This window comes from Oerskovia sp. Root918, assembly GCF_001428945.1.
Lineage (GTDB): Bacteria > Actinomycetota > Actinomycetes > Actinomycetales > Cellulomonadaceae > Oerskovia > Oerskovia enterophila.
The window spans coordinates 1-57,671 of the sequence record NZ_LMJG01000004.1 but is presented as its reverse complement, the minus strand read 5'-3'; the positions used below and the strand labels follow the sequence as shown (position 1 = coordinate 57,671).

Below are 57,671 nucleotides of genomic sequence, written 5' to 3'. Positions count from 1 at the left end.
CTCGAGGATGTTGCTCTCGCTGGCCATGGGTCAGCTCCTCACTCGTCCGTTCCTGTCGACGGTGCGCGCGGCCGTCGGCCGACCGCGCCACCTCGTCGCTCGTCCTGCTCACCTCGGGCACGGCGCGGACCGGTCAGAGGCCGAGCTTCTCGGCCGTGTAGAAGCCGGAGTCGACGAGCGACGACTGGACGTTGTCCGGCGTGACGACCTGCGGGTCGAGCAGGTACGACGGCACGACCTTCACGCCGTTGTCGTAGGTCGTGGTGTCGTTGACCTCGACCTCCTCGCCGTCGATGATCTGCTGGACCATGGTGGCGACCTGGTCACCGAGCGTGCGGGTGTCCTTCCAGACCGTCATGGCCTGCTTGCCCGCGAGCATGTTCTTGACGTTGGCCTCGTCGGCGTCCTGACCCGTGACGAGCGGCCAGGCGTCGCCCGGGGTGTAGCCGCCACCCTCGAGCGCCTGCTCGATGCCGAGCGCGAGCGAGTCGTTGGGCGACAGGACGACGTCGACCTTCTTGTCGGTGTAGAACGAGTTGAGACGGTTCTCCATCTCGGACTGGGCCTTGGCGGACTCCCAGCCCTGGATGCCGATCGTGGTCCAGTCGTCGACCGTGGCGGGCGCCTTCCCCGAGGGGACGACGAGCTGGCCCTTCTCGACGTAGGGGCTCAGGACGTCCCAGGCTCCCTTGAAGAAGAAGCGGGCGTTGTTGTCGTCGGGCGACCCGGCGAAGGGCTCGAGGTTGAACGGGCCTGCGCCGCCGGCCAGACCGAGCTGCTCGGCGATGAACTCGCCCTGGAGCGTGCCGACCTTCTCGTTGTCGAACGTCGCGTAGTAGTCGACGTGCTCGGAGTCGTTGATCAGACGGTCGTAGGCGATGACCGGGATCTCCTCCTTGGCCGCGGCGTCGAGGACGGGTCCCAGGGCCGTGCCGTCGATCGAGGCGATGACGAGGACGTCCGCACCCTGGTTGATCATGTTCTGCAGCTGCGTGATCTGCTGGTCGACCTTGTTGTCCGCGTACTGGAGCGTGGTCTCGTAGCCTGCGCCGCCGAGGAGCTCCTCGAGGTGGGCGCCGTCGTTGTTCCACCGCTCGAGGCTGCGGGTGGGCATCGCGATACCGATCAGGGGCGTGTCGGTCCCCGTCTCGCCACCACCGGACTCTTCTCCCGCACGCTCCGAGCTGCAGGCCGTGAGAGCACCGAACAGCAGCGTCATCCCGGCAGCTGCGGCGACCGCCTTGCGCATAGACGTCATCGTCATTCCCTTTCGTCTTCGAACCAGGGGGCGGGCCTCAGCTGTGAGACCCGGGATGCCTCCGAGCCGCGGAGGGAATCCGCGTGGCCTCGGTCGGCACTGCAGTGAAACTAGCCACCCTTGAGTTCGAGCGTCAAGCGCAGTAATCAGTTCGTGACCTAATTGTGTTCGAGACTCGAACTCACGATGGAAGCGGTACCACCCCCGGGCGCCCGCAGAATCCCCGTCCTGCCTCACTTCTGCGGCCCTCGGGAGCGTGTACGCTCCTTCCTGTGAACAACGACCGGTCCACGCCCGGCTCGCAGACCTCACTCCGAGAAGCGAACCGAACACGCATCGTGGATGCGGTGAAGCGCTACGGCGGGCTCACCCAGGTCGAGCTCGCCGAAGCGACGGGACTCTCGACGGCGACGGTCTCGACCATCGTCAAGGAGCTGACCCAGGCAGGGGTCGTCGACACCCGACCCACCTCGCGCTCCGGGCGTCGCGCCCTCAAGGTGACCCTCGCGCGCCAGCTCGGTCTCGTGGCCGGCATCCAGTTCGGCCACCGCCACCTCAAGGTCGCGCTCGGAGACTTCGGCCGCACGATCGTGGCCGAGCAGCAGATGCCCCTGCCCGTCGACCACCGCGTCGACACGGGCCTGGACCGCGCCGCGCTCCTCGTCATGGACCTCCTCGAACGCGTCGGTGCCTCGACCGACGAGCTCCTCACGGTCGGCATGGCCCTGCCCGCCCCGGTCGACATCTCGACCGGGATGATCTCGGTGCGCGGCATCATGCGCGGCTGGGACGACCTGCACGTCGGCCAGGTCATGTCCAAGCGGCTCGCCCGCCCCGTCGTGGTGGACAACGACGCGAACCTCGCCGCGCTCGCCGAGGCCGAGCTCGGCGCGGCCCGGGCCGTCCGCGACTCGGTGTTCGTCCGGGTCTCGTACGGGACCGGGGCGGGGGTCGTGATCAACGGGAACGTCCACCGCGGCTACGCGGGCACGGCCGGCGAGATCGGGCACGTCCAGGTCGACCCCGCGGGTCCCATCTGCCGCTGCGGCAACCGCGGGTGCCTCGAGACGATCGTCGGCTCCGACGCGCTCCTCGCCCTGCTGCGCTCGAGCCACGGCGACCTCACGCTGCGTGACGTCATCTCCCGGGCGCTGGCCGGCGACCCGGGCTGCAGCCGCGTCGTGGCCGACGCTGGCGACCGCATCGGCATCGCGGTCGCCACGCTCGCGAGCGCCATGAACCCGCAGGTCATCGTCGTGGGGGGCGAGCTCGCCGAGACCGGCGAGATCCTCGCGGGCCCCCTGCGCGACGCCGTCCGCCGGCACCTCGTCCCCAACACGATCGCGCCCGTCGAGGTCGTGCTGAGCGAGCTCGGCCCTCAGGCCGAGGTCATGGGTGCGCTCGCGCTTGCGCTCCAGTCGACCGACGTCGCGAGCGACGTCCGCCTGGCTCCCGGCGCCCCGGGCCCGGTCGGGCTGTCGACGCCTCCGGACCCCGGTGGCACGAGCCGGTCGGGGGCGACCGGATGAGTCCCACCACCCGACCGACGACGACCCGCGCGCCGCGCGGGACCGCACGACCGCCGCACCACGACGACGTGGTCGGCCCCCCGACGCCCTCGGGCGCCCGAGCACGAACAGGTGACACGACGTGAGCAGCACCTCCGCCCTCCCCGCACTGTCGTTGCACGGCATCGACAAGTCCTTCGGCGCGGTCCGCGCGCTCGAAGGCATCGACCTCGAGGTGCGACGAGGCGAGGTCGTCGCGCTCGTGGGCGACAACGCCGCGGGCAAGTCGACGCTCGCCAAGGTCATCGCGGGCGTGCTGACGCCGGACGCGGGCATCATCGAGTCTGACGGCGTCCCGGTCACCATCCCGTCCCCGGCCGCGGCGCACGCGCTGGGCATCGCGACCGTCTTCCAGGACCTCGCGCTGTGCGACAACCTCGACGTGGTCTCGAACCTGTACCTCGGGCGAGAGCTCCACAAGGGTCCGCGGCTCGACGAGGCCGCGATGGAGGAGAACGCGCGGCGCATCCTGCGCGACCTCACGTCCCGCATCCCCTCGGTGCGCACGCTCGTCTCCGACCTGTCGGGCGGGCAGCGCCAGAGCGTCGCGATCGCCCGCACGCTCCTCGGGGACCCGCGCATCGTGGTGCTCGACGAACCCACGGCCTCGCTGTCGGTGTCGCAGACGGCCGAGGTCCTGACCCACATCGAGCGCCTGCGCGACCTGGGCCACGCCGTGATCCTCATCAGCCACAACATGACCGACGTGCGCGCGGTCGCGGACCGGATCGAGGTGCTGCGCCACGGGCGCAACAACGGCAGCTTCTCGGGACCGGGCACGAGCTACGAGGAGATCATCGCCGCGATCACGGGCGCCATGACGACCCCGCGCCGCAGCGCCCGCCTGGCCTGAGAGCACGGCGCCGCGCAGCGCCCGGCGACCAGTGCGGCCGGGCCTCTGAGCGCTGCCCCGCCAGGCCCTTCCTCCCTGCCGGCCCCCTCGTTGCCGCCCGCCCCCCCGACCCACCGGACCGCTCGCCGCGACGCGCGTGGCGCCGTCGGGCCGTGCTGGCGGCGCAGGGCGCGCAGGACGCGCAGGGCGCGCGAGGCGCGCGGACGCCCCGCGACCGCGTGCGCTGCACGTGACGCCCCCGTGAACGGGACGTCAGCCACCGTGACGGGGCGTTACCACCGGGTTGCCGACCTGTGGAGATGTGGGCGCATAACGAACATCCGCCACGAAAGGCGCACCGAGGTGCTTCCGTCTCGGCCACCGTTGCCCCTACGTTCGGAGCACGACACCGCAGGAGGCCCGGACGCACCGGACCACCCGTCGTCGTGACAGGCACGCAGGGGTGTCTCTGCCCGTCCCGACGTCATCGCCGCCGCCGCTCTCGAGCCGCCGTGCGCGTCCTGCGTCGCACGACGACCCGACCTGGTCTCGTCGTCCGGCGGAGGTACGCATGGGAAGCAGCAGGCTCGCAGCGGTACGGCTCCTGGCCGTGGTCGCGGTGGCGTTCGGGCTCGTCTACATCGGGTGGCGGTGGTCGGGGACCGTGGCCTGGGACGCCTGGTGGATCGCGGTCCCCCTGGTCCTGGCCGAGACGTACAGCCTCGGCGAGACCGTCCTCTACGCCCTGACCATGTGGAACGCGAGGCGTCGCGCGCCGGCTCCCCCGGCTCCCGAGGGCCTGAGCGTCGACGTGTTCGTCACGACCTACAACGAGCCCGTGGACCTGGTGCTGCGCACCGCGATCGCTGCCCGGGACATGACGTACCCGCACACGACGTGGATCCTCGACGACGGCAACCGGTCCGAGCTCGAGGTCGCGGCCTCGCGCGTGGGGATCGGGTACATCACCCGCGGCCCCGAGTGGGAGGGGCGTCCCCGCTTCGCCAAGGCGGGCAACGTCAACAACGCGCTGTTCCGCACGAGCGGCGATCTCGTCGCGATCCTCGACGCCGACCAGGTCCCCGAGCCGCGGTTCCTCGACCGCGTCCTGGGGTACTTCGACGACGAGGAGGTCGCGTTCGTCCAGACGCCCCAGCACTTCTGGAACGTCCCCCCGAGCGACCCCCTGGGCACCCAGGCCGAGCTCTTCTACGGCCCCATCCAGCAGGGCAAGGACGGGTGGGGGGCCGCGTTCTTCTGCGGGTCGAACGCGGTCCTGCGGCGCGAGGCGCTCATGGCGCTCGGGCTGACCCGGTTCAGCCGGGACGCGCGCGGCAGCATGCGGGCAGCGCTGCGGGCCGGCCGGTCTCGCCTCCAGGACCTCCTGAGCCAGCTCGCGGTCCGCGAGCCCACGGCCATGCCCGTGGCCGAGCAGGCGCTGGCCGCGGTCCGCCGGGCCGAGGGGCAGTTCCGCCGGGGCGACGTCCTGACCGAGATCACCTCGGAGCTGCGCTCGGCCTTCACCGCCGCGCTCGCGCCAACCCCCGGGGTCGCCGCCCTCCCCGAGGACGTCGCGGGAGAGCTGCTGGGCGAGCTCGACGGCGTCCTCGAGCTGGTCGACGTCGCCCGCACCGACCAGGCCCTGACCATCAACCCGCTCGACACGACGACCATCACCGAGGACATGGCCACGGCCATGCACCTGCACGCGATGGGCTGGACGAGCGTCTACCACCACGAGGTGCTGGTCCGCGGCCTCGCACCCGAGGACGTGGGCACCGCGCTCTCGCAGCGCCTGCGCTGGGCGACCGGGTCGATGCAGGTCTTCTTCCGCGACAACCCGCTCATGGTCCGCGGGCTCACGCTCGCCCAGCGGCTCATGTACCTGGGCACCATGACGAGCTACCTGAGCGGCTTCGCCGCCCTGGTCTACCTCTCGGCACCGGTGCTGTTCCTGACGGCCGGGATCTTCCCGCTGCATGCCGACCCCACGTTGTTCTTCCTCCACTTCATCCCGTTCTTCGTGGCCTGCCAGCTCCTCTTCCAGCTCTCCGGCAGGGGAAGCCGCGGGCTGTGGCGCGGGCAGCAGATGTCGTTCGCGCTGTTCCCCACCTGGATCGCGGCGACGCTCTCCGGCGCGTCGGCGGTGTTCCTCGGGCGGCACGTCGCGTTCTCGGTCACGTCCAAGACCAAGCAGGCGACGGGCACGGGCTACCGGCACGTGCTCCCCCAGGTCGTGGCCGCGGTCGTCCTGATCGTGGCCTCTGCGGTCGGGGTCGCCCGCATGCTCGTCGGCGAGGCCTCGGCCCCGGCGACGTACCTGACCCTGGGCTGGGTCGCGGTCGACCTCGCCCTCCTGTCCGCCGCGCTGCGCGCAGCGCGGTACACCGGGCCCGGCGACTCCGTCGTGGACCCCACTCCCCCGTCCGTCGCGCTCCTCGCGGCCCAGGCCGTGAGCGACGGGCTCGACAGCAACGACAGCAACGGCGCTGAGCTCTCCTCCCTCCTCGACCCGACGGATCTCCCGCTCGACCTCACCGTCCGCCACGTACCCAGGAGCTCGCCATGGCCACCATCGTCAGCGCACCCGACCTCACCCTGACCCACCCCGTCACGAGCATCGGCCTCCCGTCCGGTGGTCGGCTCGACGCCGCCGCCGTCCTCTCCCTGCGCGGCCCTGTCGCCACTGCTGTCGCCGACGGCCCGGTGCTCGTCCTCCTCGACGTCTCGGGGGTCGACGGCGTCTCGCCGTCCGGGATCGCCGGCCTGCTGGACCTGTTGCGCGTGGTCCGCTCGCGCGGCGGGGACCTGCGGATCTTCGGCGCCTCGACCGCCGTCCAGCACGCCTTCACGGCCCTGGGCCTCGATGCCGTGGCGCGCGTCTACGGCGGTCACGACGAGGCTCGAGGTCTCCTCGCCTCCCGGGCCTCCTGATGACGTTCTACCTCCCGGGCGCCGGCGGTCGCAGGCGTCGGCCCGGCCTCGTGACGCCCGTCATGATCATGTTCCTGGGCGTGGGCGCGGTCGGCGCGGGGTTCGCGGTCGCGGGTCCGGCCGAGGACACGGCGCCTCCCGTCCCCGAGACGTGCACAGCCGACGCCGCACAGGTCGTCCCGGCCGACGGCACCCTGCTCGGGGTCAATCTCGACTGGGCGTCCGAGACGCTCGAGGAGCACCGGACGTACCTGGGTCACGCCCCGGCCGTCGCGGTCCAGTTCTCCGACGTCCCCTACGACCGCGCGACCTGGGAGCACACGGTCAGCGCGGTCACCCAGATGAAGGCCAACGGCGGCGTGCTGCTGCTGACCCTCGAGCCGCACGCTGGGCTCGCCGCCATGAGCGACGAGGTGATCGCGACGCTCGCCCACGACCTGCGCGAGGTCAACCAGCAGGGGGTCGCGGTCGTGCTGCGGTTCGCGCACGAGATGAACGGCTCGTGGTACGCGTGGGGTCAGCAGCCCACGGCGTACGTCGAGACGTTCCGGCGGGTCGCCGCGGCGGTCCACGACCAGGCACCGGGTACGGCCATGATGTGGGCCCCCAACTACGGGGGCGGCTATCCCTTCACGGGCGGGCAGTTCGCCGCGCTCCCCGGGTCGGCCGACTACGCGGTGCTCGACACCGACGGCGACGGCACGGTCACCATGGCCGACGACAGCTACCTCCCGTACTTCCCGGGGGACGACGCCGTGGACTGGGTCGGGGTCTCGCTCTACCACTGGGGCAACCAGCGCCCGTGGGGCAACAACGAGGTCCCCGAGGACGGCAAGTTCCTCGCGATGCTGACGGGCACGTACGTCGGCACGGCCGGGGACGACGCCGCCGTCCCGGACTTCTACACCGTGTACGGCGTCGAGCACGGCCACCCGGTCGCGGTGCCCGAGACCGCGGCGATCTACACGCCCTCGCGCGGCGGTGCGGCCGAGCTCGACATCAAGCGCGCCTGGTGGCGCCAGGTCTTCTCGCCCGAGACCCACGAGCGGTTCCCGCAGCTCAAGATGGTCAACTGGTTCGAGTGGGACAAGTACGAGATCGAGATCGACGACGACGTCGACTGGCGCGCGGCGGGTGCCACCGACGTGCGCGACGCGTTCGTCGCCGACCTCCCGTCGTGGCTGCGCTACGCCGAGGACGTCTCGACCTGCGAGGAGTGACCATGCACCGGTCCACGCACCCCAGCCGCCTGCTCACGGTCGTGATCGCGCTCGCGGTCCTCGGCACGCTCGCGGCCGCGGCCGTCGGTCCCCCCGCCGCCCGGACCGCGAGCGCCGCCCCGACCATGGGCGCACCGCCCGGCCCCCTGACGTGGTCGGACGAGTTCGACGGCGCTCCCGGCGCCCCGCCGGACCCTGCGCGCTGGCGCCTCGAGACCGGAGGCAGCGGCTGGGGCAACAACGAGCGCCAGTACTACACCGACAGCCCGAGCAACGCCTCGACCGACGGCGCCGGGCACCTCGTCATCACGGCCCGCCGGGAGAACCCGGCCGACCACCAGTGCCACTACGGTCGCTGCGAGTACACGTCGGCGCGCCTCATCACGGCCGACCGCTTCGCCCAGCAGCACGGGCGCTTCGAGGCGCGGATCAAGATCCCGGGCGGGCAGGGCACGTGGCCCGCGTTCTGGATGCTCGGGCAGGACATCTTCACGACCGAGCCCTGGCCCGCGAGCGGCGAGATCGACGTCATGGAGAACGTCGGCAAGGAGCCGGGCACGGTGTGGGGAAGCCTGCACGGTCCCGGGTACTCGGGAGCGGACGCGGTGCACGAGTCGTTCACGCTCCCCGGCGGTGAGCAGGTCGCCGACGACTTCCACACCTTCACGGTCGACTGGGGGCCCGACGCGATCACCTGGTACGTCGACGGCACGGCGTACTCGCACAAGACCCCCGACGACACCGGGGGCGGCGCCTGGGTGTTCGACGACCCGTTCTTCCTGCTGCTCAACCTCGCGATCGGCGGCGACTGGCCCGGGTCGCCCGACGAGAGCACGACGCTGCCCGCGCAGATGGTCGTCGACTACGTCCGGGCCTACGCGTGGGACGAGACCGACGGACCCGGGACGGCCCCGGTCGCCTCGACGGGCCGGCTCGTGGGGCTGGGCGGGAAGTGCCTCGAGCTGCCCTGGGGAGACACCGCCCCGGGCGTGCCGGTCCAGGTCCGCACGTGCTCGGACGCCGCCCACCAGCAGTGGACGTTCGAGCCCGACGGAACGGTCCGCACGCTCGGGCGCTGCCTCGACGTCGCGTGGGGTGCGCGCGAGGACGGCGCGAAGGTCCAGACCGCGCCGTGCTCGGGCGACCCTGCCCAGCAGTTCGAGCTCACCGGGAGCAACGACCTGGTCAACCCGCAGGCGGACAGGTGCGTCGACGTCACCGACTTCAGCACGACCGACGGGTCCCCCGTCCAGCTCTGGGGCTGCGCCGGGTCCGCCAACCAGAAGTGGTGGGTCGCCTCGCCCTGAGTCCGTCGTCGCCCGAGCCGTCCCGCGCACCGCGGGACGTGCCTGCGCGGCGGGCGCTCCGCCGTCGGGCACCCACCGCGGTGCGCCGGGACGCAGCGAGGCGCGTCCCCCAGGTCGGGGGACGCGCCTCGTGCGTACCGGTGGGTCAGTCCTGCCCGACGGCGTCGCTCGCGTTGCGCGCCTCGGCCTCGCCCAGGATGCGGCGCAGGTACGTGTAGGTGAGGTCGCCCGCGGCCTTGTCGTACTGCTCCTCGTAGCCGTGACGCGTGTAGAGCTCGAGGTTCTGCTTGGAGTCCTTGCCCGTGAAGACCCAGATCTCCGTGGTCTCCTCGGGCAGGTGCGGCAGCACCGCGAAGAGCATCTGCGTGCCGATCCCGCGGCCCTGCAGGTCGGGGGCGACCGCCAGGCGACCGAGCGTGGCCTTGCCGCCCTCGATCTCCACGCGCACCGAACCGACCAGGCGCGGCCCCTGCCACGCACCGAGCGTGATGACACCCGGGGTCGCCAGGTCCGTCTTGAGCTCCGCGAGCGTCTGGGTCAGCGGGGGGATGTTGGGGTCCCCGTAGAGCTGTGCCTCGGTGACGAACGCTGCCCGGCGAAGCGTGAGGAGCTCCCCCGCGTGCTCGTCCGTGACGAGGTCCATGGTCATCGGCGTGTCGGTCATGGTCCCATCGTGTCAGATCCCGGCAGGGCCGACGTGCTTGTCCGCGGGTGGAACCGTGCCCGTCTCAGCCCCCATCGCGGCTACCCTGGGACCGTGTCCAGCACTCCCCTGTCGAGCGCTCCTGCGCCCACGCCCACCCACTGGGTCCTCACGCTGTCCTGCCCGGACGGTCCGGGGATCGTGCACGCCGTCGCGGGGACCCTCGCCGAGCACGGCGGCAACATCACCGAGTCGCAGCAGTTCGGCGACCCGTTGTCCGGGCTGTTCTTCATGCGCGTCCAGGTCGAGTCGACCGCGTCGCGCGACGAGCTCGAGACCGCGCTCGCGCCCGTGATCGAGGCGTTCGACATGACCTGGAACCTCGACGTCGTCGGGCGCCGCGTGCGCACGCTCGTCATGGTCTCCAAGGCCGCGCACTGCCTCGTCGACCTGCTCTACCGCGAGCGCTCGCAGGGCATGCCCATCGAGGTCGTGGGCGTCGTGGGCAACCACCGCGACCTCGAGGACATCGCCGCTTTCTACGGCAAGCCGTTCCACCACGTGCCCGTCACGCGCGACACCAAGGGCGCTGCCGAGGACCGGCTGCGCGAGCTCGTGGCCGAGCTCGACGTCGAGCTCGTCGTCCTCGCGCGCTACATGCAGATCCTCTCGGACGACCTGTGCCGGGACCTGTCGGGCCAGGTCATCAACATCCACCACTCGTTCCTGCCGAGCTTCAAGGGCGCCCGCCCCTACGCCCAGGCGCACGACCGCGGCGTCAAGCTCATCGGCGCCACGTCGCACTACGTCACGGGCGACCTCGACGAGGGGCCGATCATCGAGCAGGACGTCGAGCGCGTCGACCACTCGCGCGCCGTCGAGGACCTCGTGGCGCTGGGCGAGGACGTCGAGCGCCGCACGCTCGCACGGGCCGTGCGCTGGCACGCCGAGCACCGCGTGCTGCTCGACGGGCACCGGACGATCGTCTTCCGCTGACGGACCGGTCCGCGCGGCTCCCGTGACCATCCCCCCGCAGGCCACTCTCCAGGTCGTCACCACCCGGTGGACCAAGCGTTCGCGCGGCGGCGACGCGGCGACCGTGCGGAACGCGACGCCCGTCGCGTTCCGGCTCCCCGCCGGGTCGGCGCCCCTGGTGCACGCGGTCGAGATGCACGAGGAGCACGGCTTTCGACCGGTCGAGTCGATCGGCGGTCCGGCGACCGCGGAGACGGTCTCCCTGCGCGTGCGCGAGGGCCGGCTGACCGTGTTCGTCCCGGTCCCCGCGTGGCACGCGATCCCGCCTCGGCCACGGCGGCCGCCCGCGGTCCGTCTCGCCCCCGGCGAGTGGGTGCGCTGGCAGCTCAACTTCCGCTTCTCGAGCCTCGCGGGGATGCAGGACTGGTCGTACTGGCAGGACACCGTCAACGTCGCCTGCGGGCCGGTGACGCACGACGTGTTCCTCGGCACGCCGACGTACCTGGTGGATGAGCGCGGCTCGTTGCGCTGACCGGTCCGCGCGGGCACTGGGAGCGCGGACATTCGTCCGGGAGCCGCCGTCTGCCGCCCACCGCCCGCTGCCTCAGAGCGGCAGCTTGAACCCCTCGTGCGACTGCGCGTACCCCAGCGAGCGGTAGAACCGGTGCGCGTCCTCGCGCGCCTTGTCGGACGTGAGCTGCGCGAGCGACGCCCCGCGCTCACGGCCGCGCTCGTGCGCCCACGCCATCATCGCGCGCCCGATCCCCTGGCCCCGCAGCCGCGAGTCGACCCGCACGGCCTCGACGAGCAGCCGGGTCGCTCCGCGCCGCGAGATGCCCGGGACGAACGTCAGCTGCATGACCCCCATGACCTCGCCGCCCACGTCGGCGACGACGAGCTCGTTGTTCGGGTCCGCGTCGATCGCGGCGAAGGCGGTGTGGTGCTCGTCCCCCAGCTCGCCCGTGCGACGGGCGGCGATCGCGTCGTCGGCGATGAGCTCGACGACGCGGGCGAGGTCGTCGCGGCGGGCGGTCCGGAAGGTCACGGGGCTCGGGGTGGGATCGGTCGTCACGGCTGGGCACGCTACCAGGCACGGGAAGACGAGGGGCCCATCGCGCCTGCAGCGCGAGGGCTCCTCTCGGACCCGGCCCGGCTCGAACGGGCAGCCACCCTCACCAACTGCAGGCAAGGACGTGCCCTTACCGGGTAGGCGCGCCTTGGGCGGGCTCAGGGATGAACGTACATCGAGCGGTGGAGCAGGTCATCGTCTGTGGGGGGAGGCTCCCTCAGACTCCACTGCCCGGACCGCGGCCGCGAGCCGCGCCACCGCCTCCTCGACACGGGCGTCCGCGAGGTTGCCGTATCCGACGACGAGCCGGTCGCGCTCGCCCTCGCCCTCGCGCGCGGGCGCGGCCGTCGCCCGGTACCGCTCGATCGCCGCGACCGACACCTCGCGCAGCGCCGCCTCGCGCACCACGTCCGCGGCCACGACGCCGGGCGGGAGCTCGACCACGGCGTGCATGCCCGCGGCGATCCCCGTGACGTTCGCCCCCGGCAGCGCGGAACCGAGCGCGGTGACCAGCGCCTCGCGGCGGCGCCTGAACCGTCCCCGCGAGGCGCGCAGGTGCCGCTCGTACGCTCCTGAGACCAGGAACCGGGTCAGCGTGAGCTGATCGATCGTTGATGGTCCGGCCCCTCCTCGGTCGACGACCTTGCCGCGCCACCCGGGCGGCAGCACGGACCACCCCAGCCCGAACCCGGGGGACATCGTCTTGCTGAGCGAGCCCAGGAGCATGACGCGGTCGGGCGCGAGCCCCTGCACGGCCGCGACGGGCCGCCGGTCGTAGCGGAACTCGGCGTCGTAGTCGTCCTCGACGAGCACGCCGTCGACGTCCCGCGCCCAGCGCACGAGCGCCTCGCGGCGCCCCGGGGAGAGGGCGGAGCCCGTGGGGAACTGGTGGGCGGGAGTCACGAGCGCGGCCCGCGCCCCGGTCCGGCGCGACGCAGCGAGGAGCGCCTCGACGTCGATCCCGTCGTCGTCGACCAGGACGGGCACGGGCGTGAGCCCGGCGGCCGCGGCGGTCTCGCGCAGGCGCGACCAGCTCGGGTCCTCGACGAGGAGGGCCCGGTGCCCTGCCCGGTGCAGCGCGGCGGCGATCCGCCGCATCGCGTCGTCCGCGCCGTGGGTCACGACGACGTCGCCCGCCCCTGCCCGCACGTGCCGGGCGCGGGCGAGGTAGGCCGCGAGCGCCGCCCGGGTCGTGTGGTGACCGGTCGGGTCGGGCGCGGCGAGGTCGGCGTCGGGAGCCACGGCGAGGGCTTCGCGCAGCGCGCGGACCCAGGCCGTGCGCGGTACGTGCCGCAGGTCGGGCACGCCGGGTGCCAGGTCGAGGCGGGCTCGTGGGACGGGAACGCCTTCCGCGCCCGACGACGTCGCTCCCGTCCCGGCGCCGGCTGCGGACAGGGGATCGGCCAGGCCGCCCGGGAGGTCGGGACGGCCGGCACGGCGGTGGGGCTCGGCGGGCCCCTGCACGGCGGCCCGCGGCGGAGGGGCGGTCACGGCCGCGAGCGGCACCCTCGTGCCCGACCCGGTCCGGGACTCGAGGAAGCCCTCGGCGACGAGCTGGCCGTAGGCCTCGGTCACGACCCAGCGTGAGACGCCGAGCGTCTCGGCGAGAACCCGGCTCGGCGGCAGGGCTGCTCCGGGCGGGACCCTTCCCGAGAGGACGGCGACCCGCACCGCGGCGCCGAGCCGGGCGTGGAGCGGTTCCGGCCCGTCGCCCAGGTCGAGGATCGTCTCCCAGGCGAGCGCCGTCGTCGGGCCTGCGCCCGTGCTCCGCGAGGGGGTGCTCCTCGGTGCGCGACCGGGTAGCGAATTGGTCTGGTCCGATGCCATGTCAATGGACCGTACACCCAGGCCGCTCGGCTCCTAGCGTGGAGAGCGTCAACCCGCCGCACCCCTCATTGGAGACCACGATGCGCTACCGCACCCTCGGCGACGGCCGCACGTCGTTCGACGTCAGCACGCTCTGCCTCGGAACCATGCTCATGGGCACCAGGACGGACGAGGAGACCTCGTTCGCCATCCTCGACCGCTACCTCGAGGCCGGAGGGACCTTCCTCGACACGGCCAACAACTACAGCCTCTGGGCCGGAGGGCACGGGCGCGACAGCGAGGACCTGCTCGCTCGCTGGCTCGTGAGCCGCGGCGTGCGCGACCAGGTCCGCATCGCGACCAAGCTCGGCGCGGCCCAGAAGGACCGCACGCTGCCCCTGTCCAGCACTCCCCCGACCAACTACCAGGGCCTGGCCGCGGAGACGATCACCTGGGAGGCGCACGAGAGTCTGCGACACCTCGGGGTCGACCACCTGGACGTGCTCTACGGGCACGTCGACGACCTCGACACCCCGCTCGCGGAGACCGTCGGGGCGTTCGGCAAGCTTCAGGCCGAGGGGGTCGTGGGGATCTCGGGGATCTCGAACGTCGCGCTGTGGCGCGTGGTCGAGGCGCGTGAGGAGGCGCTGCGGCAGGGGGTCGCGCCCTACGGGGTGGTCCAGGAGCAGCTGAGCTACCTCTACCCGACTCCCGACCCCGACCGGCACAACTGGGCGTCGCCAGAGCTGCTCGACTACGCGCGCTCGACCGGGAGCGACGAGCGCGCGCCGCTCGCGGTCACGGCCTACTCCCCGCTCCTGCAGGGGGCCATGGTGCGCGACGACAAGGAGCTGTGGGAGGGGTACGGGCACCCGACCTCGCTCGAGCGGCGGCGCGTGCTGCACGAGGTCGCGCGGCAGGTCGGCGCGACGCCGAACCAGGTCGCGCTCGCATGGCTGCTCGGCGGTCCCGTGCCGGTGATCCCCGTGATCGGACCGAGCAACCTCGCCCAGCTCGACGAGCTGCTCGGGGCGGCGGACCTGGACCTCGACCCGGAGGTCCGGGCGCGTCTCGACGCGGTCTGACCTGAGCGACACCGCTGAGTGCGGAGCAGTTGCACCGTACGCCAGGCGTGGGATGCAACTACTCCGCACTCAGCGGATCTGTGGGGAGGCTAGGAGCAGTCGCGTGCCCCGTACGACACGTCGTAGACCGTCCGGACCTCCTTGCCGCCGATCGTCGCCGTGCCCGTGACCTTCGACGTCGCGGCGGGGATCTGCGCCTGACGCGTCGCGAACGTCTGCTGGGCGCTCTTGCCGGGCAGGACCCCCGTGAAGGACTTGGTGCCGAACGGCGTCTCGACCGTGACCGCGGCCGGGACCGGTCCCGCGTTGACCGCGACGACCGTCACGGTCGCCCGTCCCGCGACGCACTGGGTGCGCGCCGAGGTCGTGAGCTCGACCTTCCCGGCCTTCGGCTCGACGAGCACCGCGACCGAGCGCGCCGGGACGGTGACCGTCCCGGTCGCCGTGTCCCACATGGTCGTCTTGACGACGGGGTCGGCCCCGTCGGCCTGGACGGGTGAGAGCGCGTACTCGCGTCCCGCCAGCCCCGCGACCGTCTGCGTGACCGGCTCGGGCGAGGCGTTGAAGACGACGAGCGCGCCGTCGAGCTCCTTGTCCGTGTCCGGGCCGACCGTGTCGTCGATGCTCATGACGATCACACCGGGCGTCTGGCCGGTCCCCGCGTCGGGGAACGTGACCTTCTGGTTGATGAGGTCCGCGCTGCCCAGGCGGAACAGGTCCGTCGAGGAGCGCAGCCGCAGCAGGTCGGCCGCGTCGGCGGACGCCGTCGCGATGTCCTGCTCGCCGGGCTTGAGCGCAGGGTTGGCGAGCAGGGGCGCCATGAGCGGCCACTTCTCGCCGTTGTCGGCCTCGAGCGGCAGCCCCTTGCCGAACCCGTTGTCGGTCCCGGTCCAGTCGATCGCGTTGTACCAGTCGCCCGAGTCGTAGCTGTTGCGGTCGAGCGACTTGGAACGCAGCAGGTCGGTGCCCGCGTGCCACAGCGAAGGCGTCTGCGAGAGGGCCGTGGTGGCGAGCGAGACGTTGTTCATGCGCACCCGGTCGGCCATCGACGTGTCCGCCGGCAGCTTGAGGGTCAGCAGGTCGAACAGCGTCTCGTTGTCGTGCGCGTCGACGTAGCTGATGATCTCCTCGGGAGAGTCCGCGTAGCCCGCGGGCGCACCCCGGTAGTCGATCTGGTCGCCGCGCAGCGCCTCGCCGGTCGACGTCGTGAACGTGAAGCTGCGCAGGTTGCCCGCGAGGCCCAGGCGGACCAGGTCCGTCTCGTGGCCCAGCGCTGCGAGCTCGTCGGCCGAGCCGTCGTTCACGGTCCCCGGCTCCCCCGCCCGGGCAGGCTGCCCGTTCGGGTCGGTCGCGAGGCCGGTGCCGAACCCCTGCGTGAAGGTCGAGGCCCCGTCGACGGGAGACCCGCCGTGGACCGCGTCGCGCAGGCGGTCGGAGAACGTCCCGATGCCCGTGCCGCCGAGCTGGCCCTGCGTGGCCTGCTCGAACAGCGCGTTGTCGGCGACCTCCCCGAAGTTCCAGCCCTCGCCGTACAGGTACACGGCCTTGCCGTCCACGCCGTCCTTCTTCAGCGTGAGCTCGTCGAGCGCGGCCCGGACGTCAAGCATGTTCTGCTTCGAGTGGTGCCCCATGAGGTCGAAGCGGAAGCCGTCGACCTTGTAGTCGCGGGCCCACGTGACGACCGAGTCGACCATGAGCTTGCCGGTCATGGCGTGCTCGGTCGCGAGGTTCTGGCAGCACGTGCTGGTCTCGACCGCGCCGGTCGTCGTGTCCTGACGGTGGTAGTAGCCGGGCACGACCTTGTCCAGGACGCTCTTGGGGTCCTGACCGCTGGCCGCGGTGTGGTTGAACACCTGGTCGAGCACGACCTGGAGGCCGGTCTGGTGCAGGGACCCGACCATGGTGCGGAACTCCGCGGCACGCGCCGAGCCCTCGGCGTCGACCGCGTACGAGCCCTCCGGCGTCGAGAAGTGCAGCGGGTCGTAGCCCCAGTTGAAGCCGTCCGTGCCCTGGATCGCGGCCACGGCCGCCTGCTGCTCGGTGCCGTCCGCGGCGAAGCCGCTCAGGTCACCGGTCACCGACTGCTTGGAGCGATCCTCCTCGATCGTCGCGATGTCGAACGTCGGCAGCAGGTGCACCGTCGTCAGACCGGCGTCGGCCAGCTCGGCGAGGTGCGTCATGCCGGCCGACTTCTTCTCGCCGAACGCGAGGTAGGTGCCACGCTTGGCCACCGGCACGGTGGAATCGGCGATCGAGAAGTCCCGCACGTGCAGCTCGTAGATCGTCTGGTCGACGGCCCTCTCCACGACGGGAGCCGGCGTGTCCTTCCAGACCTTCGGCTGGGTGTCCTTCGCATCGAGGTCGACGACGACCGAGTGCGTCGAGTTGAGCGTGAGCCCCAGCGAGTACGGGTCGGTCACGACGTTGGTCTCGACCGTGCCCGTGGACGGGACGAAGACCTCGACCTCGTAGAGGTACCGAGCACCGACCCAGCCGAACTTCTTGTCGGCGTCCTTGCCGTCGACCGTCCACGTCCCGTCCGACTGACGCTCGGCGGGGAACCGCCGGGCGTCCTCGTTCTTCAGGTCTGCGGCGTCTCCCGTTCCGGGCCACGCGAGGAGCGTGACCTTCTTGGCCGTGGGTGCCCACAGCGCGAACGACGCCCACTTGCCGTTGGTGTAGATGCTCGCACCGAGCGTACGGTCCGCGGCGCCCTCGGCGAACAGGTCGTCCAGGACTCCGGGGAGCTGGACGCCGGTCGCCGCGGTGAGCGGAGCGTCTGCAGCGGTGCCGCCCCGCTGGGCGACGAGGAGCTGACCCGTGAGCGCGGCGGTCGCCGCGTCCACGGAGATCGGCTCGCCGTCGGCGCCCGTGACCCGCAGGGCCACCGCGTCGGCGAGGGCCGGGAAGTCCGCCGCGACGTCGTCGGGCAGGCCGGCCGGGTCGTAGGCCAACCCCAGGGTCGACGCCCCCTCCGGGGCGACTACTGCGCCGTCGGCGACGCTCAGGCCGCCCGTGGGCGCCGTGTGGAGCGTCCAGCCCAGCGTCGCCGGGTCGGCACCCGCGAGAAGCTCGCGCGGCCAGGCGACCAGGTCCTTGCCCACCCAGTGCGCGGCCTGCTGGCCCGTCCCTGGCAGCGGCGGGTCCGCGACCTCGATCGTGAGCACGTGCGTCGCGAGGACATAGGAGAACGTGACGGACTTGCCCTCGGACGCGCTGAACGAGTAGTTCTGACCGTCCTTGACGCCGCCGACACCGTAGTTCTCGGCCCAGCTCAGACCGTGCGCGACCTTGCCCTCATACGCGCCCGTGGCGAGCGCGGACGTCGTGAGCGTGTAGACCCCGTCACCGTCAGGGTCACGGAGCCACGAGCCCAGGCAGTCCGGAGACCAGGCGGCCGAGCAGCCGAGCTGGTCCTGGAACGAGCCCGCGACCGTGACGATCGGGCCCTGCGCGGTGCTCGAGAAGTCGTGCGAGACCGGGTCCCAGTAGAACGTCACGGGGCCACCCGCGGTCGTGTACGTCGCGTTGGCACCGTCCTTCGCACCGCCGACACCGTAGTTGAGGTCCCAGGACCCGTTGATCGCGACCTTGTACTCGTAGGTACCCGCCGGGATGTCGAACGTGCCCGCGTAGACGCCGTCAGCACGCTTGGTGAGCTTGGCCGCCTCGCAGCCGGGGGCCCAGTCGCCCGCGCAACCCATCTCGGAGTTGTGGCTCCCGGCGACCGTCACGAGGTCGATGTCCGTCGGAGGTTCGACGTCCTCGTCACCGCTCACGGAGTTGCCCACGCTCGCGAACGTCGAGGCCGCGGCGCGGTCGCCGTCGGCGTCGACCGTCACGGCGCGGTACTCGACGAGCGTGCCCTTGGCCAGGTCGCTCACGTCGTGGAAGACGCGCGGCGAGGTGTCCTCGGCCGTGCCGAGACCCTGCCACTCGTCCGACCCGACGACGCGCCAGGCGAAGCTGGTCTCGGACCACGCGGCGTCGTCGACGTCCGCGGCGACCGGGGCGACCCCGGTGAGGCCCGCCCCCGCGGCCGGTACGGCCACCGAGACGTCCCCCGTGGACTCGACGCCCACGGTACGGTCCGCCTTGAGCACGACCGAGCCGAGGGCCGGGACCGTGAGCGAGACGGTGCCGTCGGTACCGGCCGTGACCGCGTCGCCGCCGCCGTAGAGCGGCGCGTACGTCGCGCCGGGCGTGAGCGTGGTGAAGCTGACCGTCTTGGCCGCGGCCGAGTTGTTCAGCCCCACGAGGTGCTCGATCTTCTCGGTGCGGTCAACGCGCGAGAACGCGTAGACGCCCGCGCCCGAGTCCGTGTAGCGCTCGATCTGGGCGCCCTGCGCGAGCGCCGGGTTCTCGGAGCGCAGCGCGGAGAGCTCGGCGATGTGGGTGTAGAGCGGCGACGTGGTGTCGTAGCGGTCCTGGCTGCCGGCGGTCTCGCCCGTGATCAGCTTCTGGTCCGCGTACTCGTCGACCTGGGTCGCGAACAGCGACTGCCGCGCGTTCTTGTCCTTGCCGTCGCCCGCACCTGCGAAGCCCTGCTCGTCGCCGTAGTAGACGACCGGCTGGCCGCGCGTGAGGTACATGAGGTCGTGCGCGAGCTCGTCACGACGCTGCGCGTCGCCCGTGGTCTGCAGCAGGTACCCGATGCGGCCCATGTCGTGGTTGCCGAGGAACGTGGGCAGTGCCGAGGCCGAGGAGTCTGGCGTCGTGTACATGTCGTCGCTCGCGAAGAGCTGGGACAGCCCCTTGGCGCTGTTGCCGCTCGCGAAGCTCGCGGCCGAGGACTGGAACGCGAAGTCGAGAACGGAGTTCATGTCCGTCTTGCGCACGTAGGGCGAGAGCTTGGCGGCGTCGGCGTCGTAGATCTCACCGAACATGAAGAAGTCGTCCTTGCCCTTCGAGTGGGCGTAGTCGAGGACCTCGGTGGTCCAGGTCTCCCAGAACTCGAAGTTGACGTGCTTGACCGTGTCGATGCGGAAGCCGTCGATGCCGAGGTCGACCCAGCCCTGGTAGACGTCGACGAACCCGTCGACGACACGCGGGTTCTCGGTCATGAGGTCGTCCAGGCCGTCGAAGTCGCCGTAAGTCACGGACTCGCCCGACCACGTCGAGTTGCCACGGTTGTGGTAAAGCGTCGTGTCGTTGAGCCACGCGGGGACCTTGGCGTCCTTCGCGTCCTCGGCCACCACGGGCGTGTAGGGGAACGACGTCGCGGCGTCCATCGCGGGGAACGTGTCCTTGCCCGCGTGGTCGGCCGGGTCGAACGCGGTGCCTGCGGCGTCCTTGTACGGCGAGGTCGCCTGGTCGACGTACGAGTACTGCTTCTGCTCGTTGTCGATCAGGTCGGCCGTGTGGTTGGTGATGATGTCGAAGTAGACCTTGATGCCCTTGGCGTGGGCCTCGTCGATCAGTGCCTCGAGCTCGGCGTTGGTGCCGAGGTGCGGGTCGATCTGCGTGAAGTCGGTGACCCAGTAGCCGTGGTAGCCCGCCGACGCGTTCGCTCCCTCGCCCTGGACCGGGTTGTTCTTGAACGACGGGGTCAGCCAGATCGCGGTGGTCCCGAGCCCGTCGATGTAGTCGAGCTGGTCGCGCAGGCCCTGGATGTCGCCACCCTGGTAGAAGCCCTTGTCCGTGGGGTCGTAGCCCGAGTGCAGCGCACCACCCTCGATGCCGGCCTCGTTGTTGGTGGGGTCGCCGTCCGCGAAGCGGTCGGTCATGACGAAGTAGAACTGCTCGTCCGAGCCGGCCTGGCGCACGGGCGGGGTCACGATCTGCGCGTCGGTCGCCTCGTCGTAGGCTCCCCCGAGCTCGACGGGCGCGAGCGAGACGCGCTTGGCGATGTCGTCGAACGTGAAGCGCAGGGTCGTGGGGCCACCGACGACCAGCGGGATGTTGTCCGCACCGCCGTTCAGGCCGTAGGCCTCGTCCCACGTGTCGTTCACGGCGACCTTGTACTCGTAGGTGCCCGCGGGCACCGTGAAGTCGGCCGAGTAGACACCCTCGGTGCCGGTCGGCGCGAGCTCGGTCGCGGCGCAGGCCGGGTCCCAGTCGGCTGCACAGCCGGCCTCGTCCTGCAGGCTGCCGACGAGCGCGAAGGTGCGGGCCGCATCCGTCGCGGACGCCGCGGGGCCGCTCGCCGCGTTGGCGACGGCCGTGAAGCCTGTCAGCCCGGTGAGCCCGACGGACAGCGCCGCGAGGGACGCTGTGGCGCGGCGCGGTCTGGACGACCGCCTGGGGCGGGGTGATGCCATGAGGACTCCCTTGTCGACCGGGGAGTCGGACGTGCGTACGCACCGCCGGGTGACCGAGCCCCTGCGCTCCACGTGGTCTCCCGAGCCGGGCGCTCCCCGACGCCGGCTGACCCAGACTGTAGTCGTTGCTGAAAGTTGCAGCAAGGGTGCAACCGCATGTCGGCACGCCGAACCCGTGGCCTCCACGACGGGGACGACCCTGGACAGCACGAAGCCCGGCCGGGAAGCGTGATCGCTGCCCGGCCGGGCCAGGGGGCCGGAGGACGTCAGCCCGCGAGGTGGCTCCAGCGTGGCGCCAGGTCGCTCCAGGGCCCGACCTCCGCGACGGCACCCTCGTGGAGCACCACGACGCGGTCCGCGCGGGCCAGCGCCGCACGCTTCGAGGTCGAACCGATCACCGTGGTCCCCCGCTCACGGAGCGACGACCACAGCTCGATCTCCGTCGCGGCGTCGAGAGCGCTCGACACGTCGTCGGCCAGGAGCAGCTCGGCGTCGGTCGCGAGCGCGCGGGCGAGCGCGAGCCGCTGCACCTGGCCGCCCGAGAGACGGACCCCTCGGTGCCCCACGAGCGCCTCGTGACCGCCCGCCTCGACCACGTCGCGTTCGAGGCGCGCGGCCGCGACCGGGCCGTGGACCTCGCGCTCGTGGCCGAGCCGCACGTTGTCCGCGAACGTCCCCGACAGGACGCGCGGGACCTGCGCGACGTGCGCGACCTGGCCCGGGCGCAGGAAGGTCTGGGCGTCCTCGACGTCCGTCCCGTTCCACCGGATGTCGCCCGTGTGCTCCATGAGTCCCGCGAGCGCCGCGAGCAGGCTCGACTTGCCCGACCCGACCTGGCCGAGCAGGAGGACGAGCTCGCCGCGCTCCACGCTCAGGTCGACGCCGTGCACGCCGATCGTGCCGTCGTCGTGCAGCGCGCTCACCCCCGCGAGCTCCAGGAGCTCGAGCGCCTGACGCGGGCCCGGGGCGGGCGTGGGCGCCTCGCCCGTGAGGAGGTCGACCCCGCGGGGCAGGTCCATGAGGTCCGCCCCGGCGGCGAAGCGGCTCGTCGCGCGCTGCCACGAGCGGGTGCCGGGGGCCTCCGTCACGACCGCCCCGGCGACGACGCCGAACCAGCCGAAGCCGTTGACCGCGTTCGCGACCAGGAGCGCGGTCGCGAGGTCCCACGTCCCGGTGAGGAGCCCGGCCCAGGCCGCGACGACGCCGAGCTGGATCATGACGAGCGGCACGCCGTCGAGCGCGGCCTGCACGCGGTGCTCGAAGACCGCTGCGCGCACGCGGCCCGCGTCGACCTCGTGCAGGTGCGCGTGCACCTGGGGCGTCCGGGCGGCGAGCTTGACCGAGCGCGCCGAGTCGAGCGCCGAGACCAGGGCCCGCCCGAACCGGGCGCGCGCGGCCGACGATCGCGTCGCCGAGCGGCCCGCGATGGGACGCCCGAGCGTCGACGCGGCGGCCGAGACGACCATGACCGCGAGCAGCACGGCCCCGGCGAGCCACGACCGGCTCAGCAGCGCCGTGACACCGGCGATGACGAGGCCGTTGACGAGGTCCACCCAGCGGTCGGCGTACCGCACGAACCGGTCGGCGTCCATGGCGCGCGCCACGACCTCGCCCGGGGGTGTGGCCGAGAGCCGGTGCTGGCGCGTCTGGCCCGTCATGACCGACATGCGCACTCGCAGCAGGACCTCGATCCACCAGCGGGGGTAGACGTACAGGGCCCGTGCGAGGCACAGGGGCGCGACCACCAGGAGCACCGCGAACGGGACGAGCAGCGCCGCGGGGAAGCCCTCGTCGAGCCCCTGGACCGCGTGGCCCCAGAGGAAGCCGGTCACTGCCCCCTGCGCCGACACGAGGCTCGCCACCAGGAACAGCACGGCTCCCACGACACCCCACGCCGGCCGCACGAACAGCGCGTGCAGCACGCCGCGCGCGAGGCTGGGGCCTTCGCCCGGGTCCGCCAGGGTCGGCGGGACGCCGCGCCGACGCCGGCCGCCGACGGCCTCGTCCGACGAGCCGGACGAGCCGGGCACCCCGTCCGCCCCGGACGTCTCGGCGACCGCCTCGACCACGGCCGAGACCACCTCGCCGTCCGCGCCGGCAGGGGCGAGCCCCGCGTTCGCCGCTGTGCCCTCGCTGCCCTCGCTGCCCTCGCCGTGCTCGCCCGCCCGGCGGCCGGTGAGCACGGGGCTCGGCCGGCCGTCCTGCGCGACGCTCGCCTCCAGCAGGTCGCGATAGGGGCCCGCGACGCGCGCGAGCGTGGCCCGCACACCCTGCTGGACGACGCGACCCCGGTCGAGCACCGCGATCAGGCCGGCGCGCTCGATCGTCGTGAGCCGGTGCGCGACGAGCACGCCCGTGCGCCCCGCGAGCAACCGCTCCGACGCCGACACGACGCGGGCCTCGGTCAGGGGGTCCATGCGTGCCGTGGCCTCGTCGAGGACCACGACCTGGACGTCCCGCACGAGCAGGCGGGCGAACGCGACGAGCTGCTCCTCGCCCGCCGACAGCGACGTCCCGCCCGGTCCGAGCAACGTGTCCAGACCGTCCGGCAGGCCGGCGACCCACTCGTCGAGACGCAGCTCGCGCACCGCGTCCTCGATGGCCGACCGCGGCACGTCGGCGAAGAGCGCGACGTTCTCCGCGAGCGTGCCCGCGAGGATCTCGGTCCGCTGGGTCACGACCCCGACCGCGGCGCGCAGCGCCTGCAGGTCGAGGTCTCGCACGTCCACGCCGCCGAGGAGCACCGCGCCCCGGGGCGGCTCGACCGCCCGCGACAGCAGCGACGCGAGCGTCGACTTGCCCGAGCCCGTGCGGCCCACGAGCGCCACGGTCGCGCCCGCGGGCACGTGCAGGCTCACGCCGGCCAGGGCGAAGGTGCCCTCGGCGTACGAGAAGTGCAGGTCCCGGAGCTCGATGCCTACGGGCCCGTCCGGGACGGGGCGCCCGCCCGCCGGCTCGGGCGGGACCGAGAGCATCTGGCGGATGCGCGTGAGCGCCCCGAGCCCCTCCTGGATGTCCGGGAGGTGGTGGACCAGGTTGTCGGTCTGACCCACGAACATCGAGGTGACCAGGAACAGGGTGACGAGCCGGTCGACGCCCAGCTCGCCGTCCGCGGCGAGCGCGGCCCCCGCGACGGCCACGCCCGCGAGCAGCGACGCGAGCACGAGCCCGGCCCGGCGGAGCATGCGCGACTCGACCGACAGGACCGCCTCGAAGCGTCGGTGGACCTGGGCCGACCGCTCGGCGAGCCGTCGCACCGCGAACGACTGGCCCAGGCTCGTGCGCAGGTCGTCGCGTGCCGCGACCGCCTCCTCGAACACGGCCGCATGGTCCGTCCAGGCCGCTTCCTCGACCACCTTGCGGCGCGCGATCTCGCCGAGCATGGGGCGCACGATCAGCGCGGCGACCAGTCCGAGCACGGGGAAGAGGATCCAGGCGGGCCACCAGGTCAACCCGGCGACGATCCACATGGGAATCACGCCGACGAGCGTGCGGCCCGCTCCCCAGGCCTGGCGGCGCACGAGCGTGCCGACCGCGTGGGTGTCGTCGTCGACCCGGTCGAGCACCTCGCCCACGGCCTGCTCGGTGAGCGTGGCGAGCGGCTGGTGCAGCGCCGCGGCGAGCAGGTCGCCGCGCAGTCGGCCCTCGGCCCGGTCCACGACCCCGGCCCAGACGACCTGGCCGATCGTGTCGAGCAGCGCCGCGCTGACGATGCACACGGCCAGGAGCTGGAGCGTGGCCGTCGTCGGGTCCGCTGCGAGCCATCCTGCGACGACCGTGCCGAACGCAGCGCCGACCGCCCCGACGGTCAGCGCGGCGAGCGCGAAGACGGCCTGCGGCCCGCGCAGCCGCCGCCAGTCCAGGCGGCGGGCGGGGTCCGTCGAGGTGACGGAGAGGGAGGAAGGAGCGGGGTCTGGGCCGGTCGGAGAGCCGGTGGGTGCATCGGTCATGGCCAGCCGATCCTATGGCGAGGGTACGACGTGCACGCAGGCATTTTCCGGCCCCACGGACCCGCCGGACCGGCCAGCAGGGACCCGCCGCGCAGAGAGCCGGCGCCCGGTGCTCCCGGGCGCCGACCCTCGTCGCTCAGATGAGGCCGAGGCCCCGCACCGCGTCGCGCTCCTCGACGAGCTCGGCGACCGAGGCGTCGATGCGCTCGCGCGAGAAGTCCGAGATCTCGAGCCCCTGGACGATCTCCCACGTCCCGCCCCGCGAGACCACGGGGAACGAAGCCATGAGGCCCTCGGGGACGCCGTACGACCCGTCGGACACGATGCCCGCGCTCGTCCAGTCGCCCTCGGGCGTGCCGTTGACCCAGTCGAACACGTGGTCGATCGCGGCGTTCGCGGCCGAGGCGGCCGACGACGCGCCCCGCGCGTCGATGATCGCGGCGCCGCGCTTGGCGACGGTCGGGATGAACTCGCCCGTGAGCCAGGCGGAGTCGGCTGCGAGCTCGGCGCCCGGGCGGCCCGCGACGTCGGCGTGGAAGATGTCCGGGTACTGCGTGGCCGAGTGGTTGCCCCAGATGCTGACCTTGCGGACCTCGGAGACGGGCACGCCCGCGCGCTTGGCGACCTGCGTCAGCGCCCGGTTGTGGTCGAGCCGCGTCATGGCCGTGAAGCGGTCCTTCGGCACGTCGGGCGCGTTCGACGCCGCGATGAGCGCGTTGGTGTTCGCCGGGTTCCCGACGACGAGCACGCGGATGTCGTCGGCCGCACCGGCGTTGATCGCCTCGCCCTGGGGCTTGAAGATGCCACCGTTCGCCTCGAGGAGGTCACCGCGCTCCATGCCCGGACCGCGGGGACGCGCACCCACGAGCAGGCCGACGTTGGCCCCCTCGAAACCGGCGCGCGGGTCGTCGAAGATGTCGATCCCGGCGAGCAGCGGGAAGGCGCAGTCGTCGAGCTCCATCGCGGTGCCTTCTGCGGCCTTCACCCCCTGGGGGATCTCGAGGAGTCGCAGGCGGACGGGCACGTCCGGTCCGAGGAGCTGGCCTGCGGCGATGCGGAACAGCAGGGCGTAACCGATCTGACCAGCGGCTCCGGTCACGGTCACGTTCACGGGAGTTGTCATGTCCACACTCTGTCACAACGTCCGGGCGCTCCCCAGGGGTACTCGCACGCCCTGCGGATGGGGCGTCCGTCACACCCCTGAGCGCCCTGCGCGCGGGACGCGCGGGCCGGTCCCGGGCCCCTGCGCTGCCCGTTCCTCGGGCGTGCGGGGACGAGGATCAGGCCAGGCGTGCGGCCAGGTTCTCGTCGAGCGCCGCGAGGAAGTCCTCGGTCGTCAGCCATTCCTGGTCCGGGCCGACCAGGAGCGCGAGGTCCTTGGTCATCTTGCCGGACTCGACGGTCTTGATGACGACGTCCTCGAGCGTCTCGGCGAACGCCGTGACCTCGGGGGTGCCGTCGATCTTGCCGCGGTGCATGAGGCCACGGGTCCAGGCGAAGATCGACGCGATCGGGTTGGTCGACGTCGGCTTGCCCTGCTGGTGCTGGCGGTAGTGACGCGTCACGGTGCCGTGCGCGGCCTCGGCCTCGACGGTCTTGCCGTCGGGGGTCATGAGGACCGACGTCATGAGGCCGAGCGAGCCGAAGCCCTGCGCGACGGTGTCGGACTGGACGTCGCCGTCGTAGTTCTTGCAGGCCCAGACGTAGCCGCCCTCCCACTTCATGGCCGAGGCGACCATGTCGTCGATGAGGCGGTGCTCGTAGGTGAGGCCGGCAGCCTCGAACTGGTCCTTGAACTCGGCGTCGAAGACCTCCTGGAACAGGTCCTTGAACTGGCCGTCGTAGGCCTTGAGGATCGTGTTCTTGGTCGACAGGTACACCGGGTAGTTCCGCTGCAGGCCGTACGCGAACGAGGCGCGCGCGAAGTCCTTGATCGAGTCGTTGAAGTTGTACATGCCCATGGCCACGCCGCCGTCGTCACCGTACGTGACGACCTCGGTCTTGATCTCTTCCGAGCCGTCGGCAGGCGTGTAGGTGAGCGTCAGGGTGCCGGCACCGGGGACCTTGAAGTTGGTCGCCTTGTACTGGTCGCCGTGCGCGTGACGGCCGATGATGATCGGCTTGTTCCAGCCCGGCACCAGGCGCGGGATGTTGGAGATGATGATGGGCTCGCGGAAGACGACGCCACCGAGGATGTTGCGGATGGTCCCGTTCGGGGAGACCCACATCTTCTTCAGGCCGAACTCCTCGACGCGTGCCTCGTCGGGGGTGATGGTCGCGCACTTGACGCCCACGTTGTACTGCTTGATCGCGTTCGCGGCGTCGATCGTCACCTGGTCGTCGGTGGCGTCGCGGTTCTCGATCGACAGGTCGTAGTACTTGAGGTCGATGTCGAGGTAGGGGTAGATGAGGCGGTCCTTGATGAACTGCCAGATGATGCGCGTCATCTCGTCACCGTCGAGCTCGACGACCGGATTGACGACCTTGATCTTGCCCATGCGGGGGTAACTCCAACTCTGCGAGGGGAACCTGAGGCCGCCCGCTGCCGCCCGGCGGGTGCCGGGGCTCCGCGCGCGAACCGTCGATGCTGACCGCCGACCAGGGTACTCGACTTCTCGATATCAAGATACTTTCCGCCCGACCCCGCAGGGGTGCTCGCGGGCTCCCGGGAGCCTCAGCCCCCTGCCCGACGGCGGTTCGCGCCCTCGCGCCGTCGGCCCGCCCTCTGGCGCACTCGAGTTCAGCAGGTGAGACTGGTCACGTTCTCATCAGCGAACTCCCAGAGATCGGTGGCAGGATGCCACCGAGATGCCGGTTCTGCACCGACGTCGGCTGTTCATCCCGAAGGTCCGGCCTTCCCGGACTCCTCACGCACACGAGACAGGAACATCATGTCCCAGGACACTTCAGCACCCGACGCAGTGGTCGTCGAAGAGGCGACGGTCGTCGTCGGGCCCAGCCTGCTCGCCCGGCTCGGCGCGGAAGCCTTCGGTACGTTCTTCCTCGTCCTCTCGATCCTCGGGGTCGCGCTCTACGGCCGCTTCACGGGCGCCGGGCTGGTCCTGCCGGTCGCGCTCGCGGGCGGCATCGCGCTCCTCGCGGCGATCGCGGCCGTGGGCCACGTGTCGGGCGGGCACTTCAACCCGGCCGTGACGCTCGGCGCCGCGATCGGTGGGCGCACCGCATGGCGCGACGTCCTGCCCTACTGGCTCGCCCAGATCGTCGGCGGAATCATCGCCTCGCTCATCCTCTTCGCGACGCTCCCCAGCGCAGCGCTCCCGATCCTCCAGCAGAACGCCGTGATCGCCGACGCGACCAAGCAGGCCTTCATCTCCGGGACGGCCAACGGGTTCGGCGAGCACTCGCCGCTCGCAGCGAGCACCGGCGGGGCGTTCTCGTTCGAGTGGTTCTCGGCGTTCCTCATCGAGGTCGTCGTCACGGCCATCTTCGTCGGCGTGATCCTCGGCGTCACGGACAAGCGTTCCAACTCGAAGCTCGCACCGACCGCGATCGGCCTGTCGCTCGCCGCGCTCCTCCTGATCGCCGCGCCGTTCACCAACGGTTCGCTCAACCCGGCACGCTCGATCGCAGCGGCGATCTTCTCCGACTCGTGGGCCCTGAGCCAGCTCTGGCTCTTCATCGTCGCCCCGCTCGTCGGCGCGGCCATCGCGGCCCTGTTCTACCGCGCGTTCGCCTTCGCACCCGTCCAGGACGACCTCCTGGCCGAGGACGAGGTCTTCGTGGTCGAGGAGGAGACCGACCTGACCGGCACCCCCGCCGCGACCGCCGCCGTGGTCGCCGAGGAGGCGGCCTCGCCCGCCGTCGAGGTGCCCGAGGCCGTGGAGACCGTCGAGGTCACCGAGGTCGAGGTCCCCGAGGCCGGCACCGGCAAGGACTCGACGGACGAGGACGGCACGGCCCCCAAGGCCTGACCCGAACCACCGCCCGCACGACGAGGCCCGGTCCGCCGCAGCGGACCGGGCCTCGTCGTCTCGTCTCAGATGTTGGGGACCGTGACCGCGAGGGCACCCATCACGGTGGCCGTCGTGAGGTACATGATCACGTCGGTCCAGCGGGTGCGGACCGTCAGCCCCACGGGTCCGGGGCCGGGCAGGAACGCGCGGACCCCCGCCCCGACGACCAGGATCCCGACGATGACGAAGACCCCCGCCCGGGCGCCGGCCAGCAGCGTCACCGCGACCGCGAGCAGGACGCCCGCGAACACGAGCCACATCGCCAGGTTGCTCTGGGGCGCCGGCGCGACGACCACGGTCGTCTGCTCCGCAGGCTGCACTCCCCCCGCACCGTTCCCGGCGCTCACCCGAGGGATGCCCGCGAGCGGCCCGACAGGGAGCGGTCGTTCCTCGTCCGACGCCTCGGGCGCACCGTCGAGACGGTGCCACGCAGGGGCGGCGGCCGGCCGATGCTGCGTCGAGGGGTCGTTGTGCGGTCCGCGCCCACGCGCGGTGACGTCGCTCACGCTGCCCACCAGTTCACGGTTCCGAGCCTACCGCCGACTACGGTGGTGACCGTGCCCTCACCAGTCACCACCGATGTCCTGCCGCACTCGCGGCGCCCTGCGGCCGGGTCGGTCGTCGTCGTGGGCGCGGGCCTCGCCGGCGCGCAGACGGTCGCCGCGCTGCGGACCCACGGCTTCACGGGGCGCGTGACGCTGCTCGGCGCCGAGGGTGTCCCTCCCTACGACCGCCCACCCTTGTCCAAGGAGCTCCTGTCCCGGCCCGAGCCGGCCTGGCTGACCGGGGAGATCGGGGTCGACGTCAGCACGCTCGCCGACGAGCTGCTGCTCGACGACCCGGCGGTCGACCTCGAGCCCGGCACCGAGGAGGTCACGGTCACGACCCGGTCGGGGCGGCGCGTCACGGCCGACGTCGCGGTCCTCGCCCTGGGCTCCGAGCCCGTGCGCCCGCCCGGCTGGGAGGCCGCGCTCACGCTGCACACGGCCGACGACGCCGCGCGCCTGCGCGAACGGCTCACGCCCGGCACGCGCCTGGTCTCGATCGGCGCGGGCTGGATCGGCGCGGAGATCGCCGGGGTCGCCGCGAAGGCCGGCTGCGACGTCACGGTGCTCGAGGCCGCGCAGACCCCGCTCGAGCGTCAGCTCGGCGCCGAGGTCGGCGCCCACCTGGTCCGCTGGTACGCCGACGCCGGCGCGCGCCTCCTCACCGGCGCGCAGGTCACCGAGGTGGGAGCCCAGGCCGTGGTGCTCGCCGACGGGTCACGGGTCGAGGGCGACCTCGTGCTCGCGGCCGTGGGCGCACGCCCCGCGACCGCGTGGCTCAAGGGCACGCTCCCGCTCGACCCGCGCGGCTCGATCCGCGTCAACAGCGCGGGGCGGGTGGCTCCCCCGACCGTCGCGTCGCCGTCGGGCACCTCGGGGCACCTGCCCCTCAAGGCGCTGCGCCGCCTGTACGCGGTCGGGGACTGCGCGACGCGCGACAACGCGGTGTTCGGCCCCGTGCCCGGCGGGCACTGGTCCGCCGCGCTGCACGACCCCGAACCGACCGTCCGCGCCCTCCTGGGCGTCGACGAGATGCCCGCCGAGCCGCAGCCCGTCCGCGAGCTGCTCGGGCTCGCCCCGGTCCCCCAGCACGCGCCGTACGTCTTCTCGCAGCAGCTCGGGCACGACATCGCGCTGTTCGGCACGCCCTCGCCCTTCCACGAGGTCGTCTACCGCGGCGACCCGAGCGGCGGCGGGTCGGGCCACGAGGGCTGGATCGCGCTGTACCTCGAGACCGTCGCGGGCGCGCACCGCACCAACACCGAGGGGCACCGGCTCGCGACCGTGCGCGCGGTCCTCGTGGTCGACGCCCCGCGCGAGGTGGGCCAGGTGCGCAAGCTCATGAACCGCGACGTGGCGCTGCACGTCGACGTCGAGGTCGCGACGGACCCGTCGCGCAGGCTGCGCGACGCGGTCGTCTGACGGAGCGGCGGCCGCAGGTGCCAGGCTCTCAGCCCAGGCGACCGCCGAGCCGGGCGTGCCGCCGGGCGCTGTCCTCGTTGAGCCCCACGAGGGTCAGGTTCTTGCCGAGCGACGCATACCTGGTGCTGACCGCGTCGAGCGTCGCGACGCTCGACGCGTCCCACACGTGCGCGCCGCTCAGGTCGATCGTGACGTCGTCCGGGTCGGTCGCGTACGCGAACTGGTGCACCAGGTCGTTCGACGACGCGAAGAACAGGGCGCCCGTCACGCGGTAGGTGCGCTCGCCGTCGGGCCCGTCCTCGCTCGTGACCTGCGTCAGGTGCGCGACCCTCCGCGCGAACGCGACCATCGCGACCAGGACGCCGCTCACCACGCCGAACGCGAGGTTGTGCGTCACGACCGTCACGACGACCGTGACGAGCATGACGGCCGTCTCGCTCCAGGGCATGCGCCGCAGCGTGCTGGGCCGGACCGAGTGCCAGTCGAACGTCGCGACGCACACCATGAGCATGACCGCGACGAGCGCTGCCATGGGGATGAGGGCCACCAGGTCGCCCAGGGCCACGACGAGCACCAGGAGGAAGACCCCGGCCAGGAACGTCGACAACCGGGTGCGCGCGCCCGAGACCTTGACGTTGATCATGGTCTGCCCGATCATCGCGCAGCCACCCATGCCGCCGAAGAGACCCGTGACGATGTTCGCACCGCCCTGCCCCCAGGCCTCGCGGGTCCTGCTCGACCCCGTGTCGGTGATCTCGTCGACGAGCTTGGCCGTCATGAGCGACTCGAGCAGCCCGACGAGGGCCATGCCCAGCGCGTAGGGCGCGATGGTGCGCAGCGTCTCGAGGGTCCAGGGGACGTCGGGCCAGAAGAGCGACGGCAACGAGTCGGGCAGCGCGCCCTGGTCGCCGACTGTCGGGACGTGCGCCCCGGACAGTACCACCGCGGCTGTGAGGGCGACGATCGCGACCAGCGGGGCGGGGACGACCGTCGTCCATCGCGGGAGCCCGACGATGATCGCGATCCCCGCCGCGACCAGCGGGTAGACGAGCCACGGGACGGCGACGAGCTGCGGGAGCTGGGCCAGCGCCACGAGGATCGCGAGCGCGTTGACGAACCCGACCATGACCGAGCGGGGGATGAACCGCAGCAGCCTCACGACCCCGAGCAGGGCCAGCACCATCTGGATCATCCCCGCGAGCAGGACCGTCGCGACGAGGTGGTCGAACCCGTGCTCGCGCATCACAGGCGCGATCACGAGGGCCACGGCCCCGGTCGCGGCCGAGATCATCGCGGGGCGTCCGCCCAGGAACGCGATCGACACCGCCATCGTGAACGACGCGAAGAGCCCCACGCGCGGGTCCACGCCCGCGATGATCGAGAACGAGATCGCCTCGGGGATCAGGGCCAGCGCGACGACGAGGCCGCCCAGGACCTCGGTGCGCAGGAGCCGGGGCGAACGCAGCGCAGCGACGACGGTGAGGGGGGTGCTCATGACGGACTCCTGGGGGTGGGGGGCGATCGAGCTGCCCCTCCGGGAGTCGAACGGTGCGGTGTCGCTGCGCGGCCACGCGGTCGCCGCGCCCGGTCAGGGCCCGACGACCGCGTGGTCGTCAACGGGACGGGTCAGTGCGCGAAGTGGCGCGTGCCCGTCAGGTACAGCGTGACGCCTGCGGCCTGCGCGGCCGCGATGACCTCGTCGTCACGGACCGAGCCCCCGGGCTGCACGACGGCCTTGACGCCCGCGTCGAGCAGGACCTGCAGGCCGTCGGCGAAGGGGAAGAACGCGTCGGACGCTGCGACCGAGCCGCGCGCGCGCTCCTCGCCCTCGGCGCCGAGCGTGTTGGCGCGCTCGACCGACAGGCGGCACGAGTCGACGCGGTTGACCTGGCCCATGCCGATGCCGACCGCGGCCCCGCCCTTGGCGAGCAGGATCGCGTTCGACTTCGCGGCACGCACGGCCCGCCACGCGAACGCGAGGTCCGCGAGCGTCTCGGCGTCGGCGGCCTCGCCCGTCGCGAGGGTCCACGACTCGGGGCTGTCGCCACCGTTCTCGGTCGCGGCGTCCAGGCGGTCGACCTGCTGCATGAGCAGACCACCCGAGATGGGGCGGATCTCGACGCCCGCGCTCGGGGCGCCGTCGACCTGGAGCAGGCGGATGTTCTTCTTGCGCGAGAGGATCTCGAGCGCCTCGGGCTCGTAGCCCGGGGCCACGACGACCTCGGTGAAGACGCCCGCGATCTGCTCGGCCGCAGCCGCGGTCACCACGGCGTTGGTCGCGATGACCCCGCCGAACGCGGAGACCGGGTCGGTCGCGTGCGCCTTGGCGTGGGCGTCGGCCACGTCGGTGCCGACCGCGACGCCGCACGGGTTGGCGTGCTTGATGATCGCGACCGTCGGGGCGTCGCCATGGTCGTGCGCGGCGCGCCACGCGGCGTCGGCGTCGACGTAGTTGTTGTAGCTCATCGCCTTGCCGTGGAGCTGGGTCGCCTGCGCGAGGCCCGAGGCGCCGTGCCCGTTGGTGTAGAGCGCGGCGCGCTGGTGCGGGTTCTCGCCGTAGCGCAGCACGTCGGAGCGGTCCCAGGTGGCGCCGACCCACGCGGGGAAGCCGGTCGAGACCGGGCCCGCCTCGGTCTGGAGCGTGTCCGTGGGCGCGACGACGCTGCTCATCCAGGACGCCACCGCGACGTCGTAGGTCGCGGTGTGCACGAACGCCTGCGCTGCGAGGAGCTTGCGCTGCGCGTACGTGAAGCCGCCCGCCTGGACCGCGGCGATCACGTCGCCGTAGGCGGCCGGGTCGACGACGACGGCCACGCTCGGGTGGTTCTTCGCCGCGGCGCGGACCATCGAGGGGCCGCCGATGTCGATCTGCTCGATCACGGCGTCGGGACCGGCGCCCGACGCGACCGTGTCCGCGAACGGGTACAGGTTGACGACCACGAGCTCGAACGGTGCGATCTCGAGCTGAGCAAGCTGCTCGAGGTGGTCCGCCTTGCGGGTGTCCGCGAGGATCCCGGCGTGCACGCGCGGGTGCAGCGTCTTGACGCGCCCCTCGAGGCACTCGGGGAAGCCCGTGAGCTCCTCGACCTTGGTCACGGGGATGCCGGCGGCGGCGACGGTCGACGCGGTCGAGCCGGTCGAGACGAGCTCGACGCCCGCGGCGTGCAGAGCCGTGGCGAGCTCGACCAGGCCGGTCTTGTCGTAGACGCTCAGCAGTGCGCGGCGCACGGGACGCTGGGCGTCGTCGGCGATCTGGACCGTGCCGGGGGCGGGGGCTGCATGGGAACGTACGGACATCGGAGTGCTCCTGTGGGTCGTCAGCGGGTCGCGGGAAGATACCGGTCACCCAGGCGCCCAGGCGGACGACGCACCAACAGGTCGATCGGACGCTCCCCGGTGGTCGTTCCCACCCTCGCCAGTCGCGGCCGCCTCCGATCTTACCGTGCCCGGTTCGCGGCGGGCTGGGGGCGGGTGTCGGCTGGGCGGCGCGCTGCGCGGAGAGGGTGCGGGGCTGGGTGGGTGGTGCGGCGGGTGGGCGCCGCGCCGCGCCGCGTCGGCCCGACGGCGCCGCGTCGGCCCGACGGCGCCGCGCGCCTCGGGCGTCCGGGTCCCCCACGGTCACCGCCCGCGAGATGCGGCTCATGGGGGCCGGAAACCGCATTTCGACCCCCACTGGCCGCATCTCGACGGAACGCACGCTCCCGAGCGGACGAGGCAGGCGGGGGTACCGCCAGGTCGGCCCGACGGCGCCGCGCGCCTCAGGCGTCGGGGTCGCCCACGGTCACCGCCCGCGAGATGCGGCTCGTGGGGGTCGGAATCCGCGTTTCGACCCCCACCGGCCGCATCTCGCGGAGGCGCCCGATTCCCGGACGGTTCTCAGCGATCCCGGCAGCCGACGGGCGGTGGCCGACGACCGCCACATGTCAGGCACGGCCAGCGCCGGCGGCCCAGCGACCAGCGGGTCACCCCACAGTCTCGACGGACGGCGACCGGCGACCGCCGGGTCTCAGGCGACGGCGTCCGAGGCCAGCAGCTCGTCGAGGCGTTCGAAGCCCTCGCTCATGCCGTCGGCCATTCCCGAGCCGACCATGGCGTCGCGGGCCTCGACCGACTGGTGGACCGAGCGCGTGACGATCCTGGTCCCGCCGTTGGGAAGGTCCTCGAACGAGACGGTGTCGAGGCTCACGTGACCGGGTGCGCCCGCGAACTCGAACGTCTGGACGGCGCTCGTGTCCGGGACGACCGAGTGGAACGCGCCGAAGAACCCGTACTCCTCCTCGCCTGCGCGGTGCACGTAGGCCCACGAGCCGCCCGTCCGGGCGTCCCAGTGGTCGAGGACCATCTCGTAGCGGCGCGGACCGAGCCACTGCGTGACCAGGGCGGGGTCGGTGTAGGCCCGGAACACGAGGGGGCGCGGTGCGTCGACGTCGCGGACGATCTCGATGAAAGGCGTCCCCGGAGGGGCTGTGACGGTCGTGGGGTGCTTGCTGCTCATGACTGCTCCTTCGATGGGTCCGACGACGTCGCCTGGAGTCGCCCGAGGAGGGCGTCGAGCCGGCGGTACTGCCGCTCCGCGGTGAGCCGGTACTCGTCGATCCATGCCGTGAGCCGTTCGAGCGCGGCGGGGTCGAGGTGGCAGGGTCGTCGTTGGCCGTCCCGGGTACGGGTGATGAGACCCGCGGTCTCGAGGACCTGGATGTGCCGGGACACGGCCTGCTTCGTGATGGGGAAGGGTGCGGCGAGCTCGTTGACCGTGGCCGGTCCCCTGGACAGCGTGGCGACGATGCTCCGGCGGACCGGGTCGGCCAGCGCGAGGAACGCGCGGTCGAGGGCGGCGTCGGTGTCGTCGTGCGGGTCGTCCAGGAGGGTCATGTCGGCCTGCTCGTCGTGATCAACAGTTACGTTGATCAACGTACTCGTTGACCACGAGGCGAGTCAAGGGTCCGAGCTTCAGATCCGGTGGACCCGTTGGCGCACCGCCAGGACGCCGAGATCGCCGAGCACGTCCAGCGCCGTCGGGATCAGGGCACGCACCGCCCGGTGCAGCGGGCGCGCCCGGGCCCCGTCAGCCGAGCTCGGCACGACGAACTCTCGGCAGGCGCGCTCTTCAAACCCCCGGGTCGCTCACTAGCGGTGCAGACCCGTGGAGGCCCTCAGCCCAGCAGCGCCCGACGCCCCTCGACCCGCAAGCCCTCGCGCGCCGCGCGACCGACCGTCTCGACCAGCAGCGCCCGCTCGGCGACCTTGATGCGCTCGTGCAGCGTGGACTCGTCGTCGGTGTCCTCGACCGCCACGGTCGCCTGCGCGATGATCGGCCCCGTGTCCACACCGTTGTCGACCACGTGGACCGTGCAGCCCGTGACCTTGACGCCGTACGCGAGCGCGTCGCGCACGCCGTGCGCGCCGGGGAACGAGGGCAGCAGCGCGGGGTGCGTGTTGATGGTCCGGCCCGCGAACCGGTCCACGAACGCCGGGCTGAGGATGCGCATGAAGCCCGCGAGGACCACCAGGTCGGGCGAGAAGACCGCCACAGCCTCTGCGACGCCGTCGTTCCACGCGTCGCGGTCCGCGAAGTCACCCGGCGCGACCACGACCGACGCGACCCCCGCCTCGCGCGCCAGGTCGAGCGCCCCTGCACCCGGCTTGTCCGTGACGACGCCCACGACCCGCGCCCCGTAGGCGGGGTCCTCGTGCGCCGCGAGCAGCGCCGCGAGGTTGCTCCCCGCCCCTGAGACCAGGACGACGACGCGCGCCGCGCTCGTCGTGTCGATGGGCTGACCGGAAGGTGTGCGCACGGTGCTCCTCAAGGGCGTCTGCGGTGGGGGGAGAATGCGGGAGAATAGCCAGGCACCACCCTAGTCCGCGCCGGAGAGGCGCCGGTCTGCTCCGCGTCCTCCGGGCCCCGGGGACGAGCACCGGCCCCCTCCCGTGCCATCCGCGAAGCACCGAGGAGCTGCCCATGGGCAACCCGTACGCGCCCCCACGTCCCGGCGCCCAGAAGCCGACCGACGAGGCGCGACAGCCCACCCCTCCCCCGGTGCAGGGACCTCCCGGCGCCCCTCGGGGCCCGCAGCAGGGCCCGCCTCCCGGTCACGGCCGCACCGGCGGACCGTCGGGCCCCGGCGCTCCTCAGGGCCCCGGTGGGCCGGGCAAGCCCGACCCGCTCGCGCACGTCGACCCCGAGCAGCTGCGCGCCACGACGCGCCAGGTGCTGCACTTCGGGCTGCTCATGCTCGTCACCCTCGTCACGAGCTCGCTGGCCTTCCCCTGGCGGGTCGCGAGCCTGTTCTTCGCGGTCGTGACCATCGTGTTCGGCGTGCGCGCGCTGCGTGCGGTCTGGCGTGCCCGGCTCGGCGGGGCGCTGCTGCCCGCGGTCGCCGTCGGCCTGGGCCTGACGGTGACCATGTCGCTGTCGATGATCGGCGGCCTCGCGATGTGGGACATCGAGATGGACAACCAGGCCTGCCTCGACGGCGCGATCACGGTCGCGGCGCAGCAGGAGTGCGCAGTCCAGTACGAGCAGGCGCGCGAGCAGTGGACCAAGGACCAGCTCGGCCGGTAGGCCGTACCCGGTAGACGCCTCGACGCCGCGCCCCGGGCGACCTCAGTCGCCGGGGTGCGCCCCGTCGTCGGGCTCCTCGTCGTGGCGGTGGCGCACCCGCTCGGTCACGGCCGCCTTGCCCCAGACCAGGGCGAGCGCCGCTCCCCCGGCGATCTCCGCCGCGACGAGCCCACCGGAGAGCAGGGGCGGCGCCCCCACGTGCGCCATGCGTCCGGGCCCGACGGCACCACCCGCCGCGACCTGCAGCGTCACCACGAGCAGTCCCGAGGCCAGGGCGACACCCAGGACTGCGAGCCCCAGGTCGGTCCAGCGGGCGTCGAGCCCTCCGCACCGGCGCCACACGAACGCCCCGGCGACCAGACCCATGACCACCACGAGCACCGGGGAGAACGAGGCGAGGACCGTCGTCCACTCGGCTCCCGGCAGCGCCCCCAGGAGCGGGATCGCGGGCAGCGCGCCGGGGTCGGAGGCTGCGGTCGTGAAGCTGCTGCCGTCACCGACCACGAAGCCGGGACCGGCGAGCCACGAGCTCACCCACAGCACCAGGTTCGGCACGACCGTGAGCTGGGCGACGGCGAGGATCAGGCCGCCCACCGCACCGGGGGCGAGCCCCGTGATGATGTCGGCTGCGGTCGCACGCCCGGCCACGACCCAGACGCCCAGCACGACGCTCGAGAGCCCCACGAGCAGGGCGACGCCCAGCAGGCCCGCGCGCGCGCCCAGCCGGACGACCGGCGGGACGTAGGGGTCCAGGACCGCGGTCAGCTCGCCGACCCGGGGCGCGTCGGGGCGCGCGAGGATCCCGGCTCCCAGCCCGAGGGCGGCGACGACCGCACCACCCAGCGGGGCGAACAGGACGTCCCAGCCCGGCGCCGAACCGGACAGCAGCGCGATCCCCAGGGTCATGAGCGCGTACACGCCCACGCCCACGGCCCACGCGGACCAGGCGGTGTGCGCCGAGCGCCGCGCCGAGGCGTAGCACGTGAAGAGCGCCAGGGCCGTGAGCCCCAGCGGGACGAGCGTCACCGTCGTCCCCGCAGCGGCCAGCGAGACCCCGTGCGCGAGCAGCCACAGCCCGGCCGCGACCGACACCGACTGCCCCCAGCCCGTGCCGTCGTCGGCCGGACCTGCCGAGGACGCGAGGAACGCCGCGACGGCCGGCAGGATCACGACGGCGAGCGAGAGCGCGAGCGCCTGGAGCGCTGCGACGAGACCGGAGACCCAGCGCCGAGGGGCCTCGAGCGGGCGCCGTGGGCCCCCGACGGGCTCCTCGAGCGTGCGGGGCGTCCCGCGCCGGGCTGCGGCGGACTGGGTCGGCGTGGTCATGGTCTCCATCGTCGTCGATCGGTCGGGCGTCGTGGGGCACGTCGTGCGGCGCGCCCGAGACCCGCCCAGGAGCGGGGTCCTCAGGGTACGCCGACGGCGCCCGGCCTCAAGGCCGGACGCCGTCGGATGGTGCTGCTCAGGCGTGCGAGGTCAGGAGAGGATCTCGCGCATGAGAGCGGCGGTCTCGGACGGCGTCTTGCCGACCTTGACGCCCGCGGCCTCGAGGGCCTCCTTCTTGGCCTGCGCGGTGCCCGACGAGCCCGAGACGATGGCGCCTGCGTGGCCCATCGTCTTGCCCTCGGGTGCAGTGAAGCCCGCGACGTAGCCGACGACCGGCTTGGTCACGTGCGCCTGGATGTACGCCGCGGCACGCTCCTCGGCGTCGCCACCGATCTCGCCGATCATGACGATCGCCTCGGTGTCGGGGTCCGCCTCGAACGCCGCGAGGGCGTCGATGTGCGTGGTGCCGATGATGGGGTCGCCGCCGATGCCGATCGCGGTCGAGAACCCGAAGTCACGCAGCTCGTACATCATCTGGTAGGTCAGCGTGCCGGACTTCGAGACGAGCCCGATCTTGCCGGGGCCCGTGATGTCGGCCGGGATGATCCCGACGTTCGACTTCCCGGGGCTGATGATGCCCGGGCAGTTGGGGCCGATGAGGCGGACGCCCTTGGCCTCGGCCAGGGTGAAGAACTCCGCGGAGTCCGCGACCGGGACGCCCTCGGTGATGATGACGGTCAGCGGCATGCCGGCCTCGATGGACTCGACGACCGCCGACCTGGTGAACGCCGGGGGCACGAAGATCACGGAGACGTCGGCGCCCGTGGCGGCGATCGCCTCGGCGACGGACCCGAAGACGGGGACGTCGACAGTGCCCTCGTCGCCCCCGCCCTTCGGGAAGCTGACCGAGGTGCCGGCCTTGCGCGGGTTCACGCCACCCACGATGTTGGTGCCGGAGGCCAGCATGCGCGTCGTGTGCTTCTGGCCCTCCGAACCCGTCATGCCCTGGACGATGACCTTGGAGTCCTCGTTGATGAAGATTGCCATGTCTGTCTGTTTTCTCTCTCGGGTCTCGGGTCAGGAAGCGGCGTTGGCCAGCTCGGCAGCCTTGTCGGCGCCGCCGTCCATCGTCTCGGCCAGGGTGACGAGCGGGTGGTTCGCCTCCGCGAGGATCGCGCGCCCCTCCTCGACGTTGTTGCCGTCCAGGCGGACGACGAGCGGCTTGTTCGCCTCGTCACCGAGGATCGCGAGCGCCTGGACGATGCCGTTGGCGACCTCGTCGCACGCCGTGATGCCGCCGAAGACGTTCACGAACACGCTCTTGACCTGCTCGTCGTTGAGGATGACGTCCAGGCCCGCGGCCATGACGGCCGCGGACGCGCCGCCGCCGATGTCGAGGAAGTTGGCGGGCTTGACGCCGCCGTGCTGCTCACCCGCGTAGGCGACGACGTCGAGCGTGCTCATGACGAGCCCCGCACCGTTGCCGATGATGCCGACCTGGCCGTCGAGCTTGACGTAGTTGAGGTCGTTCTCCTTGGCCTTGGCCTCGAGAGGATCGGCCGCGTCCTTGTCCTCGAGCGCCTCGTGGTCGGCGTGGCGGAAGCCCGCGTTCTCGTCGAGGGTCACCTTGCCGTCGAGAGCGACGATCGAGCCGTCCTCGGTGCGGACCAGGGGGTTGACCTCGACCAGGGTCGCGTCCTCCTCCTTGTAGACGGTCCACAGCTTCTGGATGACGTCGGCGACCTGCGCCTTGATGTCGTCGGCGAACCCGGCGGCGGCGACGATCTCGTCGGCCTTGGCCTGGTCGATGCCGACGGTCGGGTCCACCGCGACCTTGGCGAGCGCCTCGGGGCGCTCGACCGCGAGGACCTCGATCTCCATGCCGCCCTCGACGCTCGCCATGGCGAGGTACGAGCGGTTGGCCCGGTCGAGGAGCACCGAGAAGTAGAACTCCTCGGCGATCTTCGCGCCCTCCGCGATCATGACGCGGTGGACCGTGTGGCCCTTGATGTCCATGCCGAGGATCTCGGACGCCTTCTCGGCCGTCTCCTCGGGCGAGTGGGCAAGCTTGACGCCGCCCGCCTTGCCGCGACCGCCGACCTTGACCTGGGCCTTGACGACCACGGTCCCGCCACCGAGCTTCTCAGCGCCCTCGCGAGCCTCTTCGGGGGTCGTGGCAACCACGCCGCCCAGCACGGGAACCCCGTGCTTCTCGAAGATGTCGCGCGCCTGGTATTCGAACAGGTCCACCCTGTGTCGTCCTTCCATCTGACTGCCTGACCGGCCTACCGATGTCTCGACATCGAGACATCCCATCACAGGGTAGCCCGGCGACACGCGGGGACCTAGACGAGGCAGTCCGAACCGCGACCGTGGCGCTGTCTCCTTGGCCACACCTCGGGCGTCCCGGGGCAGCGCGCGACGCACCCGGGAGGAGGCCATTCGTGCCGGGCGCAGGTGATGCCCGACGACGTCGCTCACCCCGGGAGGTGAGCCGCGCCGTCGGGCAGTGAGGCGGGCGGGCGCCCTACAGCTTGGTGACGGGCGAGAACCGCAGCAGGAGCCGCTTGGTGCCGTCCGCGCCGAAGTCGATCTTGGCGACCGCGTTGGTGCCCGCGCCCTCGACAGCGACGACCGTGCCGAGCCCGTAGGCGTCGTGCGTGACCTTGTCGCCGATCGCGAGCGAGGGGATGTCCCCCTCCTTGCGCGGCGTCGCCGAGCCGAACTTGGGGCCGTCCGGGTTGGGCGTGACCGAGCGGGTGCGCACCGCGCCGTTGCGCGAGCCCGAGCCTCCGGAGCCGTAGCCGGTGCCGGTGCCTGAGCCGCCGCGCGAACCGCCCGACGACGAGCCCCACCCGCCCGTGTACCCGCCGGGCCCGCGCAGGGTCGCCATGGACGACTCCCTGCGGCGCCAGTCCCACAGGTCCTCGGGGATCTCGTCCAGGAAGCGGCTGGGCGGGAACTCGTTGGCCATGCCCCACGCCGAGCGCACCGCGGAGCGCGAGATGTAGAGCCGCTCCCGGGCGCGCGTGATGCCCACGTACGCGAGCCGGCGCTCCTCGGCGAGCTCGCTGTCGTCATGCAGCGAGCGCATGTGCGGGAACGTGCCGTCCTCCATGCCGCTGAGGAACACGACGGGGAACTCGAGGCCCTTGGCCGTGTGGAGCGTCATGAGGGTCACGACGCCGGGGTCCACGACGGGCTTGCCCTCGTGCCCCTCGTCGTCGCTCGACGGGATCTGGTCCGAGTCCGCGACGAGCGAGACCCGCTCCAGGAAGTCCGTGAGGTCGCCCTCGGGCTCGAGCTCGGTGAACTCGCTGGCCACCGCGTGCAGCTCGGCGAGGTTCTCGACGCGCGAACCGTCCTGCGGGTCCTCGCTCGCACGGAGCTCGGCGAGGTAGCCCGAGCGGTCGAGGACCGCACCGAGGATCTCCGCGGGCGTCGCGCCCGTCGCGTACAGGTCGAGGAGCCCGTGGAACAGCTCGCGGAAGGTGCGCAGCGGGTTGAGGGTCCGGGTCGTCATGCCCGGGATCTCCTCGGCGCGGTCGAGCGACGCGGCGAACGAGATGCGCTCGCGCTCGGCGAACGCCGCGACGAGCGCCTCTGCGCGGTCGCCGAGCCCGCGCTTGGGCACGTTGAGGATGCGCCGCAGGTTCACGTCGTCGTCGGGGTTCGCGATGGCGCGCAGGTAGGCGATCGCGTCCTTGATCTCACGCCGCTCGTAGAAGCGCGTGCCACCGACGACCTTGTACGGCAGGCCGACGCGGATGAGCACCTCCTCGAGCGCACGGGACTGGGCGTTGGTCCGGTAGAAGATCGCGACGTCGCCCGGGCGCACGCCGTCCGAGTCGCCGAGGCGGTCGATCTCCTCGGCGATGAACCGCGCTTCCTCGTGCTCGTTGTCCGCGACGTAGCCGATGATCTTGACGCCCGCCCCCGCGTCGGTCCACAGGCGCTTGGGCTTGCGGTCGATGTTGCGCGAGATCACGGCGTTCGCTGCCGAGAGGATGTTCTGCGTCGAGCGGTAGTTCTGCTCGAGCAGGATGGTGCGTGCGTTCGGGTAGTCGGCCTCGAACTCGAGGATGTTGCGGATGGTCGCACCGCGGAACGCGTAGATCGACTGGTCGGCGTCACCGACGACCGTGAGCTCCCCGGGGGGGACGGTGCCCGGCGCCCACGTGCCCTCGCCGTCCTCCGGCGCGGGGGCCGAGGCCCCTGCGAGCTCGCGCACCAGCACGTACTGCGCGTGGTTGGTGTCCTGGTACTCGTCGACCAGCACGTGCCGGAACCGGCGGCGGTAGTGCTCCGCGACCGCGGGGAACGCCTGGAGGAGGTTGACCGTGGTCATGATGATGTCGTCGAAGTCGAGCGCGTGGGCCTGCGCGAGGCGGGCCTGGTATCGCGTGTAGACGTCGGACAGGACCTGGTCGAACGCGTTGGCGGGGGCGTGATCACCGGGAGCGCCGTCGGCAGCCGACGCGCCGCTCTCCCGCGCGTAGCGCTCGGGGTCGATCAGCTCGTTCTTGAGGTCCGAGATCTTGTTGGACAGCGTCCGCGCGGGGTACTTCTTCACGTCCAGGTTGAGCTCGCGGCTGACCAGCGTGATGAGTCGCTGGGAGTCCGCCGCGTCATAGATGGAGAAGCTCGACTTGAGCCCGAGCGCCGAGGCCTCCTTGCGCAGGATCCGCACGCACGCCGAGTGGAACGTCGAGACCCACATGTACTTGGCCGCCGGGCCGATGAGCGACTCGACGCGCTCGCGCATCTCCGCCGCAGCCTTGTTGGTGAAGGTGATCGCGAGGATCTCGCCCGGCCGGGCACGCCCCGTCGCGAGCAGGTAGGCGATGCGGTGCGTGAGCACGCGCGTCTTGCCCGAGCCGGCCCCCGCGACGATGAGCAGAGGGCTGCCCGAGTGCACGACGGCCTCGCGCTGCTCCGGGTTGAGCCCGTCGAGGAGCGACTCCGGGTCGATGTGCGAGAACCCGCCCGAGCGGTGCCCGTCCTCGTCGTGCGCCCCGGCGCCGCCCGCCCCCGACGAGCCGCGCGCGGGGCGCTTGCCCGCGCGGGCGGAACCTCCGCCGTCGGGCGCCTCGTCCCACCGCGGCGCGGTGGACGGCAGGCGCGACGAGTCCCCGAGGGACGCGAGGTCGAATCCGGGCAGCGGCAGGTTCTCGAAGAGCGATGTCATAGCCCTCCAAGGGTAGGCGCGGGCACCGACACTTCCGGCATCGAGGTCCGTGCCGCCACCGGCACCAGGTCTCGCGCGTCCGCCTCCACCCGACGCCGCGGGCCCACGACCGATGACTTCGCGGCGGCCACGCGGTCCTACCGACGACGCCCTCGCCCGAAGGCGTACCGCAGCGAGGGAGGAATCATGACGACGACCCACTTCACAGGACTGCACACGGTCGCGGTCCCGGTCGACGACCAGGACGCCGCGCTCGCGTTCTACCGCGACACCCTGGGCTTCGAGGTCCGCATGGACGGCGACCTGCAGGAGGGCTTCCGCTGGATCGAGGTCGCCCCGCCGGGCGCAGCGGTCTCGGTCGCGCTCGTCGCGGCCGGCCCGGACCAGACCGCTGGCGTCGACACGGGTATCCGCCTCGCGACCTCGGACGCCGCGGCCGACCACGCGACGCTCGGCGCCCGCGGCGTGCGCGTCGAGGAGCTGCTGCGCTGGGACGGCGTGCCGCCGATGTTCTCGATGCGCGACCTCGACGGCAACGTGCTCTACGTGACGGAGATCTCGGCGGGCTGAGAGGGCGGGCGGTCACCCGGCCCGGCGAGACGGCTCGGGCGCAAGATCGGGGCGGTTGCAGCGCTGAGGGCGACCGTGGACACTTCTCGGCACGCGACCACCCGCCGACCACGATCAGGTCCTCCGGACCAGCCGGGCCCCGCGCCCGATAGTGTCCGAGGCGTGAACGCCTTCACCGAACCAGTGACCCTGACCGGCCCCCTCGTGCGCCTCGTCCCGCTGCGCCCGGACCACCACGACGCGCTGGTCGAGGCCGTGCGCGACGGCGAGCTGTGGAACCGCTGGTACACCTCGGTCCCGACCCCCGAGGAGATGGCGGTGTACATCCAGGACAAGGTCGCGGCCCGCGAGGCGGGGACGGCGAACCCCTGGGTCGTGGTCCGCAACGCCGACGACCAGGTGCTGGGCGTCACGACGTTCCTCGGGATCGACCCGCTCAACCGCCGGGTCGAGATCGGCGCGACGTGGCAGCGGGCGGGCGCCCAGGGCACGGGCGCGAACCCCGCCGCCAAGCTCCTGCTGCTCGCGCACGCGTTCGACGACCTCGACGCGATCGCGGTCGAGTTCCGCACGCACTTCCACAACCGGGAGTCCCGCTCCGCGATCGAGCGCCTGGGTGGCAAGCTCGACGGCGTGCTGCGCAGCCACCAGATCGGGTACGACGGCACGCTGCGGGACACGGCCGTCTACTCCGTCACGGCCGCCGAGTGGCCGACCGTGCGTGTGGGCCTGGAGTACCGGCTGCGGGCGCGGCTCGAGGCCTGAGCCTCTGGGGGCCTACGCGAACCTGCCGAGGAGTTGCCGAGGGACTGCCGAGAACGACGTTGCGGTCGTCCTGCCGCTCATTGCGACGGCAACCTCGTGCTCGGCACCGCGAGGCCTCCGGGTTTCACGTCAGCGCGAGCCCCACACCCCACGCCGCCGTCGCGAGCAGTCCGCCCAGGAGCTGGACCACGATCGTGATGCCGGTCGCCTGGAGCGCGGCGACCGTGGCCCGCCAGGCCGCCCGGCGGTCACGACGGCGCAGCAGCTCGGCGACGAACACCGCGAGCACGAACCCGATGAACAGCCCGACCACGGGGATCACGAAGAAGCCGACGACGCCCAGGAGCCCGCCCCAGGCGAGCGTCGACCAGGGCACGTCCGCCCGGCGCATGTGCCGTCCCGCGAGCAGGAGCTGCCCGCCCTCGGCCGCCACGATGAACGTGGCAGCGACCGCGAAGCACACCCAGGCCGTGGTGCCGCCCGTCATGATCGCCCAGACGAGGATCGCACCGCCCACGAGGGTGTTCCCCGGCAGCACCTGCACGACGATCCCGGCCAGCCCGACCAGGATCACCAGCCCGACGACGATCTCTCCAGCGATGCTCACGGGGCCAACCTTCGCACGACGAAGGCCCCCGGCGGTCGATCCGCCGGAGGCCTGGTCCCGTGCCGGCGCGCCGTGCGCGCCGCAACCCGTCAGACGAAGACGGCCACGATGATGTTGACGAGCGTGAGGCCGCCGATCGAGTGCTTGAGCGCGGGCGAGATCTTGTCACCCTGACGCACGCCGACGAACGCGAGGACGGCGATGATCACGGCGATGACCAGCTTGATGCCGATCTTGACCATGCTCGGCCCGCCGTCGTCCCACATGCCGCTCATCTCGGCCACGCCGACCATGAGGATGCCCGCGACGGCAGCCGTCGCAGCACCGTGGAAGACGCCCTTGTTGAGCGCCGCGGACTTGAGCGACACGAAGTAGCCGCCGAGGACGATGGCCCAGCCGACGAAGTGCAGGACCGCGAACACGTTGTAGACGATTTCCATGGCTCCATCCTAGTTTGCTGACGCGACTGTCGGAAAAATCTCCGCGTGTCGCCGCACGCCATGACGCGCCCCCAAAAAACCCTGGCAGCTCAGCGCGGGACCGCCGTACGGTCGCCCTATGTCAGCCTCCGGCGCGTCCTGCGCGTTCTACGCCCGCCTTCGCCGCTCCTAGCGGCGGGCCCTCTCCTCTCGGCTCCGCCGCCCCGGTCCCTGCCGGAGCGGTCACCTCGTGCTGCCCGGCGCCCTCCACGCCCTGCGGAGCCCCACGTTGCGCCACCTTGAGCACCTCCCGTCCGACGGCCGGCACGAGAACGGCCAGAACTTCCTCACCGACCCCCGCGTCCCGCGGCAGATGGTCGACCTCGTCGCCCGGACCTCGGGCCCGATCCTCGAGATCGGCGCGGGGGACGGAGCGATCACCGTCCCGCTCGCGCGCCTCGGCCGCCCGGTCGTCGCGGTCGAGATCGACGAGCGCCAGGTGCGACGCCTGCGTCGTCGGCTGCCACGGACGGTCGAGGTCCGGCACGCCGACTACCTCCGGTCCCCCCATCCTGCCGAGCCCCACGTGGTGGTCGGCAACGTCCCGTTCCACCTGACGACCGCGATCCTGCGCAGGCTCCTCGACGAGCCCGCCTGGTCCCGGGCCGTGCTGCTCGTGCAGTGGGAGGTGGCCCGACGACGCGCAGGCGTCGGCGGTGCGACCATGCTGACCGCGCAGTGGTGGCCCTGGTACTCGTTCGACCTGTGCGCCCGCGTCCCGGCGCGAGCGTTCCGCCCGGCACCGTCGACCGACGGGGGCCTGCTGAGCATCTCCCGCCGCAGGTCCCTGCCCGCGAGCGAGCGCGTCGCCTACCAGCGGTTCGTGGCCGAGGTCTTCACGGGCCGAGGGAGGGGCCTGTGCGACGTCCTGCGGCGACGCGGTCTGCTGGACGACGCGGTGCGCGCCTGGCTCGCCTCGCACCGGGCCGCGACCGCCCTCCCCCGAGACCTCACCGCCGATCAGTGGGTCACGCTCTGGCGTGCCGTCCGGGGTCCGGACGCCGCGCGCGGCGACCACGGCGGCATCCGCGGCGGCGTCCGTGCGCGATAGGCGGTCCGGCCTCGCCGGGCCGCCGCCGACCACCTGACGCGCGCACCGAGCAGGGCCGTCGGCACCCCGGCCCTGCTCGGCCCCGGGGGGCCGAAGTCTGAGACACCCATCCACCATGCGGACAGGGGCTACCCATACGGTCGCGGCCTCTGTAGCGTTCCCGCCATGACCACGGCAGCGCACCTCCTCCTCGTGACGGCACGTCACGAGTCGACGGCGTGCGCCCGCAACAGCTTCTGCTGTTGTTGTTGACCCGCGCCTGACTCAGCCCGAGCCGTCCTCGCCGACCGCTCGCCATCTTTCTGAGCCGAGGGCGCGCGTGGTCGGCCCTCAGCCACTCCCCTCGTCGCGCTGAGACCTCTGGCCCCGTGTGCCCATGTCCCCCCATGAGGAGCACGATGACGCCGCCGCACACCACCACCGAGGCGACACCCGTCGCCGACCGGTCGGCTGGCAGCAGCCGGGCCACCCCGGCGGACGCCCCCGCCGGCACGGCCGCTGGAACCACCGCGCAGACGCCCGACGGCGCCGCTCCCCCCGCGCGTCCGGCCCGCCCCGCACGCGTGGCCCGGCCCAACGGCCAGTGGGCCGTCGACGGCAAGGAGCCGCTCAACGGCAACGAGAAGTGGAAGCAGGAGGACGGCGGGCTCTCGGTGCGGCAACGCATCGAGGAGGTCTACTCGCGCGAGGGCTTCGACTCGATCTCGGGGGACGACCTGCACGGCCGTTTCCGCTGGTGGGGCCTCTACACGCAGCGCAAGCCCGGGATCGACGGCGGGCGCACGGCCCAGCTCGAGCCCCACGAGCTCGAGGACAAGTACTTCATGCTCCGCGTGCGCATCGACGGCGGCGCGGTCAGCACTGAGCAGCTCCGGGTCATCGCGGACATCTCGCGGGACTTCGGTCGCGACAGCGCCGACATCACCGACCGCCAGAACATCCAGCTCCACTGGGTCGAGGTCGAGAACGTCCCGGAGATCTGGCGCCGGCTCGAGTCCGTGGGGCTGCAGACGACCGAGGCCTGCGGCGACGTGCCGCGCGTCGTGCTCGGCAGCCCCGTGGCCGGGATCGCAGCCGACGAGCTGATCGACCCTGCCCGCGTCATCAAGGAGATCACCGACAAGTACATCGGCGTCCCCGAGCTCGCGAACCTTCCCCGCAAGTTCAAGACCGCCGTCACGGGCCACCCGTCCCAGGACGTGGTCCACGAGATCAACGACGTCGGGTTCGTCGCGCTCGAGCACCCCGAGCTGGGCGTCGGGTTCGACCTGTGGGTCGGCGGAGGCCTGTCCGCGAACCCCCGCCTGGGCGAGCGCCTCGGCGCGTTCGTGACCGAGGAGCAGGTCGCCGACGTGTGGCACGGAGTGGTCCAGATCTTCCGCGACTACGGGTACCGCCGGCTGCGCAACAAGGCGCGCCTGAAGTTCCTGCTCGCGGACTGGGGGCCCGCGAAGTTCCGTGAGGTCCTCGAGACCGAGTACCTGGGCTACGCGCTCCCGGACGGCCCGCCCGCCCCGCAGCCCACCCAGCCGGGCGACCACGTCGGCGTGCACAAGCAGAAGGACGGCCTCAACTACGTCGGCGCGGCCCCGTACGTGGGTCGGGTCTCGGGCAGCATCCTCGCGGCCGTCGCGGACCTCGCCGAGTCGGCCGGATCGCAGCGCGTGCGGTTCACTCCCCACCAGAAGCTGCTCGTGCTCGACGTCCCCGACGAGCACCTCGAGCGCGTCGTCTCGGGGCTCAAGGAGCAGGGCCTCGACGCCAACCCGAGCCCCTTCCGCCGCAGCACCATCGCGTGCACGGGCATCGAGTACTGCAAGCTCGCGATCGTCGAGACCAAGGCCTCGGCGAGCCGCGCGATCGACGACCTCGAGAAGCGCCTGGGCGACCTCTCCGCGATGAAGCCGCTCTCGCTGCACATCAACGGCTGCCCCAACTCGTGCGCCCGCATCCAGACCGCGGACATCGGTCTCAAGGGTCAGCTCGTGCTGGACGACGAGGGCAACCAGGTCCCCGGCTTCCAGGTGCACCTCGGTGGCGGGCTCGCCTCCGACGACCGCGCCGAGGCGGGCATGGGCCGCACGGTCCGTGGCCTCAAGGTCACCAACGACGACCTGCCCGAGTACGTCGAGCGTGTCGTGCGTCAGTTCGAGAAGGAGAAGGACGGCACCGAGACCTTCGCCCAGTGGGCGCACCGTGCGGACGAGGAGTCGCTGCGATGAGCGGGACGACCACGACCCCGAGCGGCGCCCTCAACGCGACGGGTGCGACGCCGTCGGGCATCCCGGTCGCCACGGGCAACGACCCGCTCGCCGCGCTGCGTGCCGCCGCCAAGGCGCGCACCGAGGCGCGCGCGGCGTCCAAGGCCGCGCACGCGGCCCGCCGGGCACAGGACGCCCGCCCCAAGCGGTCCGCCGACGAACTCCGCGCGATCGTCGAGCGCGGCCAGGCCGAGCTCCACGGGCGCGGCACGCCCGGCGTCGTCGACAGCGACCACCCCGAGGCGACCGCCGAGCAGGTCGTCGCGTGGGCCGTGCGCGAATTCGGCGACTCGATCGCCGTCGCGTGCTCCATGGCCGACGCGGTCCTGCCGCACGTCGTCGCGCAGCAGGCACCCTGGGTCGACGTCCTGTTCCTCGAGACCGGCTACCACTTCCCCGAGACCACGGGGACGCGCGACGCCGTCGAGCAGCAGATGGAGGTCACGATCGTCGACGTCCTGCCCCAGCTCACCGTGGCCGAGCAGGACGAGGCGCACGGCAAGGACCTCTGGTCGCGCGACCCCGCCGCGTGCTGCGCGATGCGCAAGGTCGAGCCGCTGACCCGCACGCTCGGCGGGTACGAGGTCTGGGTCACGGGCGTGCGCCGCGACGAGGCACCGACCCGCACGAGCACCCCGCTCGTGACCTGGGACGAGAAGAACGGGCTGGTCAAGATCAACCCGCTCGCCGCGTGGTCGTTCGACGACCTGCTCGGCTACGCGGCCGACCACCAGGTGGTCCTCAACCCGCTTCTCAACGACGGGTACCCCTCGATCGGCTGCGCGCCCTGCACGCGGCGGGTCGCCCCCGGCGAGGACCCGCGCGCGGGCCGCTGGTCGGGGCTCGACAAGACCGAGTGCGGGCTCCACGTATGAGCGCGCCCACCGCGACCACGGCGGCGTCCCTGCCGACCGCACCGACCACCGCGACCGCACCCCCCACGCACACCGACGAGAAGAGCGACGCCGTGACCGCCCCAGTGGCTTCCCCAGCGGATACCGCCCAGACGTACCGCCTGACCCAGCTCGAGTCCCTCGAGTCCGAGGCCATCCACATCATCCGCGAGGTCGTCGCGGAGTTCGAGCGCCCCGTGCTGCTCTTCAGCGGCGGCAAGGACTCGGTCGTCATGCTGCACCTGGCGACCAAGGCGTTCTGGCCCGCCCCCGTGCCGTTCCCGCTGCTGCACGTCGACACGGGCCACAACTTCCCCGAGGTGCTCGCGTACCGCGACGCGACGGTCGCCCGCCTCGGCGCCCGTCTCGAGGTCGCGAGCGTCCAGGACTACCTCGACGACGGCCGCCTGCTCGAACGTGCCGACGGCACACGCAACCCGCTCCAGACCCAGCCCCTGCTCGACGCCATCACGGGGCACAAGTTCGACGCCGTGTTCGGTGGCGGCCGCCGCGACGAGGAGAAGGCGCGCGCCAAGGAGCGCGTCATCTCGCTGCGCGACGAGTTCGGGCAGTGGGACCCGCGCAACCAGCGTCCCGAGCTGTGGAACCTGTACAACGGCCGCCACCGCCCGGGCGAGCACGTCCGCGCGTTCCCCCTGAGCAACTGGACCGAGCTCGACATCTGGCGCTACATCGCCGCCGAGAAGATCGACCTGCCCAGCCTGTACTACGCGCACGAGCGAGAGGTCTTCGAGCGCGACGGCATGCTGCTCGCCGTCGGGCCGTACTCCCAGCCGCGCACCGACGCCGAGGCCGCGAACGTCCGCACCGAGACCGTGCGCTACCGGACCGTGGGCGACATGTCGTGCACGGGCGCGGTCGAGTCCGACTCCTACACGGTCGACGACGTCATCACCGAGGTCGCTGCGACCCGCATCACCGAGCGCGGCGCGACGCGCGCCGACGACCGGATCTCCGAAGCCGCCATGGAAGACCGCAAGAAGGAGGGGTACTTCTAGTGAGCGCCGCCACCACGCACCCGCTGCCCGCCGAGGGCGCCTTGCCCGCCGAGACCACGGACGAGTCCCCCGTGCTCCCCACGAGCACGCTGCTGCGCCTCGCGACCGCCGGATCCGTCGACGACGGGAAGTCGACGCTCGTCGGCCGCCTGCTGTTCGACTCCAAGTCCGTGCTCGCGGACCAGCTCGACGCCGTCGAACGCGTCTCGCGCGACCGCGGCCTCGCGACGGCCGACCTCGCGCTGCTCACCGACGGCCTGCGCGCCGAGCGCGAGCAGGGCATCACGATCGACGTCGCCTACCGCTACTTCGCGACCGCCAAGCGCTCGTTCATCCTGGCCGACTGCCCCGGGCACGTGCAGTACACGCGCAACACCGTCACGGGCGCCTCGACGGCCGACGTCGTCGTGCTGCTCATCGACGCCCGCAAGGGCCTGCTCGAGCAGACGCGCCGCCACCTCGCGGTCGCGAGCCTCCTGCGCGTCCCGCACGTGATCGTGGCCGTCAACAAGATCGACCTCGTCGACTACAGCCAGGAGCGCTACGAGGAGCTCGCCGACCAGATCCGCGAGGCCGCGGCCTCGCTCGGCGTCGCCCACATCCTCACGCTGCCCGTCTCGGCGCTCGAGGGCGTCAACGTGGTCGACCGCTCGGGCGGCCCCGAGGGCAAGACCCCCTGGTACGACGGACCGAGCCTGCTCGACCTGCTCGAGGAGCTCCCCCCGGCCGAGACCCCGGACACCGAGGCGTTCCGGTTCCCCGTCCAGGTCGTCCTGCGCCCCCAGGGCGCGGCGCTCGAGGAGCGGTTCCGCGACTACCGCGGGTACGCCGGTCAGATCGCCTCGGGCGTCGTCCGCGTGGGCGACGAGATCGTGGTGCTGCCCAGCGGGAAGAGGAGCACGGTCGAGGGCATCGACACGGCCGACGGCACGCTCGCCGAGGCCTTCGCCCCCCAGTCGGTCACGATCCGCCTCGCGGACGAGATCGATATCGCCCGCGGTGACCTCATCGCGGCCGCGGCCGACGCCCCGCAGGTCACGCAGGACGTCGAGGGCACCGTCGCGTGGCTCAGCGACAAGACGCTGCGCCCCGGCACCCGCGTCCTGCTCAAGCACACGACCCGCACCGTGCAGGCCGTGGTGCGCGACGTCGTCGGGCGCCTGAACCTCGACACGGCTGAGCTCGAGCCCGCCGAGGCGCTCGACCTCAACGACATCGGGCGCGTCACGCTGCGCCTGGCCTCCCCCGTCGCGGCCGAGGAGTACATCACCTCGCGTCGCACCGGTGCCTTCCTCCTGATCGACGGTCAGGACGGCGGCACCCTCGCAGCAGGAATGGTCGGAGACGCTCTGGCGGCCGTGCGATGTCCTTCGCAGCGTCCCGTGCAGTACGCGATCTGAGGTCCCCCGACCACCGCAGGTCGGGGCCCGGACCCCCGGGCCCTCGGATCGCGTACTGCATGGATCGGCGCTGCCGGGACACGACACGTCCACCGCCAGGCAACCACCGACCATCCCGAAGGAAACTCCATGAACACGTCGTCCCGCCCGACCCGCCTCACCCGAGCCGGCACGTCACGACACCGCTTCGCCCGCACCCGCTCCGCGGTCGCGGCGCTCGCCGTCGCGCCCCTGCTCCTGCTCGCCGCCTGCTCGACGGGCACGTCCGACGCCGCCGACAGCCCCGCCGCGTCCTCCGGCCCGGCCGAAGAGCTGCGCCTCGGCTACTTCGCGAACGTCACCCACGCCCCCGCACTCGTCGGGGTCGCGGGCGGCCAGTTCGAGGAGGCGCTGGGCGACACCAAGCTGACGACCCAGGTCTTCAACGCCGGGCCCGCCGCGATCGAGGCCCTCAACGCCGGGGCCATCGACGCCACGTTCATCGGCCCCAACCCCGCGATCAACAACTTCGTGAAGTCGAACGGCGAGGCCGTGCGCATCATCGCGGGCTCCACGTCGGGCGGCGCGCAGCTCGTCGTGCGCGACGGGATCGACACGGCCGCCGACCTCAAGGGCACCAAGATCGCCTCGCCCCAGCTCGGCGGGACCCAGGACGTCGCGCTGCGCGCCTGGCTCACCGAGAACGGCCTGGAGAACGACATCCAGGGCGGCGGGGACGTCGCGGTCACCCCGACCGAGAACGCCCAGACCCTCACGCTGTTCCAGAACGGCGAGCTCGACGGCGGCTGGCTGCCCGAGCCCTGGGCCTCGCGCCTCGTGCTCGACGCCGGTGCGCACGTCCTGGTCGACGAGAAGGACCTGTGGGACGACGGCCAGTTCCTCACCACGCACCTGATCGTCCGCACCGACTTCCTCGAGGAGCACCCCGAGACGGTCGAGGCGCTCCTGCGCGGCGAGGTCGCGGCGATCGACTGGCTCGACGCCAACCCCGACGAGGCCAAGACGCTCGTCAACGGCGAGATCGAGAAGATCGCCGGCAAGCCCCTGTCGGACGCCGTCCTGGACCGCGCCTTCACCAACATCACCTTCACGACGGACCCGCTCGCGGGCACGCTCAACACCTTGCTCGAGGACGGCGTGACCGCCGGGACCACCACCGAGGCGGACCTGAACGGCATCTACGACCTGAGCCTCCTCAACAAGGTGCTGACGGAGGCCGGTCAGCCGACCGTCTCTGCCGCCGGTCTCGGCAAGGAGTAGCACCATGACCACCACGTCCCCCGCCCGCACGGGCTCCCCGGCCGGCACCCCTCTCGACGAGGGCGCCGGCCCCACGACCGGCGTCCGCCTGCGCGGCGTGTCCAAGCGGTTCTCCTCGGCGGGCGCCCCGGTGCTCGAGGGGATCGACCTGGACATCGCGCAGGGCGAGTTCGTCTGCCTGCTCGGAGCCTCGGGCTGCGGCAAGTCGACGCTGCTCAACATCGTCGCGGGTCTGGAGCGCCCGACCACGGGGGACGTGGAGGTCGCCGGGGGCGGCGCGGCCCTGATGTTCCAGGAGTCCGCGCTGTTCCCCTGGCTCACCGCGAGCCGGAACATCGAGCTCGCGCTGAAGTTCCGCGGCGTCCCGCGCGCGGAGCGCCGAGAGCGGGCCGCCGAGCTGCTCTCGCTCGTCCGGCTCGACGGCTCGGGCGACAAGCGCGTCCACGAGCTCTCGGGCGGCATGCGCCAGCGCGTCGCGCTCGCCCGCTCGCTCGCCCAGGAACGGGACGTCCTGCTCATGGACGAGCCCTTCGCCGCGCTCGACGCGATCACGCGCGACCTGCTCCACGACGAGCTCGAGCGCGTCTGGGAGCAGACCGGGCGCACCATCGTCTTCATCACGCACAACGTCCGTGAGGCCGTACGGCTCGGGCAGCGCGTGCTGCTCATGTCGTCACGCCCCGGACGCATCGTGCGCGAGTGGGACGTCGACGTGTACGGCGCGAACGAGCAACGCAGCATCGAGGCCGCCGCCGCGTCGCGCCTCGCGACCGAGATCACCAACGACCTCCGTGAGGAGATCCGCCGCCATGCCGTCTGAGACCCTGACCCCGCGCGACGAGGCCCGCTCCGGCGCCGGCCCGGCCGAGAGTCCCACCACCCGGCCCCAGGACGAGGTGAGCACGCCCCGCGAGGCGAGCGCCGCCGTCGGGCACGCCAAGGACGTGGGCGACATCGAGGCGGGGCTCGACGCCCTCCAGACGAGCGTCGCGCCCACCGCGAGCCGGTGGTCCACGGTCTTCCAGGCCGTGTACCCGCCCGTGCTCGCGATCGCGATCCTGCTCGCGGTCTGGCAGCTCCTCGTGTGGCTCGAGGTCCAGCCCATCTACAACCTGCCCGGCCCCACCCAGGTCTGGGAGGCCGTGACCCGGGCCGCCGCGAGCGGCACGCTGTGGCAGGCCCTCGGGACGAGCCTCTCGCGCGGCGTCCTGGGCTTCCTCGCGGCCGTCGCGATCGGTACCCCGCTGGGCATCGTCGTGGCGCGCGTGCGCTGGGTGCGCGTGTCGTTCGGGCCCATCATCACGGGCCTGCAGGTGCTGCCGTCGGTCGCCTGGGTGCCCGCGGGCATCATCTGGTTCGGGCTGTCGGACGCCACGGTCTACTTCGTGATCCTCATGGGCGCGGTGCCCTCGATCATCAACGGGATCGTGTCGGGCGTGGACCAGGTGCCGCCGCTGTACCGGCGCGTGGGCCAGGTCCTGGGCGCGGGCCGCTTCCAGATGATCAAGGACGTGATCCTGCCCGCGGCGTTCCCCGGCTACCTCGCGGGCCTCAAGCAGGGCTGGGCGTTCTCGTGGCGCTCGCTCATGGCCGCGGAGATCATCGCGGTCGGCGGGGGGATCGGGTTCGGCCTGGGCGCGTTCCTCCAGCAGGGGCGCGAGCTGTCCGACATGGCGCTCGTCTTCACCGCGATCCTGCTGATCCTCGTGGTCGGCATGGTCATCGAGCTGCTGTTCTTCGCTCCGGTCGAGAAGACCATGCTGCGTCGCCGCGGCCTGGCTCCCGAGACCTCCGCGAGCAAGGGCTCGGGGTGGCTGCTGCGCCGGCGTGAGCCGGCTTCGGCCGCTCTCGGGCGATGATGGGCGCATGAACACTGAGCTCTACCCTCTCGGTCTGCGGATCGCGGGCCGTCCGGTCGTCGTCGTGGGCGGTGGGCCCGTGGCCGCGAGGCGCGCGCGGTCCCTCGTGGGTGCGGGCGCGCACGTGCGCGTCGTGGCCCCCGAGGTCTGCGAGGACCTGGCGGCGCTGGTCGCCTTCCCCGGGCCTGACGGCGCGGCTCGCCTGCCCGACGGCGCGCGTCCCCTCGACGGGTCCGGCGCGCCCGGGCCCGTGGTCGGGTGGGACGCGCGTGCGTTCCGCCCGGGCGACCTCGAGGGCGCGTGGCTCGTGCACACCGCGACGGGATCGCCCGAGGTCGACGCGCAGGTCGCGGCCGAGGCCGAGGCGCTGCGCATCTTCTGCGTGAACGCGGGCGACGCCGAGGCCGGGACCGCCTGGGTGCCCGCGGTCGCACGTGTCACTGTGGGCGGCTCAGCAGCCGGTGCGTCGGCCGCGGCAGACGCACCGGTCACCGACAGCACCGAGATCACCGTGGCCGTCAACGCGGGGCGCGACCCGCGACGGGCGCAGCGCATCCGTGACGCGATCGACGCCCTGCTCGCGACGGGCGAGCTCCCCCTGCGTCAGGTCCGCCCGAGCGCGGGCGGCGTCGGGACGGTCGCCCTGGTCGGCGGCGGCCCCGGCGACACCGGGCTCATCACGGCGCGCGGGCGGCGGCTGCTCGCGCAGGCCGACGTCGTGGTCACCGACCGGCTGGGCCCGCGTGCCCTGCTCGACGAGCTCGGGGACGACGTCGTGATCGTCGACGTCGGCAAGACGCCGGGGTTCCACCCGGTCCCGCAGGACGAGATCAACGCGCTGCTGGTCGAGCACGCGCTCGCCGGGCGCCGCGTCGTACGACTCAAGGGCGGCGACCCGTACGTGTTCGGGCGCGGGGGCGAGGAGCTCATCGCGTGCGAGGAGCACGGCATCCCCGTCGAGGTCGTGCCGGGCGTCACGAGCGCGGTCTCGGTGCCCGCTGCGGTCGGGATCCCGGTCACGCACCGCGGCTGGTCGCGCGGGTTCACGGTGCTGACCGGGCACGAGGACATCGGCAAGGTCCCGGCGGCGGCCGACCACACCGTGATCCTCCTCATGGGTGTCTCGCGGCTGCGCGACTCGGCCGCGGCCCTCGTAGCCTCCGGGCGGTCACCGCGGACGCCGGTCGCCGTGGTCGAGGACGGCTACGGCCCGCGCCAGCGCTCGACCGTCGGCACGCTCGAGACCATCGCCGACGTCGCCGCGGCCGCCGGGGTCCGCGCCCCGGCCGTGACCGTGATCGGGGACGTGGTCCGCGTCAGCCCCGCTTGGCGGGCGGCCGGGCTGGACTGAGGCCCGCGGTCGGCCGGGGACCCGCTCGAGCAGGCTGAGCCGTCCGGAGAACGCGAGAACGTCGAGGGGCCCGTCATCCACAGGATGACGGGCCCCTCGGGGTTCGGGAGTGGCTGCGCTCAGGCCTGAGGGGCCAGGGCAGCGATCATCGGGTCGTCCTTCTCGATCATGCCCATCTTCGCCGCACCACCCGGCGACCCCAGGTCATCGAAGAACTCCACGTTCGCCCGGT

General features: G+C 72.5%; 45 protein-coding genes, 1 pseudogene and 1 riboswitch (1 of these 47 running past the window's edge). Of the genes and pseudogenes, 23 read left to right on the top strand and 23 right to left on the bottom strand.

Features of this window, described 5'->3' with window-relative positions:
- A protein-coding gene (gene mmsA / locus ASE27_RS06280; RefSeq protein ID WP_056647655.1) for a multiple monosaccharide ABC transporter ATP-binding protein crosses the window boundary here: on the bottom strand, positions 1–27 show its 5' end (the start). It extends 1,524 nt beyond the left edge of the window; 27 of the gene's 1,551 nt are visible here — the first part of the coding sequence; it begins with the start codon at positions 25–27; the stop codon falls past the left edge of the window.
- A gap of 106 nt (positions 28–133) precedes the next feature.
- A complete protein-coding gene (gene chvE, locus ASE27_RS06275) occupies positions 134–1,258 on the bottom strand; it encodes a multiple monosaccharide ABC transporter substrate-binding protein (protein WP_082608647.1) in 1,125 nt (374 codons plus the stop codon).
- 272 nt (positions 1,259–1,530) lie between these two features.
- Between chvE and ASE27_RS06270 the strand changes: the two genes are divergently transcribed.
- From ASE27_RS06270 to ASE27_RS06245, 6 genes are all read left to right on the top strand, one after another.
- Positions 1,531–2,787: an ROK family transcriptional regulator gene (locus ASE27_RS06270; protein ID WP_082608618.1), complete on the top strand. Its 1,257-nt coding sequence runs from the start codon at positions 1,531–1,533 to the stop codon at positions 2,785–2,787.
- Between the two features lie 121 nt (positions 2,788–2,908).
- On the top strand, positions 2,909–3,679 hold the full coding sequence (locus ASE27_RS06265; RefSeq protein ID WP_056647650.1) for an ATP-binding cassette domain-containing protein: 771 nt from the start codon (positions 2,909–2,911) through the stop codon (positions 3,677–3,679).
- A gap of 550 nt (positions 3,680–4,229) precedes the next feature.
- Positions 4,230–6,260, top strand: a complete 2,031-nt coding sequence (locus ASE27_RS06260; RefSeq protein ID WP_082608617.1) for a glycosyltransferase family 2 protein — start codon at positions 4,230–4,232, stop codon at positions 6,258–6,260.
- The gene (locus tag ASE27_RS06255) at positions 6,224–6,592 is read left to right on the top strand and encodes an STAS domain-containing protein (RefSeq protein WP_056647647.1); all 369 of its coding nucleotides are present in this window, start codon (positions 6,224–6,226) and stop codon (positions 6,590–6,592) included. Before ASE27_RS06260 ends, ASE27_RS06255 begins: the two co-directional genes overlap by 37 nt.
- Positions 6,592–7,812 (top strand): glycoside hydrolase family 26 protein, encoded by a 1,221-nt coding sequence (locus tag ASE27_RS06250; protein ID WP_056647644.1) that lies wholly within the window; start codon positions 6,592–6,594, stop codon positions 7,810–7,812. The genes ASE27_RS06255 and ASE27_RS06250 overlap by 1 nt, the downstream gene beginning before the upstream one ends.
- Positions 7,813–7,814: 2 nt before the next feature.
- The gene (locus ASE27_RS06245; protein WP_056647641.1) at positions 7,815–9,119 is read left to right on the top strand and encodes a family 16 glycosylhydrolase; all 1,305 of its coding nucleotides are present in this window, start codon (positions 7,815–7,817) and stop codon (positions 9,117–9,119) included.
- A 145-nt stretch (positions 9,120–9,264) separates the two neighbouring features.
- On the opposite strand, the gene ASE27_RS06240 is transcribed toward ASE27_RS06245, so the two are convergent.
- A complete protein-coding gene (locus ASE27_RS06240) occupies positions 9,265–9,783 on the bottom strand; it encodes a GNAT family N-acetyltransferase (RefSeq protein ID WP_036571229.1) in 519 nt (172 codons plus the stop codon).
- A 93-nt stretch (positions 9,784–9,876) separates the two neighbouring features.
- Here ASE27_RS06240 and purU point away from each other — a divergent pair, with 93 nt between their 5' ends.
- Both purU and ASE27_RS06230 read left to right on the top strand, forming a co-directional pair.
- On the top strand, positions 9,877–10,758 hold the full coding sequence (gene purU, locus ASE27_RS06235) for a formyltetrahydrofolate deformylase (protein ID WP_056647638.1): 882 nt from the start codon (positions 9,877–9,879) through the stop codon (positions 10,756–10,758).
- Positions 10,759–10,780: 22 nt separating this feature from the next.
- Positions 10,781–11,269 (top strand): hypothetical protein, encoded by a 489-nt coding sequence (locus ASE27_RS06230; protein WP_200955903.1) that lies wholly within the window; start codon positions 10,781–10,783, stop codon positions 11,267–11,269.
- A gap of 72 nt (positions 11,270–11,341) precedes the next feature.
- Here ASE27_RS06230 and ASE27_RS06225 read toward each other — a convergent pair whose 3' ends face one another.
- Together ASE27_RS06225 and ASE27_RS06220 are read right to left on the bottom strand one after the other, a co-directional pair.
- Positions 11,342–11,809, bottom strand: a complete 468-nt coding sequence (locus ASE27_RS06225; protein WP_235535369.1) for a GNAT family N-acetyltransferase — start codon at positions 11,807–11,809, stop codon at positions 11,342–11,344.
- A gap of 189 nt (positions 11,810–11,998) precedes the next feature.
- Positions 11,999–13,633: a PLP-dependent aminotransferase family protein gene (locus ASE27_RS06220; protein WP_082608616.1), complete on the bottom strand. Its 1,635-nt coding sequence runs from the start codon at positions 13,631–13,633 to the stop codon at positions 11,999–12,001.
- A gap of 80 nt (positions 13,634–13,713) precedes the next feature.
- Here ASE27_RS06220 and ASE27_RS06215 point away from each other — a divergent pair, with 80 nt between their 5' ends.
- The gene (locus ASE27_RS06215) at positions 13,714–14,697 is read left to right on the top strand and encodes an aldo/keto reductase (RefSeq protein ID WP_056647894.1); all 984 of its coding nucleotides are present in this window, start codon (positions 13,714–13,716) and stop codon (positions 14,695–14,697) included.
- Positions 14,698–14,786: 89 nt separating this feature from the next.
- Here the strand turns inward: ASE27_RS06215 and pulA are convergent, their stop codons facing one another.
- The 4 genes from pulA to ASE27_RS06195 all read right to left on the bottom strand — a co-directional run bounded on the left by pulA (position 14,787) and on the right by ASE27_RS06195 (position 27,405).
- Positions 14,787–20,957: a pullulanase-type alpha-1,6-glucosidase gene (gene pulA / locus ASE27_RS06210; RefSeq protein ID WP_082608615.1), complete on the bottom strand. Its 6,171-nt coding sequence runs from the start codon at positions 20,955–20,957 to the stop codon at positions 14,787–14,789.
- 266 nt (positions 20,958–21,223) lie between these two features.
- The gene (locus ASE27_RS06205; protein WP_056647631.1) at positions 21,224–24,907 is read right to left on the bottom strand and encodes an ABC transporter ATP-binding protein; all 3,684 of its coding nucleotides are present in this window, start codon (positions 24,905–24,907) and stop codon (positions 21,224–21,226) included.
- Positions 24,908–25,043: 136 nt separating this feature from the next.
- Positions 25,044–26,030, bottom strand: a complete 987-nt coding sequence (locus tag ASE27_RS06200; protein WP_056647628.1) for a malate dehydrogenase — start codon at positions 26,028–26,030, stop codon at positions 25,044–25,046.
- A gap of 157 nt (positions 26,031–26,187) precedes the next feature.
- On the bottom strand, positions 26,188–27,405 hold the full coding sequence (locus ASE27_RS06195; RefSeq protein ID WP_056647625.1) for an NADP-dependent isocitrate dehydrogenase: 1,218 nt from the start codon (positions 27,403–27,405) through the stop codon (positions 26,188–26,190).
- 393 nt (positions 27,406–27,798) lie between these two features.
- Here ASE27_RS06195 and ASE27_RS06190 point away from each other — a divergent pair, with 393 nt between their 5' ends.
- Positions 27,799–28,839, top strand: coding sequence for an aquaporin (locus ASE27_RS06190; RefSeq protein WP_082608614.1), 1,041 nt, complete (start codon positions 27,799–27,801; stop codon positions 28,837–28,839).
- 65 nt (positions 28,840–28,904) lie between these two features.
- Here ASE27_RS06190 and ASE27_RS19700 read toward each other — a convergent pair whose 3' ends face one another.
- A complete protein-coding gene (locus ASE27_RS19700; protein ID WP_056762531.1) occupies positions 28,905–29,387 on the bottom strand; it encodes a DUF3017 domain-containing protein in 483 nt (160 codons plus the stop codon).
- A 51-nt stretch (positions 29,388–29,438) separates the two neighbouring features.
- Here ASE27_RS19700 and ASE27_RS06180 point away from each other — a divergent pair, with 51 nt between their 5' ends.
- Positions 29,439–30,848 carry an NAD(P)/FAD-dependent oxidoreductase gene (locus ASE27_RS06180; RefSeq protein ID WP_235535368.1) on the top strand — a complete coding sequence of 470 codons (1,410 nt, stop codon included), beginning with the start codon at positions 29,439–29,441 and terminating at the stop codon, positions 30,846–30,848.
- A 28-nt stretch (positions 30,849–30,876) separates the two neighbouring features.
- Here the strand turns inward: ASE27_RS06180 and ASE27_RS06175 are convergent, their stop codons facing one another.
- The 6 genes from ASE27_RS06175 to purN form a co-directional block, all read right to left on the bottom strand.
- Positions 30,877–32,343: a SulP family inorganic anion transporter gene (locus ASE27_RS06175; RefSeq protein WP_056647616.1), complete on the bottom strand. Its 1,467-nt coding sequence runs from the start codon at positions 32,341–32,343 to the stop codon at positions 30,877–30,879.
- A 131-nt stretch (positions 32,344–32,474) separates the two neighbouring features.
- Positions 32,475–34,145, bottom strand: a complete 1,671-nt coding sequence (purH, locus tag ASE27_RS06170) for a bifunctional phosphoribosylaminoimidazolecarboxamide formyltransferase/IMP cyclohydrolase (RefSeq protein ID WP_056647613.1) — start codon at positions 34,143–34,145, stop codon at positions 32,475–32,477.
- A 48-nt stretch (positions 34,146–34,193) separates the two neighbouring features.
- Positions 34,194–34,281, bottom strand: a riboswitch (ZMP/ZTP riboswitch).
- Positions 34,282–34,854: 573 nt separating this feature from the next.
- Positions 34,855–35,343, bottom strand: coding sequence for an SRPBCC family protein (locus ASE27_RS06165; RefSeq protein WP_056647609.1), 489 nt, complete (start codon positions 35,341–35,343; stop codon positions 34,855–34,857).
- Positions 35,340–35,720, bottom strand: coding sequence for a helix-turn-helix transcriptional regulator (locus tag ASE27_RS06160; RefSeq protein WP_056647607.1), 381 nt, complete (start codon positions 35,718–35,720; stop codon positions 35,340–35,342). The genes ASE27_RS06165 and ASE27_RS06160 overlap by 4 nt, the downstream gene beginning before the upstream one ends.
- A 78-nt stretch (positions 35,721–35,798) precedes the next feature.
- A complete protein-coding gene (locus tag ASE27_RS21065) occupies positions 35,799–35,930 on the bottom strand; it encodes a hypothetical protein (protein WP_255354699.1) in 132 nt (43 codons plus the stop codon).
- A gap of 71 nt (positions 35,931–36,001) precedes the next feature.
- Positions 36,002–36,643, bottom strand: coding sequence for a phosphoribosylglycinamide formyltransferase (gene purN, locus ASE27_RS06155; protein ID WP_056647604.1), 642 nt, complete (start codon positions 36,641–36,643; stop codon positions 36,002–36,004).
- A 164-nt stretch (positions 36,644–36,807) separates the two neighbouring features.
- On the opposite strand from purN, the gene ASE27_RS06150 reads away from it, so the two are divergent.
- Positions 36,808–37,410, top strand: coding sequence for a hypothetical protein (locus ASE27_RS06150; RefSeq protein ID WP_056647601.1), 603 nt, complete (start codon positions 36,808–36,810; stop codon positions 37,408–37,410).
- Between the two features lie 42 nt (positions 37,411–37,452).
- Here the strand turns inward: ASE27_RS06150 and ASE27_RS06145 are convergent, their stop codons facing one another.
- The 4 genes from ASE27_RS06145 to pcrA all read right to left on the bottom strand — a co-directional run bounded on the left by ASE27_RS06145 (position 37,453) and on the right by pcrA (position 43,924).
- Entirely contained in the window at positions 37,453–38,736 is a 1,284-nt protein-coding gene (locus tag ASE27_RS06145; RefSeq protein ID WP_157257408.1) for a DUF6350 family protein, read from the bottom strand.
- Positions 38,737–38,886: 150 nt separating this feature from the next.
- The gene (sucD, locus tag ASE27_RS06140; RefSeq protein WP_056647591.1) at positions 38,887–39,783 is read right to left on the bottom strand and encodes a succinate--CoA ligase subunit alpha; all 897 of its coding nucleotides are present in this window, start codon (positions 39,781–39,783) and stop codon (positions 38,887–38,889) included.
- Positions 39,784–39,813: 30 nt separating this feature from the next.
- Positions 39,814–40,986: an ADP-forming succinate--CoA ligase subunit beta gene (gene sucC / locus ASE27_RS06135; protein ID WP_056647588.1), complete on the bottom strand. Its 1,173-nt coding sequence runs from the start codon at positions 40,984–40,986 to the stop codon at positions 39,814–39,816.
- A gap of 277 nt (positions 40,987–41,263) precedes the next feature.
- Positions 41,264–43,924 (bottom strand): DNA helicase PcrA, encoded by a 2,661-nt coding sequence (gene pcrA / locus ASE27_RS06130; protein WP_056647585.1) that lies wholly within the window; start codon positions 43,922–43,924, stop codon positions 41,264–41,266.
- Positions 43,925–44,110: 186 nt separating this feature from the next.
- Between pcrA and ASE27_RS06125 the strand changes: the two genes are divergently transcribed.
- A complete protein-coding gene (locus ASE27_RS06125; protein WP_056647582.1) occupies positions 44,111–44,494 on the top strand; it encodes a VOC family protein in 384 nt (127 codons plus the stop codon).
- A 162-nt stretch (positions 44,495–44,656) separates the two neighbouring features.
- Positions 44,657–45,259: a GNAT family N-acetyltransferase gene (locus tag ASE27_RS06120; protein ID WP_056647579.1), complete on the top strand. Its 603-nt coding sequence runs from the start codon at positions 44,657–44,659 to the stop codon at positions 45,257–45,259.
- Between the two features lie 124 nt (positions 45,260–45,383).
- Here the strand turns inward: ASE27_RS06120 and ASE27_RS06115 are convergent, their stop codons facing one another.
- Positions 45,384–45,866, bottom strand: a complete 483-nt coding sequence (locus ASE27_RS06115) for a DUF456 domain-containing protein (protein ID WP_056647576.1) — start codon at positions 45,864–45,866, stop codon at positions 45,384–45,386.
- An 89-nt stretch (positions 45,867–45,955) separates the two neighbouring features.
- Positions 45,956–46,306 carry a hypothetical protein gene (locus ASE27_RS06110; RefSeq protein ID WP_056647571.1) on the bottom strand — a complete coding sequence of 117 codons (351 nt, stop codon included), beginning with the start codon at positions 46,304–46,306 and terminating at the stop codon, positions 45,956–45,958.
- Between the two features lie 268 nt (positions 46,307–46,574).
- Here ASE27_RS06110 and erm point away from each other — a divergent pair, with 268 nt between their 5' ends.
- From erm to cobA, 9 genes are all read left to right on the top strand, one after another.
- The gene (gene erm / locus ASE27_RS06105) at positions 46,575–47,396 is read left to right on the top strand and encodes a 23S ribosomal RNA methyltransferase Erm (protein WP_056647888.1); all 822 of its coding nucleotides are present in this window, start codon (positions 46,575–46,577) and stop codon (positions 47,394–47,396) included.
- Between the two features lie 398 nt (positions 47,397–47,794).
- On the top strand, positions 47,795–49,618 hold the full coding sequence (locus ASE27_RS06100; protein ID WP_157257406.1) for a nitrite/sulfite reductase: 1,824 nt from the start codon (positions 47,795–47,797) through the stop codon (positions 49,616–49,618).
- A complete protein-coding gene (locus tag ASE27_RS06095; RefSeq protein WP_082608610.1) occupies positions 49,615–50,532 on the top strand; it encodes a phosphoadenylyl-sulfate reductase in 918 nt (305 codons plus the stop codon). Before ASE27_RS06100 ends, ASE27_RS06095 begins: the two co-directional genes overlap by 4 nt.
- Positions 50,529–51,569, top strand: a complete 1,041-nt coding sequence (gene cysD, locus ASE27_RS06090; RefSeq protein ID WP_082608609.1) for a sulfate adenylyltransferase subunit CysD — start codon at positions 50,529–50,531, stop codon at positions 51,567–51,569. The genes ASE27_RS06095 and cysD overlap by 4 nt, the downstream gene beginning before the upstream one ends.
- Before the next feature lie 23 nt (positions 51,570–51,592).
- On the top strand, positions 51,593–52,969 hold the full coding sequence (locus ASE27_RS06085; RefSeq protein ID WP_082608645.1) for a GTP-binding protein: 1,377 nt from the start codon (positions 51,593–51,595) through the stop codon (positions 52,967–52,969).
- 129 nt (positions 52,970–53,098) lie between these two features.
- Entirely contained in the window at positions 53,099–54,229 is a 1,131-nt protein-coding gene (locus tag ASE27_RS06080; RefSeq protein WP_056647568.1) for an ABC transporter substrate-binding protein, read from the top strand.
- Positions 54,230–54,233: 4 nt separating this feature from the next.
- Entirely contained in the window at positions 54,234–55,049 is an 816-nt protein-coding gene (locus ASE27_RS06075) for an ABC transporter ATP-binding protein (protein ID WP_082608608.1), read from the top strand.
- Positions 55,039–56,088: an ABC transporter permease gene (locus tag ASE27_RS06070; RefSeq protein ID WP_082608607.1), complete on the top strand. Its 1,050-nt coding sequence runs from the start codon at positions 55,039–55,041 to the stop codon at positions 56,086–56,088. The genes ASE27_RS06075 and ASE27_RS06070 overlap by 11 nt, the downstream gene beginning before the upstream one ends.
- A gap of 7 nt (positions 56,089–56,095) precedes the next feature.
- A complete protein-coding gene (gene cobA / locus ASE27_RS06065) occupies positions 56,096–57,439 on the top strand; it encodes a uroporphyrinogen-III C-methyltransferase (RefSeq protein ID WP_056647564.1) in 1,344 nt (447 codons plus the stop codon).
- A 119-nt stretch (positions 57,440–57,558) separates the two neighbouring features.
- On the opposite strand, the pseudogene ASE27_RS06060 reads toward cobA, so the two are convergent.
- Positions 57,559–57,671 (bottom strand): annotated as a pseudogene (locus ASE27_RS06060) (ferredoxin); the annotation flags it as partial.

Coding starts and splice junctions, on each gene's coding strand:
- chvE (WP_082608647.1), bottom strand. CDS start 1,258: ATGACGTCTATGCGCAAGGCGGTCGCCGCAGCTGCCGGGATGACGCTG.
- ASE27_RS06260 (WP_082608617.1), top strand. CDS start 4,230: ATGGGAAGCAGCAGGCTCGCAGCGGTACGGCTCCTGGCCGTGGTCGCG.
- ASE27_RS06255 (WP_056647647.1), top strand. CDS start 6,224: ATGGCCACCATCGTCAGCGCACCCGACCTCACCCTGACCCACCCCGTC.
- ASE27_RS06250 (WP_056647644.1), top strand. CDS start 6,592: ATGACGTTCTACCTCCCGGGCGCCGGCGGTCGCAGGCGTCGGCCCGGC.
- ASE27_RS06245 (WP_056647641.1), top strand. CDS start 7,815: ATGCACCGGTCCACGCACCCCAGCCGCCTGCTCACGGTCGTGATCGCG.
- ASE27_RS06240 (WP_036571229.1), bottom strand. CDS start 9,783: ATGACCGACACGCCGATGACCATGGACCTCGTCACGGACGAGCACGCG.
- ASE27_RS06220 (WP_082608616.1), bottom strand. CDS start 13,633: ATGGCATCGGACCAGACCAATTCGCTACCCGGTCGCGCACCGAGGAGC.
- ASE27_RS06215 (WP_056647894.1), top strand. CDS start 13,714: ATGCGCTACCGCACCCTCGGCGACGGCCGCACGTCGTTCGACGTCAGC.
- pulA (WP_082608615.1), bottom strand. CDS start 20,957: ATGGCATCACCCCGCCCCAGGCGGTCGTCCAGACCGCGCCGCGCCACA.
- ASE27_RS06205 (WP_056647631.1), bottom strand. CDS start 24,907: ATGACCGATGCACCCACCGGCTCTCCGACCGGCCCAGACCCCGCTCCT.
- ASE27_RS06200 (WP_056647628.1), bottom strand. CDS start 26,030: ATGACAACTCCCGTGAACGTGACCGTGACCGGAGCCGCTGGTCAGATC.
- ASE27_RS06195 (WP_056647625.1), bottom strand. CDS start 27,405: ATGGGCAAGATCAAGGTCGTCAATCCGGTCGTCGAGCTCGACGGTGAC.
- ASE27_RS06190 (WP_082608614.1), top strand. CDS start 27,799: ATGTCCCAGGACACTTCAGCACCCGACGCAGTGGTCGTCGAAGAGGCG.
- ASE27_RS06175 (WP_056647616.1), bottom strand. CDS start 32,343: ATGAGCACCCCCCTCACCGTCGTCGCTGCGCTGCGTTCGCCCCGGCTC.
- purH (WP_056647613.1), bottom strand. CDS start 34,145: ATGTCCGTACGTTCCCATGCAGCCCCCGCCCCCGGCACGGTCCAGATC.
- ASE27_RS06165 (WP_056647609.1), bottom strand. CDS start 35,343: ATGAGCAGCAAGCACCCCACGACCGTCACAGCCCCTCCGGGGACGCCT.
- ASE27_RS06160 (WP_056647607.1), bottom strand. CDS start 35,720: ATGACCCTCCTGGACGACCCGCACGACGACACCGACGCCGCCCTCGAC.
- ASE27_RS06150 (WP_056647601.1), top strand. CDS start 36,808: ATGGGCAACCCGTACGCGCCCCCACGTCCCGGCGCCCAGAAGCCGACC.
- ASE27_RS06145 (WP_157257408.1), bottom strand. CDS start 38,736: ATGACCACGCCGACCCAGTCCGCCGCAGCCCGGCGCGGGACGCCCCGC.
- sucD (WP_056647591.1), bottom strand. CDS start 39,783: ATGGCAATCTTCATCAACGAGGACTCCAAGGTCATCGTCCAGGGCATG.
- pcrA (WP_056647585.1), bottom strand. CDS start 43,924: ATGACATCGCTCTTCGAGAACCTGCCGCTGCCCGGATTCGACCTCGCG.
- ASE27_RS06125 (WP_056647582.1), top strand. CDS start 44,111: ATGACGACGACCCACTTCACAGGACTGCACACGGTCGCGGTCCCGGTC.
- ASE27_RS06110 (WP_056647571.1), bottom strand. CDS start 46,306: ATGGAAATCGTCTACAACGTGTTCGCGGTCCTGCACTTCGTCGGCTGG.
- ASE27_RS06100 (WP_157257406.1), top strand. CDS start 47,795: ATGACGCCGCCGCACACCACCACCGAGGCGACACCCGTCGCCGACCGG.
- ASE27_RS06095 (WP_082608610.1), top strand. CDS start 49,615: ATGAGCGGGACGACCACGACCCCGAGCGGCGCCCTCAACGCGACGGGT.
- cysD (WP_082608609.1), top strand. CDS start 50,529: ATGAGCGCGCCCACCGCGACCACGGCGGCGTCCCTGCCGACCGCACCG.
- ASE27_RS06080 (WP_056647568.1), top strand. CDS start 53,099: ATGAACACGTCGTCCCGCCCGACCCGCCTCACCCGAGCCGGCACGTCA.
- ASE27_RS06075 (WP_082608608.1), top strand. CDS start 54,234: ATGACCACCACGTCCCCCGCCCGCACGGGCTCCCCGGCCGGCACCCCT.
- ASE27_RS06070 (WP_082608607.1), top strand. CDS start 55,039: ATGCCGTCTGAGACCCTGACCCCGCGCGACGAGGCCCGCTCCGGCGCC.
- cobA (WP_056647564.1), top strand. CDS start 56,096: ATGAACACTGAGCTCTACCCTCTCGGTCTGCGGATCGCGGGCCGTCCG.